Origin of the sequence: Streptomyces sp. ISL-10, assembly GCF_018614575.1 — a bacterium.
GTDB lineage: Bacteria > Actinomycetota > Actinomycetes > Streptomycetales > Streptomycetaceae > Streptomyces.
On record NZ_JAGGOJ010000010.1, the window covers coordinates 403,701 to 457,788 of the forward strand.

Annotated in this window: 54 protein-coding genes and 1 pseudogene (2 of these 55 only partly in view); 22 read left to right on the top strand and 33 right to left on the bottom strand. The window is 72.3% G+C overall.

The window, feature by feature from the left end; translation table 11 throughout:
• Together J7E88_RS12210 and J7E88_RS12215 are read right to left on the bottom strand one after the other, a co-directional pair.
• Positions 1-223: the 5' portion of an acyl-CoA dehydrogenase family protein gene (locus tag J7E88_RS12210; protein ID WP_215180004.1), read on the bottom strand. 989 nt of this gene lie to the left of the window's left edge; 223 of the gene's 1,212 nt are visible here — the first part of the coding sequence; the start codon lies at positions 221-223; its stop codon lies beyond the left edge, outside the window.
• Positions 224-316: 93 nt separating this feature from the next.
• A complete protein-coding gene (locus J7E88_RS12215; RefSeq protein WP_215180007.1) occupies positions 317-1,498 on the bottom strand; it encodes a serine hydrolase domain-containing protein in 1,182 nt (393 codons plus the stop codon).
• A gap of 181 nt (positions 1,499-1,679) precedes the next feature.
• Here J7E88_RS12215 and J7E88_RS12220 point away from each other — a divergent pair, with 181 nt between their 5' ends.
• Together J7E88_RS12220 and J7E88_RS12225 are read left to right on the top strand one after the other, a co-directional pair.
• A complete protein-coding gene (locus J7E88_RS12220; RefSeq protein ID WP_215180190.1) occupies positions 1,680-2,732 on the top strand; it encodes an enoyl-CoA hydratase/isomerase family protein in 1,053 nt (350 codons plus the stop codon).
• Positions 2,733-3,044: 312 nt separating this feature from the next.
• Positions 3,045-4,271, top strand: a complete 1,227-nt coding sequence (locus J7E88_RS12225) for a hypothetical protein (protein WP_215180009.1) — start codon at positions 3,045-3,047, stop codon at positions 4,269-4,271.
• 266 nt (positions 4,272-4,537) lie between these two features.
• Here the strand turns inward: J7E88_RS12225 and J7E88_RS12230 are convergent, their stop codons facing one another.
• From J7E88_RS12230 to J7E88_RS12255, 6 genes are all read right to left on the bottom strand, one after another.
• Positions 4,538-7,999, bottom strand: a complete 3,462-nt coding sequence (locus J7E88_RS12230; protein WP_308307477.1) for a phosphodiester glycosidase family protein — start codon at positions 7,997-7,999, stop codon at positions 4,538-4,540.
• 526 nt (positions 8,000-8,525) lie between these two features.
• Positions 8,526-9,125, bottom strand: a complete 600-nt coding sequence (locus J7E88_RS12235) for an LAETG motif-containing sortase-dependent surface protein (protein WP_374196271.1) — start codon at positions 9,123-9,125, stop codon at positions 8,526-8,528.
• A 114-nt stretch (positions 9,126-9,239) separates the two neighbouring features.
• The gene (locus tag J7E88_RS12240; protein ID WP_215180015.1) at positions 9,240-9,770 is read right to left on the bottom strand and encodes a DUF6328 family protein; all 531 of its coding nucleotides are present in this window, start codon (positions 9,768-9,770) and stop codon (positions 9,240-9,242) included.
• A gap of 91 nt (positions 9,771-9,861) precedes the next feature.
• A complete protein-coding gene (gene ligD, locus J7E88_RS12245; RefSeq protein WP_215180017.1) occupies positions 9,862-10,767 on the bottom strand; it encodes a non-homologous end-joining DNA ligase in 906 nt (301 codons plus the stop codon).
• On the bottom strand, positions 10,764-12,623 hold the full coding sequence (locus tag J7E88_RS12250) for a transketolase (RefSeq protein ID WP_215180019.1): 1,860 nt from the start codon (positions 12,621-12,623) through the stop codon (positions 10,764-10,766). Before J7E88_RS12250 ends, ligD begins: the two co-directional genes overlap by 4 nt.
• A gap of 126 nt (positions 12,624-12,749) precedes the next feature.
• Positions 12,750-12,977, bottom strand: a complete 228-nt coding sequence (locus J7E88_RS12255; RefSeq protein WP_215180020.1) for a hypothetical protein — start codon at positions 12,975-12,977, stop codon at positions 12,750-12,752.
• Positions 12,978-13,154: 177 nt separating this feature from the next.
• Here J7E88_RS12255 and J7E88_RS12260 point away from each other — a divergent pair, with 177 nt between their 5' ends.
• The 4 genes from J7E88_RS12260 (at position 13,155) to J7E88_RS12275 (ending at position 18,985) form a co-directional block, all read left to right on the top strand.
• A complete protein-coding gene (locus J7E88_RS12260; RefSeq protein ID WP_215180022.1) occupies positions 13,155-15,038 on the top strand; it encodes a methylmalonyl-CoA mutase family protein in 1,884 nt (627 codons plus the stop codon).
• Entirely contained in the window at positions 15,038-17,242 is a 2,205-nt protein-coding gene (scpA, locus tag J7E88_RS12265) for a methylmalonyl-CoA mutase (protein WP_215180024.1), read from the top strand. The genes J7E88_RS12260 and scpA overlap by 1 nt, the downstream gene beginning before the upstream one ends.
• Positions 17,243-17,245: 3 nt before the next feature.
• Positions 17,246-18,235, top strand: coding sequence for a methylmalonyl Co-A mutase-associated GTPase MeaB (gene meaB, locus J7E88_RS12270; protein WP_215180026.1), 990 nt, complete (start codon positions 17,246-17,248; stop codon positions 18,233-18,235).
• Positions 18,236-18,427: 192 nt separating this feature from the next.
• A complete protein-coding gene (locus tag J7E88_RS12275; RefSeq protein WP_215180028.1) occupies positions 18,428-18,985 on the top strand; it encodes a type 1 glutamine amidotransferase domain-containing protein in 558 nt (185 codons plus the stop codon).
• A gap of 154 nt (positions 18,986-19,139) precedes the next feature.
• On the opposite strand, the gene J7E88_RS12280 is transcribed toward J7E88_RS12275, so the two are convergent.
• Entirely contained in the window at positions 19,140-19,376 is a 237-nt protein-coding gene (locus tag J7E88_RS12280; RefSeq protein ID WP_215180030.1) for a DUF6158 family protein, read from the bottom strand.
• A gap of 127 nt (positions 19,377-19,503) precedes the next feature.
• Between J7E88_RS12280 and J7E88_RS12285 the strand changes: the two genes are divergently transcribed.
• Both J7E88_RS12285 and J7E88_RS12290 read left to right on the top strand, forming a co-directional pair.
• Positions 19,504-20,628: a Vms1/Ankzf1 family peptidyl-tRNA hydrolase gene (locus J7E88_RS12285; RefSeq protein ID WP_215180031.1), complete on the top strand. Its 1,125-nt coding sequence runs from the start codon at positions 19,504-19,506 to the stop codon at positions 20,626-20,628.
• A complete protein-coding gene (locus tag J7E88_RS12290) occupies positions 20,625-21,329 on the top strand; it encodes an endonuclease (protein ID WP_215180033.1) in 705 nt (234 codons plus the stop codon). The genes J7E88_RS12285 and J7E88_RS12290 overlap by 4 nt, the downstream gene beginning before the upstream one ends.
• A gap of 135 nt (positions 21,330-21,464) precedes the next feature.
• Here J7E88_RS12290 and J7E88_RS12295 read toward each other — a convergent pair whose 3' ends face one another.
• Positions 21,465-21,788, bottom strand: coding sequence for a plasmid stabilization protein (locus J7E88_RS12295; RefSeq protein ID WP_215180035.1), 324 nt, complete (start codon positions 21,786-21,788; stop codon positions 21,465-21,467).
• Positions 21,789-22,038: 250 nt separating this feature from the next.
• On the opposite strand from J7E88_RS12295, the gene J7E88_RS12300 reads away from it, so the two are divergent.
• Positions 22,039-24,297 (top strand): SpoIIE family protein phosphatase, encoded by a 2,259-nt coding sequence (locus tag J7E88_RS12300; RefSeq protein ID WP_215180037.1) that lies wholly within the window; start codon positions 22,039-22,041, stop codon positions 24,295-24,297.
• A 98-nt stretch (positions 24,298-24,395) separates the two neighbouring features.
• Here the strand turns inward: J7E88_RS12300 and J7E88_RS12305 are convergent, their stop codons facing one another.
• Both J7E88_RS12305 and J7E88_RS12310 read right to left on the bottom strand, forming a co-directional pair.
• Entirely contained in the window at positions 24,396-27,341 is a 2,946-nt protein-coding gene (locus tag J7E88_RS12305) for a HAMP domain-containing protein (protein WP_215180039.1), read from the bottom strand.
• Between the two features lie 334 nt (positions 27,342-27,675).
• On the bottom strand, positions 27,676-28,101 hold the full coding sequence (locus J7E88_RS12310) for an ATP-binding protein (protein ID WP_215180041.1): 426 nt from the start codon (positions 28,099-28,101) through the stop codon (positions 27,676-27,678).
• Positions 28,102-28,230: 129 nt separating this feature from the next.
• Here J7E88_RS12310 and J7E88_RS12315 point away from each other — a divergent pair, with 129 nt between their 5' ends.
• Positions 28,231-29,109, top strand: coding sequence for a SigB/SigF/SigG family RNA polymerase sigma factor (locus J7E88_RS12315; protein ID WP_215180043.1), 879 nt, complete (start codon positions 28,231-28,233; stop codon positions 29,107-29,109).
• A gap of 50 nt (positions 29,110-29,159) precedes the next feature.
• Here J7E88_RS12315 and J7E88_RS12320 read toward each other — a convergent pair whose 3' ends face one another.
• Positions 29,160-29,648, bottom strand: coding sequence for an ATP-binding protein (locus J7E88_RS12320; RefSeq protein WP_215180045.1), 489 nt, complete (start codon positions 29,646-29,648; stop codon positions 29,160-29,162).
• Positions 29,649-29,659: 11 nt separating this feature from the next.
• Entirely contained in the window at positions 29,660-30,058 is a 399-nt protein-coding gene (locus J7E88_RS12325; protein WP_215180047.1) for an STAS domain-containing protein, read from the bottom strand.
• A gap of 264 nt (positions 30,059-30,322) precedes the next feature.
• Here J7E88_RS12325 and J7E88_RS12330 point away from each other — a divergent pair, with 264 nt between their 5' ends.
• From J7E88_RS12330 to J7E88_RS12350, 5 genes are all read left to right on the top strand, one after another.
• Positions 30,323-31,021, top strand: coding sequence for a nucleotidyltransferase family protein (locus tag J7E88_RS12330; protein WP_215180049.1), 699 nt, complete (start codon positions 30,323-30,325; stop codon positions 31,019-31,021).
• Complete coding sequence (locus tag J7E88_RS12335; protein ID WP_215180051.1) at positions 31,018-31,272, top strand: hypothetical protein; 255 nt, start codon at positions 31,018-31,020, stop codon at positions 31,270-31,272. Before J7E88_RS12330 ends, J7E88_RS12335 begins: the two co-directional genes overlap by 4 nt.
• Positions 31,269-32,009, top strand: coding sequence for a metallophosphoesterase (locus J7E88_RS12340; protein WP_215180053.1), 741 nt, complete (start codon positions 31,269-31,271; stop codon positions 32,007-32,009). Before J7E88_RS12335 ends, J7E88_RS12340 begins: the two co-directional genes overlap by 4 nt.
• Before the next feature lie 188 nt (positions 32,010-32,197).
• On the top strand, positions 32,198-32,986 hold the full coding sequence (locus J7E88_RS12345) for an RNA polymerase sigma factor SigF (protein WP_215180055.1): 789 nt from the start codon (positions 32,198-32,200) through the stop codon (positions 32,984-32,986).
• 55 nt (positions 32,987-33,041) lie between these two features.
• A complete protein-coding gene (locus J7E88_RS12350) occupies positions 33,042-34,307 on the top strand; it encodes a cytochrome P450 (RefSeq protein WP_215180057.1) in 1,266 nt (421 codons plus the stop codon).
• 32 nt (positions 34,308-34,339) lie between these two features.
• Here the strand turns inward: J7E88_RS12350 and J7E88_RS12355 are convergent, their stop codons facing one another.
• The 5 genes from J7E88_RS12355 to J7E88_RS12375 all read right to left on the bottom strand — a co-directional run bounded on the left by J7E88_RS12355 (position 34,340) and on the right by J7E88_RS12375 (position 37,952).
• Positions 34,340-35,578: an aromatic acid exporter family protein gene (locus tag J7E88_RS12355; protein WP_215180060.1), complete on the bottom strand. Its 1,239-nt coding sequence runs from the start codon at positions 35,576-35,578 to the stop codon at positions 34,340-34,342.
• Between the two features lie 69 nt (positions 35,579-35,647).
• On the bottom strand, positions 35,648-35,899 hold the full coding sequence (locus tag J7E88_RS12360) for a DUF5133 domain-containing protein (protein ID WP_215180062.1): 252 nt from the start codon (positions 35,897-35,899) through the stop codon (positions 35,648-35,650).
• 160 nt (positions 35,900-36,059) lie between these two features.
• Positions 36,060-37,085, bottom strand: a complete 1,026-nt coding sequence (locus J7E88_RS12365) for an iron-containing redox enzyme family protein (RefSeq protein ID WP_308307478.1) — start codon at positions 37,083-37,085, stop codon at positions 36,060-36,062.
• Positions 37,082-37,282, bottom strand: coding sequence for a CDGSH iron-sulfur domain-containing protein (locus tag J7E88_RS12370; protein WP_215180065.1), 201 nt, complete (start codon positions 37,280-37,282; stop codon positions 37,082-37,084). The genes J7E88_RS12365 and J7E88_RS12370 overlap by 4 nt, the downstream gene beginning before the upstream one ends.
• Positions 37,266-37,952: a HemK2/MTQ2 family protein methyltransferase gene (locus J7E88_RS12375; RefSeq protein ID WP_215180067.1), complete on the bottom strand. Its 687-nt coding sequence runs from the start codon at positions 37,950-37,952 to the stop codon at positions 37,266-37,268. The genes J7E88_RS12370 and J7E88_RS12375 overlap by 17 nt, the downstream gene beginning before the upstream one ends.
• 243 nt (positions 37,953-38,195) lie before the next feature.
• Here J7E88_RS12375 and J7E88_RS12380 point away from each other — a divergent pair, with 243 nt between their 5' ends.
• Complete coding sequence (locus J7E88_RS12380) at positions 38,196-39,233, top strand: NAD-dependent epimerase/dehydratase family protein (RefSeq protein ID WP_215180069.1); 1,038 nt, start codon at positions 38,196-38,198, stop codon at positions 39,231-39,233.
• 43 nt (positions 39,234-39,276) lie between these two features.
• Here the strand turns inward: J7E88_RS12380 and J7E88_RS12385 are convergent, their stop codons facing one another.
• A complete protein-coding gene (locus J7E88_RS12385) occupies positions 39,277-39,957 on the bottom strand; it encodes an HAD family hydrolase (protein WP_215180071.1) in 681 nt (226 codons plus the stop codon).
• A 105-nt stretch (positions 39,958-40,062) separates the two neighbouring features.
• Positions 40,063-40,908 carry a VOC family protein gene (locus tag J7E88_RS12390; RefSeq protein WP_215180073.1) on the bottom strand — a complete coding sequence of 282 codons (846 nt, stop codon included), beginning with the start codon at positions 40,906-40,908 and terminating at the stop codon, positions 40,063-40,065.
• A gap of 793 nt (positions 40,909-41,701) precedes the next feature.
• Between J7E88_RS12390 and J7E88_RS12395 the strand changes: the two genes are divergently transcribed.
• Positions 41,702-42,091: a VOC family protein gene (locus J7E88_RS12395; RefSeq protein ID WP_215180075.1), complete on the top strand. Its 390-nt coding sequence runs from the start codon at positions 41,702-41,704 to the stop codon at positions 42,089-42,091.
• Positions 42,092-42,099: 8 nt separating this feature from the next.
• Here the strand turns inward: J7E88_RS12395 and J7E88_RS12400 are convergent, their stop codons facing one another.
• Positions 42,100-42,804, bottom strand: coding sequence for a type 1 glutamine amidotransferase domain-containing protein (locus J7E88_RS12400; RefSeq protein WP_215180077.1), 705 nt, complete (start codon positions 42,802-42,804; stop codon positions 42,100-42,102).
• Positions 42,805-42,933: 129 nt separating this feature from the next.
• On the opposite strand from J7E88_RS12400, the gene J7E88_RS12405 reads away from it, so the two are divergent.
• On the top strand, positions 42,934-43,839 hold the full coding sequence (locus tag J7E88_RS12405; protein WP_215180079.1) for a LysR family transcriptional regulator: 906 nt from the start codon (positions 42,934-42,936) through the stop codon (positions 43,837-43,839).
• A 142-nt stretch (positions 43,840-43,981) separates the two neighbouring features.
• Here the strand turns inward: J7E88_RS12405 and J7E88_RS12410 are convergent, their stop codons facing one another.
• Both J7E88_RS12410 and J7E88_RS12415 read right to left on the bottom strand, forming a co-directional pair.
• Positions 43,982-46,156 (bottom strand): SpoIIE family protein phosphatase, encoded by a 2,175-nt coding sequence (locus J7E88_RS12410; RefSeq protein ID WP_215180081.1) that lies wholly within the window; start codon positions 46,154-46,156, stop codon positions 43,982-43,984.
• Between the two features lie 171 nt (positions 46,157-46,327).
• Positions 46,328-46,762 carry a hypothetical protein gene (locus tag J7E88_RS12415; RefSeq protein WP_215180083.1) on the bottom strand — a complete coding sequence of 145 codons (435 nt, stop codon included), beginning with the start codon at positions 46,760-46,762 and terminating at the stop codon, positions 46,328-46,330.
• Between the two features lie 386 nt (positions 46,763-47,148).
• On the opposite strand from J7E88_RS12415, the gene J7E88_RS12420 reads away from it, so the two are divergent.
• Positions 47,149-47,712: a rhodanese-like domain-containing protein gene (locus J7E88_RS12420; protein ID WP_215180084.1), complete on the top strand. Its 564-nt coding sequence runs from the start codon at positions 47,149-47,151 to the stop codon at positions 47,710-47,712.
• A gap of 46 nt (positions 47,713-47,758) precedes the next feature.
• A pseudogene (locus J7E88_RS12425) lies at positions 47,759-47,935 on the top strand (alpha-L-fucosidase); the annotation flags it as partial.
• A 67-nt stretch (positions 47,936-48,002) separates the two neighbouring features.
• Here J7E88_RS12425 and J7E88_RS12430 read toward each other — a convergent pair.
• The 9 genes from J7E88_RS12430 to J7E88_RS12470 form a co-directional block, all read right to left on the bottom strand.
• A complete protein-coding gene (locus J7E88_RS12430) occupies positions 48,003-48,560 on the bottom strand; it encodes a DUF2165 domain-containing protein (RefSeq protein WP_215180086.1) in 558 nt (185 codons plus the stop codon).
• A gap of 133 nt (positions 48,561-48,693) precedes the next feature.
• Positions 48,694-49,053, bottom strand: coding sequence for a gas vesicle protein K (locus J7E88_RS12435; RefSeq protein WP_215180194.1), 360 nt, complete (start codon positions 49,051-49,053; stop codon positions 48,694-48,696).
• On the bottom strand, positions 49,053-49,262 hold the full coding sequence (locus tag J7E88_RS12440) for a gas vesicle protein (RefSeq protein WP_215180088.1): 210 nt from the start codon (positions 49,260-49,262) through the stop codon (positions 49,053-49,055). Before J7E88_RS12440 ends, J7E88_RS12435 begins: the two co-directional genes overlap by 1 nt.
• Positions 49,259-50,089 carry a GvpL/GvpF family gas vesicle protein gene (locus tag J7E88_RS12445; RefSeq protein WP_215180090.1) on the bottom strand — a complete coding sequence of 277 codons (831 nt, stop codon included), beginning with the start codon at positions 50,087-50,089 and terminating at the stop codon, positions 49,259-49,261. The genes J7E88_RS12440 and J7E88_RS12445 overlap by 4 nt, the downstream gene beginning before the upstream one ends.
• Positions 50,086-50,568: a gas vesicle protein gene (locus tag J7E88_RS35790; protein ID WP_308307479.1), complete on the bottom strand. Its 483-nt coding sequence runs from the start codon at positions 50,566-50,568 to the stop codon at positions 50,086-50,088. Before J7E88_RS35790 ends, J7E88_RS12445 begins: the two co-directional genes overlap by 4 nt.
• A gap of 325 nt (positions 50,569-50,893) precedes the next feature.
• Positions 50,894-51,151 carry a gas vesicle protein GvpG gene (locus tag J7E88_RS12455; protein ID WP_215180092.1) on the bottom strand — a complete coding sequence of 86 codons (258 nt, stop codon included), beginning with the start codon at positions 51,149-51,151 and terminating at the stop codon, positions 50,894-50,896.
• Positions 51,152-51,182: 31 nt separating this feature from the next.
• Positions 51,183-51,896, bottom strand: coding sequence for a GvpL/GvpF family gas vesicle protein (locus J7E88_RS12460; protein WP_215180094.1), 714 nt, complete (start codon positions 51,894-51,896; stop codon positions 51,183-51,185).
• A gap of 3 nt (positions 51,897-51,899) precedes the next feature.
• Entirely contained in the window at positions 51,900-52,331 is a 432-nt protein-coding gene (gene gvpJ, locus J7E88_RS12465; RefSeq protein ID WP_374196272.1) for a gas vesicle protein GvpJ, read from the bottom strand.
• 68 nt (positions 52,332-52,399) lie between these two features.
• Positions 52,400-52,699, bottom strand: a complete 300-nt coding sequence (locus tag J7E88_RS12470) for a gas vesicle protein (protein WP_215180098.1) — start codon at positions 52,697-52,699, stop codon at positions 52,400-52,402.
• Between the two features lie 388 nt (positions 52,700-53,087).
• Here J7E88_RS12470 and J7E88_RS12475 point away from each other — a divergent pair, with 388 nt between their 5' ends.
• Complete coding sequence (locus J7E88_RS12475; protein ID WP_215180100.1) at positions 53,088-53,498, top strand: four-helix bundle copper-binding protein; 411 nt, start codon at positions 53,088-53,090, stop codon at positions 53,496-53,498.
• A gap of 530 nt (positions 53,499-54,028) precedes the next feature.
• Positions 54,029-54,088 carry the start of a dihydroxyacetone kinase subunit DhaK gene (gene dhaK / locus J7E88_RS12480; protein WP_215180195.1) on the top strand. It continues 927 nt past the right edge of the window, so 60 of the gene's 987 nt are visible here — the first part of the coding sequence; it begins with the start codon at positions 54,029-54,031; its stop codon lies beyond the right edge, outside the window.

Below are 54,088 nucleotides of genomic sequence, written 5' to 3' on the forward strand. Positions count from 1 at the left end.
CGTATTCCTTCGGCCAGCCCACACCGAGCCAGCCGTCCGTGCCGAGACGGCGGATCGTCTCCCGGTAGAAACGCTTGCGCGCGGCCGGTTCGGCGGTGGGGGCACCTCCCGTGCCTTTGGGGCTACGGGGGAGGCTGTAGGCGTGGTCGGGGACCAGCTCGGCGAAGTAGGTGCGCAGTTCGGCTCGTAACTGCTGCTGCTCCGGCGTGTATCGAAGGTGCACGGCCCCTCCAGGAGTCTCGCGGTCCGTCCCTTGCGCGGCGGCGCACACAGTAGAACGTGTTGCAGTAATCCGGAAGAGCCGTGCCGTCTCCGTCTACAGCGAGCGGTACACGGCCTCCACGAGCGCCATCTTGCGGGGGTCGTCGGCGATGCGCGGGCCCATGCGGTTCATCACATAGCCCAGGCTGAGGTCCGTCTCCGGGTCGGCGAGTCCGCACGAGCCGCCGAAGCCGTCATGGCCGAACGCCCGGGGGTTGGGTCCGTACGAGCCGTTCTCGCCGCTCAGCCACAGGCCGAGGCCGACCTCGGTGTCGTGCGCGAATCCGGCGCCGAGCACCAGGTCGCGGCAGCTGCCCTGCCCCTCGCGCACCCGTTCCGCGGCCTCGGCGCTCAGCACCCGCCGGCCGCCGAGCATCCCCCTCCCGGCGAAGATTTTGTACAGCGCGGCGACGGCGCGGGCGGTCGCGTGCCCGTTGGCCGCCGGGACATGGGCGGCGCGCCATTGCGGTGTGTTGGCCCCGGCGGCGCCGACCACCGGATTGAGCAGGGCCGCGCGCGCGAGGGGTGCCATCTGCTGGAAGACGGCCGCCTGTTCACCGGTGAGCCCGGCCGGCGGATGCTCCAGTTCGGCGGCGCGCGAGGCCTCATCCGCCGGCAGTCCGACGGTGAAGTCGATCCCGAGCGGCCCGGTGACCTCCTCGCGCAGGAAGTCCCCCGGCAGCCGGCCCGTGATCCGCCGGACGACCTCGCCGACCAGGTGACCGAAAGTCAGCGCGTGGTAGCCGGAGCGGGTGCCGGGCTCCCACCAGGGCTCGGCAGCGGCCAGCCGCGCACAGGTCAGCTCCCAGTCGTACAGCTCGTCGAGGGAGTGCGGTTCGCGCAGACCGGCGAGCCCGGCCCGGTGCGACAGGAGGTGGCGTACGAGCACCTTCTCCTTGCCCGCCACGGCGAACTCCGGCCAGTATGCCGCCACGGGCGCGTCCAGGTCGAGCTGCCCCCGGTCGACGAGCAGATGCGCGCACAGCGCCGTCGGGCCCTTGGTCGTGGACCACACGTTGACCAGGGTGTCGCGCTCCCAGGGCCTGGTGCGGGCCGGATCGGCCCAGCCGCCCCAGAGGTCGACGACGCTCTCGCCGCCGACCAGCACGCTCACGGCGGCACCGAGTTCGCCGCGCTCGCGGAAGTTGTCCTCGAAGGCGTCGCGCACGGCCGCGAAGCGCTCGTCGCAGTGGCCGTCGATCCGGGGTGGTGCGTCGTCGTGGCCGCCGACCGCCATGGGAACCTCCGTCGCCTGGGTGCTGGCCGGGCCGGCCGCTGCGCCCGGCCCCGGGGCAACGTACCGACCGGTCGGATGGAAGGGGAAGGGGGCGTGCGAGGGTTGGCCGGCGGGTGAGCGAGGATGGCGACGGATGATCCCGCGCGGCGCCCGCAGGCGCCTCCCCCGGAAGGACGACGAGATGGCCCTCGACCGGCACGACGACCCTGTACTGCTGCGCACCGAGGGCCGCGCCGCGTACATCACGCTCAACCGCCCGCGCGCGATCAACGCCCTGACCCACCCCATGGTCCGCACGATCGACGCCGCACTCGCCGCCTGGGAGCGGGACGACACCGTCGAGGCCGTGGTCCTCTCGGGAGCCGGCGAACGGGGGCTGTGCGCGGGCGGCGACATCCGCGCCATTTATGACGACGCGCGCACCGGCGGCCGGGCCTCCATCGGCTTCTGGCGCGAGGAGTACCGGCTCAACGCCCGTATCGCCCGCTTCCCCAAGCCGTACGTCGCGCTCATGGACGGCATCGTCATGGGCGGCGGCGTCGGGCTGTCCGCCCACGGCAGCGTCCGCGTCGTCACCGAGCGGGCCAGGATCGCGATGCCGGAGACCGGCATCGGTTTCGTCCCGGACGTGGGCGGCACGTATCTGCTGGGGCGGGCGCCGGGTGAACTGGGCACGCATCTGGCCCTCACCGGCGAGGCCGTGGGCGCGGGCGACGCACTGCTCCTCGGGCTCGCCGACCACTTCGTCCCGTCCGCCCGGCTCGCGGAGTTCGCCGCGGCGGTCGCGTCCGAGGGCGTGACCGCTGCGGTACGGCGCTGCGCGGAGCCTGCGCCCGGGGCCCGGCTCGCCGACGCACGCGGATGGATCGATCACTGCTACGCCGCGGACTCGGTTGAGGACATCGTCGAACGGCTGCTCGCATGTGGCGAGAGGGAGGCGAAGGACGCCGCCGAGACGATCCTCGGGCGCTCCCCGCGGTCGGTGAAGGTGACGGTCGAGTCGATCCGCAGGGCGCGGGTGCTGGGCGTGCTGGAGCCCGTGCTGGAGCAGGAGTTCCGTGTCTCGTGCGCGGCCCTGTCCTCGCCCGACCTGGTCGAGGGGATCCGGGCTCAGGTCGTCGACAAGGACCGCCGTCCGCGCTGGTCCCCGGCGCACCTGGCCGAGGTGACACGCTCGGAGGTGGAGCGTCATTTCGCCCCGCCCGGTGTGCCGGGTCCGGGACTCGCCGGCTGACGGGTCGGCGGCGGGGGAGCCGACTCGCCGGCCTCGGGATCAGCGCCGAGCGCAGGAGCAGACCGCGGGTGGCAGGAACAGGCTGACGGGCCGGCGCCGGGGGTACCGGCGGAAATCGTCTGCCTGCGGCTTTGCACCGTTCACCCGGCGGCATTCCCGTCTTGAATCCGTTGAGCTCGGGGCATGGGCCCCCACCACTCAGCCGGTGCGCTCATGTCGTCTGCCGACCCGGTCAGCCAGGCGGATGAATGACTCGTGCGGTGCGGCGCGGTACTACTCAATGCCAACCCGGGCTGGATAGGTACACACCGTATGACCGCACTCCCCATCCGTCACCGTGCCGCCGCCCTGACGCTGGCCGCCCTGACGCTGGCCGCCGTGGCGCTGCTGCCCGCATCCATGGCAGCGGTCGCCCCCGCGGCAGCCGACTACAGGGCCATCAGTGCTCAGGCAACCCCGGAGCGTGAGTCAGTGCGGCTGCTGGCGCAGCCTCCCTTCTCGCCCACTGATCTCAGCTTGCTGAGCACCGAGGCCCACCCTGATGGACCTTTGATGGAGCCCGCGCCGCCCCGCGACATCAGTATCCGGGAACTGACAGATCAGCTCATGGCCACGCTCAAGCCTCGCGGCCGCCACGCGGTCGAAGAAGGGTTCGCTGTCTTCCGCAGCTCGCGGATCACCGCCGTGGTGCCGGATGCCAACCTGCGCGCCGCCCTCGCCTCGCTGGCGGGCAGCCCCGGCCAGGGCAGCATCCCAGTGATCCGCAACGGTCTCTTCTCGCGCGTCGTCTTCGGCGTCACGCCGCGCCCGGAGGCGATTGCCATGGCCCTGACCAGGACGGACACTGACCCACGGCCATGCATCGTGTTCAACGAGCGGTACCGCTATGAGGACTTCCGGCTGCTCGGGGACGTCCTCGCGCACGAGACCCTCCACCGGCCCGGCGCGAACAACCACAACGAAGAAGCCATCAACGAGGCCCTGAACGTCGCCTCTTACGGGGAGTTGCTCCTCCAGCTGCCACGGCTGGCAACCAGCCGAACGGAGTTGACCCGAAGACTGAACACAAGACTGCTGGCGCTGCTGAACACACGGGACGCCCGCGGCCGTCAGCGACTGACCCACTCAACAGGCAACGTGCTGCCCGGCGCAGCCACCGCGCTACCCAGCCTCGCGGCCCTACAACTCGGGATCACTCCGAATGGCCGGACCGCGACCGATCCCACCAGCACGCCGGGCAACGCGAACCTGGACTTCTACCTCAGCGCCATCACCCGCACCCGGCAGACAGGAGCCGACTTCGACACCGCCACCGTCCAGCTCCTCGACCGCCGTCAGGCGTGGGCCGCTCCGGAAGAACGCATCCGCCTCGCCCGGCTGCTCAAGCTCCGCCTCCCCCACCGTCCCGGGGAGCCCCATGTCTCGGCACAACGGTCAGTACGGCAGGCGCGGCCGAGCAGACGGAGCATCCGGATCGAGGGACACCCCGTACGCACCGGTGCAATGGTGCCCGCTGGTGCGTCCGTGGAGGCGGACTGATCCGAGCAGCCCCCGCCCGAGGCGGCCGGCCGACAGGAGCACCGACGCCCAAAGGGCGGACGCCCAGCACTCGTGGCGGTGCCTCGGGGGCCCGCCGGGGTGTGGCCGAGGGCCGGGGTGGCCGGCCCTCGGCCCGATGGGGCCCATGCCGCGGCGCGTCGCCCTCGCCCCCTCCGCCGGCCACCGGGCCCGCCGGCCAAGGGCGGCCGGTGACGGCCCCTGGGCGACGGCCCCCGGCCACCACGCGAACGCGACCCCCGCCCCCCTTACGCCGCGTCCCTGTGGCGGGACTCCGATGGGGTCGTCACCGCGATCGACAGCGAGCGCGTCGTGCCGTTCACCGTCACCGCCAGTGTGAAGCTGCCCGGGCGCAGGCCCGTGATCCGGCCGGTCGACGGGTCGAGCGACGCCGCGTGCCAGGGGCCCGCGTCGTGCGCGCTGCCGATGTGGAGGTTCGGCGAGCCCGACCAGTCCACGCTCACCGGCCATGCCGCCGGCACGCGGCGCGAACCCTGCAGGACCGTCGCCCGCGCCTCGCCCGTTTCCCCGGGCTGCAACACGGTGGGCGCGTCCAGTTGCACCGCGTCGGTGTGAGCCCGGGTCTGGACCGAGACCCAGTCGGGGCGCGGGCCCCACGGGGCCCGGCGGCCCGCCGCCTGGTCGGCGGGGGAGATCTCGTCGACGCCGACCAGGGACCAGCCGGTGAAACCGCCCTCGCCCGCCGGGCCGGCCGGCGCCTTCCCGGAGTTGCCGTTGACGAGATAGGGGACGCCGTCCACGTGCGCGGCGTGGAAGACCCCGACGTGGCTGCCGATCAGCCCGGCGCCCTTGCCCGTCGTACGCCGGAACGCGGCGAGCCAGTCCTCGACCAGCGCGGCCTCCTTGCGGTCGCCGAGCTGGCTGCCCTTCTGAACGGTCGGGTCCCTCGGCGGCACATGCTCGATGACCATCACGGAGTCCACGGCCGGGTCGTCGGCGGCGGCGTCGAGCCGGGCGCGTAGCGCCTTGATCTGGGGGAGGCCACCGCCGCGCAGGGTCAGACTGGAGGTGTCGAGCGTGACGAAGCGCGTGCCGCGGTGGTCGAACGCCCGGTGCGCGGGACCGAATTCGGCCACGAAGTTGTCGATCCTCCCGCCCATCACCTCGTGGTTGCCCGGCACGTAGTACCAGGGCAGTGCGTCCCCGAGCTCCTCGGTCAGCACCCGCCGGGCGAAGGCCAGGTCGGCCGGGGAGCCCTCGTCCACGAGGTCGCCGTTGACGACCAGGAAGTCGGGGCGCGCGGCCCTGATCTCCCTGAGGGTCCTGCGCGCCTGCGCCACGATGGGACTGTCGGGAGCGCGGGCGACGAACTGCGCGTCCGACATCACTGCGAAGCGCCAGTCGCGTGCGCCGGTCACGGCGGCGGAGTCGACGAGCGGGTCGGCGACGCGCGGCGGATCGGGCAGGTCGACGGACGGCGGTATCCGGGCGTCGAGTCCGTCGATGACGATCCGTCCGGTGTACTGCCGGTTCGCCGCCGTCTCGGCGAGATAGAAGCGGTACACGGACAGCGGTGTGGCCGCGCCCGGTGGCAGAGCGAAGGTGACCTGCTGCCAGCCGGTCCAGGTGACGTAGGGCCCGCGCAACAAGTGGTCCGATCCGGCGGCGTCCTTGAGGTGCAGGGTGGGCCATGCGCCGTTGCCGTCGCCCTTGATCCAGAGCGTGAAGGCCTGCGGCTGTCCGGGGACGGCGATCGGCTGCGGCGGGGTGGCGTAGGCGGCACGGGTCGCGGTCGACCGGGTGAAGTCGTAGCTGATCTCCAGCCCGGTCCCGGTGTGCCCGTCGGGTGTCGGGGCGAGCGAACCCCCCGCGCGGGCGTGGCTGAACTTCCACTGCGCGGCGTCGTCGAAGGCGCTGACCGCCTGCTGGGCGAGGCCCACACTCACCGCCAGCACGGTGGTCACGCCGCCGACGGTCGCGGTGATCCGCCCGGCGGTGTCGCCGCCGGCCCGGGAGCTGACGGTGAAGGAGCCGTCGGCGCCGGCGCGGACGGTGAACCGTTCCTCGTCGTAGTCGAGTCGCACGTCGTCCGGTTCGACGGGAGCGGTGTTGCCCTGTGCGTCGTAGCCCACGATGCCGAAGCTGCCGGTGGCGGAGCTGTCGGCGAGTCCGACCCGCCGGACGGTCGGCTCGATCCGGGCCAGGTCGTCGAGCACCGTCAGGCGGATGCTGCCGTGGATTCCGGCGCGTTCGGCACGGATCTCCGTGGTGCCGCTGTCGCGTGCGTGGAAGACGCCGTCGGCGTGGACGCGGCCGACGGACGTCCTGCGGGAGAGCCAGTGCGGGCCGCCCGCGGCCGGTCCGTATGTCTCGTCGTACCCGGCGGCGGTCAGTCGGCGGGTCAGGCCGGGGAACACCCGCTCGGGGTGACCGCCCTTGACGGGGTCGGCGGTGGGGGCGCCGGCCACGGGCATCGCGGTCTCGACCCAGTAGCCGCGCAGCCGGCCACTGCCGTCGGGGGCGGTGAGGGCGAGTCCGTTGGGGACGTCGCGTTCGCTGCCGTCCGAGGGGCTGTTCTCCACCTGGAGGGTGTCGCTGCCGGGTTCCCGGGCGACGAGGGTGGAGGAGCCGCCGCCGTCGAGGTTGAGGGCGTTGTGCGCGCCGGCCTTCTGCATCATCAGCCCGAGTTCGGTGAGGGTGACGCCGCCGCTGTCGGCCTGCCGCCCGTCGACGGTGATGATGTGCATCTCCCGGCCGTCCTCGGAGAAGCCGACGGCGGTGCGGGGCGCGGTGGCGTTGTTGCCCGTGCCGTCGTGGTTCTGCGGTACGCCGTCGACGACGAGCAGTTCGCGTCCGCCGACGGCGGTGCGGGGCACCGGCCCGCTGTCGGTGCGGGCCCGGTAGGCGACGGACACCGGGTCGCCGGGCCGCAGGGCCGAGAGCGCGGCGGCGCCGGCCTCACGGCCGACGAGGACGGTGGTGTCGTCGCCGATGGAGCCGGTGCCGGGCCGGTCGTGGACGGCGACGACCCTGCCGTCGCGTACGACGGCTTCGGCGACGGGGGTCGCGTTGTCGACGGTGAGCGCCCGGTCGGCCTCGCCCCAGGCCGCGGTGTACGCGCCGATGCCGCCGGCGGGCACGTTGGCGGCGTTGTAGGCGCCGAGCGGGTACGTACCGCCGGGCACGGTCAGGGTGCCGTCGAAGTAGAGCTGGAGGACCCGTCCCGCGCTGCCGGGGCCGATGCCGGCGGCCCGGTGGGCGCCCGGCGCGGGTGAATGGGTGAGCCTGCCGTCGCGGATGCCGGCCCCTTGGGGGGCGCCGGTCTGGTTGATGTCGAAGAAGTCGGCGTTGATGGCGGCGACGGTACGCCTGCCCTCGCCGGGGTCGTGCCGTGCGGCGAGATCGGAGACGCTGTGGCGGTCGGCGACCTTGCCGGAGGAGAGGTAGTCGGCCTGGATGCCGCCGCCGAGGTCTACGGAGAGTTCGTCGACGCGGAGCCATTTCGTGGCCTCCAGCCGGTCGTACGAGGTGAGTTGGACGCCGGGTGCCACGGGGCGCCGGCTGCGGGCGGTCTCGATGCCGTCCTCGTCGATGACCGCGGTCTGTGCTCCGCCGGGGTCGCGGGCGGGCGGCGGCGCGATGGGCCGCAGTGTCTCGGCGGTCTGGCGGGGTGGCGGGTCGGGTGTGGAGTCGGCGGTGGCGGGGACGGTCGCCCCGACCACCAGTGCGGACAGCGTCGCGAGGAGCACGACGGTGTGTCTTGCTCTGCCAAGGCCCACAACTTCTCCCGGAGTCAGGCTGGTTGAGCTCGTAGAAAGCGCTGTCGGCGGACAGCATCGCGGCGCGGGGGCGCGCGCACCAGGGTGTGCGGGCAACACAAGGGAGAAAGGCGGCCTACGCGATCGTTGACGAGCCGGTGGCAAAGCGGTCGCTGAGCCCCGGCATCCGTGCCCGGCGGTGTACACCGATCGGCCGTCACCACGCGATGGTGCGCGAGGCGTTGTGCCGGTTGGGGCCGGGTATCCGGGGGCCGCCCGGGGGGTCCGGAGGGGCCGGACGGTTCCGCGTGGAGCATCTGCTGGTACGCGTCCACCCCGAGTCAGGATGAACGACGCCTGCTCACAGGCGGGTTCGCCGTGCTTGGGCGGGGAACGGGAGGAAGAGCCGCATGGTCGAGGGCGCGCGCCCGGACGGCACCTCGACAGCGACTCGGAGATCGAAAAAAAGGGGCTGCCCGGCCGTTGCCGGCCCGGGCAGCCCCTCGGTCGCGGTGCGTCAGTCCTGCGTGCCGCGGCGCCTGCGCGCCGCCCAGGTGATACCGCCGCCGGCCGCGATGACCACGGCAGCCGCACCCGCGATGAGCGGGGTCGAGCTGGACGAGCCGGTCTCGGCCAGGCCCGGCGCGGAGGTGCTCGGCGCGGGGGTGGCGGGCGCGGAGGTGCTCGGCGTCTCGCTGGGCGTGGGCGACGAGGTACTGGGCGTGGGCGTGGGCGTCGGGGTGGGCGTCGGGGACTCCCCCTCGCACACAGGCGCCGTCTTGGTCTCGTCCCGCCCGAACTGGTCTCCGTCGCTCGCGGTGATGACGAGACGGACCGAGATCTCCTTGTCGTGCTCCGGGAGCTTCAGCGTCCGGCTGAAGTCGTTGGTGAACGTCTCGGTCGGCAGCAGGTCCTTGCCGTCGGCCGTGACGGTCACGGTGTTCCGGGCGTTGTGGCCGTAGTTGGTCAGTACGAGGCTGACCTCGTCACAGGTCACCGTCCACGTGGGGGTGTGGGCGACGGCGGGTGCGGCGGAAAGTCCGACCCCGAGCGCACCGACCGCGGCGGCGGCTATGAGAGCCCCGGAACGCCACCGCGTTCTGTTGATTTCTGTCACTGGTTCCTCCATGTATGACACGCCACCACTGCTGGCGTGCGCGCACAGTACCGCCATGGAGTGACGAAGCCGTACCCGCCTCGGAGCCTCGCGGGTACGGCGGCTGAATTCGCGTCAGTGCTCCGGACGTCTCTCCGGACCCTCCGTCGGGAGTTCTTTCGCGCGTTCCTTCGCACGGGTCCAGACGGGCAGGACGAACCAGCACAGGACGAACCACGCCACCATCCCGCCGACGAGCCAGGCGGCATGCGCGTCGTCGACCACGACGCGCAGGATGAGCAGCAGCGCCGATCCCATCGTGCACAGCAGGAGCACCAGTCCCAGCATGGTCAGCCGGGACGCCCACGCGACCGTCTGCGGCTTGAGGCGTCTGCCGGTCAGCATCCGGTGGAAGGAGACCGGGCCGACGAGGACGCCGGTGGTCGCGGCGCCCAGCAGGACGGTCACGGTGTAGATGGTGCGGTCGGTGCCGGAGAGCTCCGTGAAGCGTGGCTGAAAGGCGACGGTCAGCAGGAAGCCGAAGAGGATCTGCACACCGGTCTGCGCGACGCGCAACTCCTGGAGCAGATCACCGAATCGGCGGTCCGCCCGCTCCTCCTCCGTCTCGTCACGGCCACGCCGGCCGCTCGCCCTGACCTGTTCCATCACAGGCTCCCTTCGCCTCGGGCGGCGTGCTCGCCGCACCGTGCGGGCACCTAGCCGAATCGAGGGTGCCCGACGGACCGCCCACGAACGCTCACCGACGCAGGCCCGCCAGTCGGCGACCGGCCGGGCCGATTGCCCTGCGGCTGCCGGCGACCTCCTTCCACGGCTCGGCGCGCGCCTGGTCGAGTGCGTCGGCGATAGTCCAGCGGCGTGCGGTCAGTCCGGGGTCGTCCAGTTGGTCCCAGCCGATCGGCGTGGCCACCGGAGCGCCGGGTTTCGCCCGCACCGAGTACGGGGCCACGGCGGTCTGCGCGTAACCGTTGCGCTGGACGTCGAGGTAGAGGCGGTCCCCGCGTGCTTTCTTGCGCGCCGCGGTGGTGAGGCGGGCGGGGTCGCGGGCGGCGAGCGTCTCGGCCACGTCCTGGGCGAAGGCCCGGGTCTCGTCGAAGCCGGTGGTGGCGGCGAGCGGCACGATGACGTGCAGTCCGCGGGACCCGGTGGTCATCAGCCCCGAGGGCAGCCGCAGCTCGTCGAGGAGTTCGCGGAGCTGGTGGGCGGCCCGGCTTACGGCCGTGAAGTCGTCGCCGGGCGGGTCGAGGTCGAAGACGAGCCGGTCGGGACGGTCGGGCGCCCTCACCCGGGACTGCCATCGGTGGAAGGTGACGCACGCCTGGTCGACGAGGTACATGAGGGTGGCGGCACCGTCGCACACGGTGTGCACGACGGTGCCGCCTTCCTTGCCGACCTCCGCCCTGCCGATCCAGTCCGGGTAGTGGCTCGGTGTGTGTTTCTGCATGAAGCGCGGTTGGCCGGTGCCGTCCGGGTACCGCTCCAGCATCAGCGGTCTGCCGCGCAGTTCGGGGAGCATGTACGGCGCGATCCGGCGGTAGTAGGCGGCGAGGTCCGCCTTGCTGATCCCGTCGTCGGGGAACAGCAGCTTGTCGGGACGTTTGATCTCGACGCTGCGCCCGCCCGCCGCCACACGATGGGGACTCATGGGCTCACCATCGCCTCCGCGACGAGCAGCCGTACGGCGGCGGCGATCGACTCGGCGTCGATGCCCGCCGCGTGCAACTGCTCCGCGGCCGTCGCCGAGGCGGGAACACCGCGTACTCCCAGGCGTACGAGCCGGGGCACGGGGCGTCCGTCGGCGAACACCTCGGCGACCGCGTCGCCGAGGCCCCCTTCGAGGTGATGGTCCTCGACGGTGATCAGACAGCCCGTGTCGTCCGCGGCGTTCTGCAGGGTCGCGGTGTCGATGGGTTTGACGCAGTACGCGTCCACGACCCGGACCGGGATGCCCTCCCGTTCGAGCGCGCGGGCTGCCGCGAGCGCCTCGTGCACGGTGACGCCGGCGGCGACGACGCAGGCGCGGTCCCGGCCGGAGGAGCGCAGCACCTTGGATCCGCCGACGGGGAAGTCCTCGTCGCGGCCGTAGAGCACGGGCATGTCGGAGCGGCTGGTGCGCAGGTAGCTGACGTTCGGCAGGTCGGCCATGGCCGCGACGAGCCGGGCGGTCTGCGCTGCGTCGCAGGGGTACAGCACGGTGCTGCCGGGCACCGCGCGGAACATCGCCAGGTCCTCGAGGCCCATCTGCGACGGCCCGTCCTCCCCGATGGCGACGCCGGCGTGCGAGCCGACGAGGTTGATCGAGGAGCGGCTGACGGCGGCCATGCGGATGAAGTCGTGCGCGCGGGTGAGGAAGGCGGCGAAGGTGGCGGCGAAGGGGACGTAGCCGCGTGCGGACATGCCGACGGCGGCGGCGACGAGCTGCTGTTCGGCGATGTAGCACTGGAAATAGCGCCCCGGGTGCTCCTTGGCGAACAGTTCGGTGCGGGTGGAGTCGCCGACCTCCGCGTCGAGGGCGACGACGTCGGTGCGCGCGGAGCCGAGGGCGGCGAGCGCCTGCCCGTAGGCGGTGCGGGGTGCGACCTCGTCACCGATCTCGTACACGGGAAGGGTCAGTCCGCCGCCGCGCCGGTGCAGTACGCGGACCTCGGGCGGGCGGGCCACCTCGATACGGGCGTCGCGGACGCCGCCGAGTTCCCTGATCGCCTCGTCCGCCTCGGGGAGCGGTTTGCCGTGCCTGCCCTCCTGGTCCTGTACGGCGGCCACGCCGTGTCCTTTGTGGGTCCGGGCGAGCACGGCGGTGGGCCGGCCGGTCGTGGCCTCCGCGTCGGCGAGTGCCGCGTCGATCGCCGTGATGTCGTGGCCGTCGATGCGCAGGGTGTGCCAGCCGAACGCCTCCAGCCGGCGTGCGTAGGCATCGAGGTCCCAGCCCAGCCGGGTGGGGCCGCGCTGCCCGAGGCGGTTGACGTCGACGACGAGGGTCAGGTTGTCGAGTCCTTCGTGCGCGGCGTGCTCGACGGCCTCCCATACGGAGCCTTCCGCCATCTCGCTGTCGCCGGAGAGTACCCAGACCCGGTACGGGATCTGGTCCAGCCTTTTGCCCGCGAGCGCCATGCCGACGCCGACCGGCAGTCCCTGTCCGAGGGATCCGGTGGCCACGTCGACCCAGGGAAGGCGTGGTGTCGGATGGCCTTCGAGGCGGCTGTCGCGCTTGCGGAACGTGAGCAGCTCGTCCTCGTCGATCGCCCCGGCAGCCAGGTAGAGGGCGTACAGCAGGGGTGAGGCGTGGCCCTTGGAGAGCACGAGGCGGTCGTTCCCGGGGTGCTCGGGCCGGGTGAAGTCGTAACGCAGATGGCGCGCGAGAAGGACGGCGGCGAGGTCGGCCGCGGACATCGAGGACGTGGGGTGCCCGGATCCCGCCGCGTCGGCCGCGCGTACCGCGTCGACGCGCAACTGCTGTCCGAGTTGGGCGAGTTGCTCGGCTTCGGTTGATGGGACTCGCATCTTCTCGCTCCTTGGAAGGGGACACCGCGCACGCGCAGGCGGAGCGCTGTGCGGGTGCCCGAGGGCCCGGCTCCCAAACCGCCGGCCGGGGCTCGTCGCATGGCCGGCAGGGGCGAAAAGGGCAGGTCACTCGTAGGTTCGGTGGTTCGGCTTCTCGTCGACGACGGGTGTCGAGGGGGGTACGACGACGCGGCGGCGCTTGGCGATGGACGTGAACGTGGCGACGCCGATGAATCCGACGGCCATGAGAATCACCCCGATGACATCGAGGTTGGCGCTCTCCACCTCCCAGTCGGTGGCGAACGTGAGTATTGCTCCGGCGGCGATCAGGATGATGCACCCGCCCAGACCCATGCGACTCACCTCTTCATGTCGGTCTGCTCGGATCGTCCGTTTTCAGGTACCCGACTGCGGTAGGGACATGCCCGCGGATAGGGCACGCCGCGCAAAGGATCAAGAGCGGACCGGAGAGGGCAAGGTCACAGCCTTCTCCCCTGCTGCACCTTTGCGCCCCTGTCCTAACATCCGAGCATGACGGTCCTCCCCGACGACGGGTTCTCACTGGCCGCCGAGTTCCCGGATGCGACCCATGAGCAGTGGCAGCGCCTGGTCGAAGGCGTGCTGCGCAAGGCAGGCAAGGACGCCCAGGGCACGGCGGCCGAGGACGCACTGTCCACGGCCCTGGAGGACGGGATCGCCACCCGTCCCCTGTACACGGCCCGCGGCGGTGCGGACAGCTCCGGCCTTCCCGGCTTCGCCCCCTTCACCCGGGGCGGCAGGCCCGAGGGCGGCGTGGTCTCCGGCTGGGACGTGCGCCAGCGCCACGACCGGCCCGACCCGGCGGCGGCCAACGAGGCGGTGCTGACCGACCTGGAGAACGGCGTCACCTCGCTGTGGCTGACCGTCGGGGACGCCGGGCTGCCCCTCGGGGCGCTGGGCGCCGCGCTGGACGGCGTCCTGCTGGATCTCGCCCCGGTCGTGCTGGACGCGGGCGAGGGCTTCGAGGCAGCGGCCGAGGCGTTGCTGCGGCTGTACGAGGAGCGCGGTGTCGCCCCCGCGGCGGCGCTCGGCAACCTTGGCGCCGATCCCCTCGGCCTCGCCGCGCGCACCGGCCGGCACGACGGTCTCGACGGCCGGATGGCGGCCGCCGCCGACCTCGCCCGACGGTGCGCGGCGTCGTACCCGGGCCTGCGGACGGTGACGGTGGACTCTCTGCCGTACCACGAGGCGGGCGCGAGCGCCGCGCAGGAGCTCGGCTGCTCCCTGGCGACCGGGGTCGCGTGGCTGCGCGAACTGACGGCCGCCGGACTGGGCGTGGACGCCGCCTGCGGGCAGCTCGAGTTCCGGTACGCGGCCACCGCCGACCAGTTCCTGACGATCGCCAAGCTGCGGGCCGCGCGCCGGCTGTGGTCCCGTGTCGCCGAGGTGTGCGGCGGCGCCGACCGCTTCGGGGCGCAGCGACAGCACGCGGTGACGTCGTCGGTGATGATGACGCGCCGCGACCCGTGGGTGAACATGCTGCGTACGACGGTGGCCTCGCTCGCCGCCGGAGCGGGCGGCGCCGACTCCGTGACCGTGCTGCCGTTCGACCATGCGCTGGGCCTGCCGGACGCGTTCGCGCGCCGGATCGCCCGCAACACCTCCACGATCCTGCTGGAGGAGTCGCACCTGGGCCGGGTGATCGATCCGGCGGGCGGCTCCTGGTATGTGGAGCAGCTCACGGACGAGCTGGCGCAGGCCGCGTGGGCGTGGTTCCAGGAGATCGAGCGGGCGGGCGGCCAGGCGGCCGCGCTCCGCGGCGGTCTGATCGGCGAGCGGATCGGCGCCACCTGGGAGCGCCGCAGCCGCCGGCTCGCCACGCGCCGCGAACCGGTCACCGGAGTCAGCGAGTTCCCCCTGCCGGCCGAGGCCCCGGTGCGGCGCGACGCCGCACCGGTGCGGCCGGCCGGCGGTCTGCCGGTGGTGCGCCGCGACGAGGCGTTCGAGAAGCTGCGGGCCCGCTCGGACGCGCATCTGGCGGCCACGGGCGCACGGCCGAGGGTGTTCCTCGCGGCTCTCGGGCCCGCGTCCGCGCACACCGCGCGGGCGTCGTTCGCGGCCAACCTGTTCCAGGCCGGCGGCATCGAGCCGGTCCACGAGCCGGTGAGCGTCGACGCGGGGTCGGCCGCGTCGGCGTTCACCAACAGCGGTGCGCAGGTGGCGTGCCTCTGCTCCAGCGACGCCGGGTACGCGGGGCAGGCCGGGCCGGTCGCCGAGGCCCTCAAGTCGGCGGGCGCGCGGTGGGTGTTCCTCGCCGGCCGTCCCGGCGAGCAGCGTGAGACGTACGAGAAGGCCGGGGTCGACGAGTTCGTCGTCGCGGGCGGTGACGCGGTCGCCGTGCTGACCTCGGTGCTCGACCGGATCGGAGTGGCGTGATGGGAATCCCGGATTTCACGGGGATCGAGCTGGGGCCCGCGGCGGGCGCGGCGGGTGAGGACACCTGGCGTGCGGCGCTGAAGGCGGCCACCGGCAAGGACGCGGGCGAGCTGGTGTGGGAGACGCCGGAGGGCATCCCGGTCAAGCCGCTGTACACGGACGCCGATCTGGACGGGGTCGACTTCCTCGGCACCTACCCGGGCATCGCCCCCTTCCTGCGTGGCCCGTACCCGACGATGTACGTCAACCAGCCCTGGACGATCCGTCAGTACGCGGGTTTCTCCACGGCCGAGGAGTCGAACGCCTTCTACCGGCGCAATCTCGCCGCCGGGCAGAAGGGCCTGTCGGTGGCCTTCGACCTGCCGACGCACCGGGGCTACGACAGCGACCATCCGCGGGTGACCGGCGACGTCGGCATGGCGGGGGTGGCGATCGACTCGATCCTGGACATGCGGCAGCTGTTCGACGGCATTCCGCTGGACCGGATGAGCGTGTCGATGACGATGAACGGCGCGGTGCTACCCGTGCTGGCGCTGTACATCGTGGCGGCCGAGGAGCAGGGCGTACCGCCCGAGAAGCTGGCCGGGACCATTCAGAACGACATCCTCAAGGAGTTCATGGTCCGCAACACCTACATCTATCCGCCGTCGCCCTCGATGCGGATCATCTCGGACATCTTCGCGTACACCTCGCAGAAGATGCCCCGCTACAACTCGATCTCCATCTCGGGCTACCACATCCAGGAGGCCGGAGCGACGGCCGACCTGGAGCTCGCCTACACGCTGGCCGACGGTCTGGAGTATCTGCGGGCCGGTATCGCGGCGGGCATGGACGTGGACGCGTTCGCCCCGCGGCTGTCGTTCTTCTGGGCGATCGGCATGAACTTCTTCATGGAGATCGCCAAGCTGCGCGCCGCGCGGCTGCTGTGGGCGAAGCTGGTGAAGACGTTCGACCCGAAGAACCCCAAGTCGCTGTCGCTGCGCACCCATTCGCAGACATCGGGCTGGTCGCTGACGGCACAGGACGTGTTCAACAACGTCACCCGTACCTGCATCGAGGCGATGGCCGCGACGCAGGGCCACACGCAGTCGCTGCACACCAACGCCCTCGACGAGGCGCTGGCCCTGCCGACCGACTTCTCGGCGCGCATCGCCCGCAACACCCAGCTGCTCCTCCAGCAGGAGTCGGGGACGTGCCGGGTCATCGACCCGTGGGGCGGCAGCGCGTACGTGGAGCGGCTCACGCACGATCTCGCGCGCCGTGCCTGGCAGCACATCGATGAGGTCGAGGCGGCGGGCGGCATGGCGAAGGCCATCGACGCGGGCATCCCCAAGCTGCGGGTCGAGGAGGCCGCCGCGCGGACCCAGGCCCGGATCGACTCCGGCCGGCAGCCGGTGATCGGCGTGAACAAGTACCGCGTCGAGTCCGACGAGCAGATCGACGTGCTCAAGGTCGAGAACTCCCAGGTCCGGGCACAGCAGGTGGAGAAGCTGCGCCGGCTGCGCGCCGAGCGCGACGAGGCGGCCTGTCAGGACGCGCTGCGCGCCCTGACCGCGGCCGCGGAGGCCGGGCCCGGGCAGGGCGGCGGTCTGGAGGGCAATCTGCTGGCGCTGGCCGTGGACGCGGCGCGCGCGAAGGCGAGTGTCGGGGAGATCTCCGACGCCCTGGAGAAGGTGTACGGCCGGCACTCGGGCCAGATCCGTACGATCTCGGGCGTGTACCGGAACGAGGCAGGTATGTCACCCGCGGTGGACGGCACCCGTGCCCTGGTGGACGCGTTCGAGGAGGCGGAGGGCCGCAGGCCGCGCATCCTGGTCGCCAAGATGGGGCAGGACGGGCACGACCGCGGCCAGAAGGTGATCGCGACCGCCTTCGCCGACCTCGGTTTCGACGTGGACGTCGGTCCGCTGTTCCAGACGCCCGCGGAGGTTGCCCGGCAGGCGGTCGAGGCGGACGTGCACATCGTCGGCGTCTCGTCGCTGGCCGCGGGACATCTGACGCTGGTCCCCGCTCTGCGCGAGGAGCTGGCGGCCGAGGGGCGCGAGGACATCATGATCGTCGTCGGCGGCGTGATCCCGCCTCAGGACGTCCAGGCGCTCCACGACGCGGGCGCGGCGGCGGTGTTCCCGCCGGGGACGGTGATCCCCGACGCGGCGCGGGATCTGGTCGCGACCCTGGCCGGGTCCCTCGGCCACGAGTTGTAGGCCATGCCGCCGAAGATCGACATCGACGCCTATGTCAAGGGCGTGCGAGACGGGTCGCGGGCGTACGTCGCCCGCGCCGTCACGCTCGTCGAGTCCACCCGCGCCGACCACAGGGTGCTCGCTCAGCGGTTGCTGACCGCGTTGCTGCCGTACGCGGGCTCCGCCCGGCGAGTGGGCATCAGCGGTGTGCCCGGCGTCGGGAAGTCCACGTTCATCGACGCGCTCGGGTCGATGCTCACCGGCCTCGGCCACCGGGTCGCGGTGCTCGCGGTCGACCCGTCGTCCACGCGTACCGGCGGCTCCATCCTGGGCGACAAGACCCGGATGGAGCGGCTCGCGGTGGACCCGGCCGCGTTCGTACGGCCCTCCCCCAGCGCCGGCACGCTCGGCGGCGTGGCCAAGGCGACCCGCGAGACGATCATTGTGATGGAGGCCGCCGGCTACGACGTCGTCCTGGTGGAGACGGTGGGCGTCGGCCAGTCCGAGACCGCGGTCGCGGACATGGTGGACTCGTTCCTGCTGCTGAGCCTCGCCCGCACCGGGGACCAGCTCCAGGGCATCAAGAAGGGTGTGCTGGAGCTCGCCGATGTGATCGCCGTGAACAAGGCGGACGGCCCGCACGAGCGCGACGCCCGTTCCGCCGCTCGTGAACTGGCCGGTGCGCTCCGGCTGATGCACCCGGCCGACGCGGCGTGGACTCCCCCGGTGCTGTCGTGCAGCGCCCGCGAGGAGAGCGGGCTCGACGCGGTGTGGGAGCGGCTGGAGCAGCACCGGACGGTGCTGGAGTCGACCGGGCGGCTCGCGGCGAAGCGGCGTGACCAGCAGATCGACTGGACGTGGGCCATGGTCCGCGACGCGCTGGTGGAGCGGCTGCACCGGCATCCGGCCGTACGGGATCTCGCGCCGGACGTCGAACAGCGGGTACGCGAGGGGAAGCTGACCGCGACGCTGGCGGCGGAGCGCCTGCTCGAAGCGTTCGCACGGCCGCAGTAGAGCCGGCGCGAGGGGCGGGCCGGGTGCGGTCCGCCGTCCGCACCCGGCCTCATCCCATCGGCCGCTCGACCGGACGGCCGGGTCCCCCGCTGTGTCCGTCCCAAACCTGCCGCAGGCGATGGTGTCGCCGCCGGGGGCTCCGGGTACCCGGCCGGGCGAAGCAGCGAGGGGACAGAGCAAGGAGCGTTCATCATGCTGATCGCGTTTGTGACGGCCCACGAGGGCGTGGAGCAGATCGAGCTCACCGACCCGTGGCAGGCCGCGAAGGACGCGGGCCACGAGCCCCGGCTGATCTCGACACGGCCGGGCCGGGTCCAGGCTTTCAAGCATCTCGACAAGGCGGACACCTTCCCGGTGGACCAGGTGGTCGCCGAGGCGTCCGCGGACGACTACGGTGCCCTGGTGCTGCCCGGCGGGCTGGCCAACCCGGACGCCCTGCGCATGGACAAGAAGGCGGTGGCCTTCATCAAGTCCTTCTTCGAGGCGGGCAAGCCGGTCGCCTCGATCTGCCACGGCCCGTGGACGCTGGTGGAGGCGGACGTCGTCCGCGGGCGCACCCTGACGTCCTGGCCCAGTCTGCGCACCGACATCCGCAATGCGGGCGGCGAGTGGGTGGACGAGCAGGTACGGGTCTGCGAGGCCGCGCCGAGCACCCTGATCACCAGCCGCAAGCCGGCCGACCTCAAGGCGTTCTGCGAGGCGTTCACCGCCGAGTTCACGAAAAGCGCGGGCGTCACAGCGGGCCGCTGAGCCGGTCCCGCGAGTGCTCCCGGAGGGCTGATTCCCCTGAGGGCTGATCCGCGAGGGGCGCCGGGGAGCCGATCCCGTGAGGGCTGATCCACGAGTCCGCGAGGGGCCGCCCGCCACCGGTCACGTCGGTGCCACGAGCGGCCCCGCCCCAGGGTCACGTCCGGTGCCGGGCGCCTTCACGGGTACGGCCCGCGGCGACCGGGCGGTCGGGGTGGCGTCGCAGGTACTCGCTCTCCAGCTCCTTCATGCGCACGTCGTGCGCCGCGAGCGCGGCCGCGGATCCGTACAGCAGCGTGTCATGGCGACTGCGGTGGATGGTCTCCAGCTCCCGCAGCAGGTCCTGCTCGTCCAGACGTGCCGGGTCGACACCCTTGCGCTCGGTCTCGTTCACGGCTGACCGTCCCTTCCGATTCTCGCGGTGCCCGCGCCGCCTCGACGGGCGCGGGGCCGGCGTATGGCCCGCCACCTCGCGGGTACCCGCCTGTGACGCGATACCCGGCCTCCGAGGGAGGAAGACCATGGAGCCGGCGTTTCTCACCCCTCTCTACGAGCGTCCCGGACCCTGGGCCAGCGTGCAGGTCGACACGGGGTGGACGGACGAGTCCGCTGCCGCCCGGCGCGAGCTCCAGGCGCGCGACATCTGCGACGAACTCGCCGCTCTCGGCTGCGACGAGGCGACCGGAGCCGCGGTGTACGAGGCGCTGACCGCCCGGCCCGACGGCGCGGAGGACGCCGGACGCGCCGTCTACGCGGCGGGAGGCGAAGTGGTGCTCGACCAGCCGCTGAGCGCGCGGCCACCCGCTCCCATGGACGTGACCTGGTCCGCCCTGCCCAGGGTCGCGCCCCTGCTGGACCTCGCCGCGCAGGACCCGGTGTGCGTCGTCGCCTGCATCGACCGGCTGGGCGCCGACCTGGAGGTCCGCACACCCCTCGGCGGACGCGACGCCGGGACGGTCGGCGGCAGGGAGTATCCCGTGCACCTCACGGGCCGTGCCGACCGGTCGGCACGGCACTTCCGGCAGAGCGTCGAGAACACCTGGGAGCACAACGCGGCCGAGACCGCGGCGGCCGTCGCCCAGTGCCAGGCGGACACCCACGCCGATCTGATCGTCCTCGCCGGTGATCCGCGCGAGCGCGCGGCGGTGCACCGCAGGCTGCCCGAGGCGTTGCAGGACCTGGTGGTGGAGACCGAGCACGGCGGCCGCGCCGGGGGCGCGTCGACCCGGTTGCTCGACGAGGACGTCGACCGGGCCCGGCGGGAGCATGTGCGGCGGCGGGCCGACCACGAGCTGGAGCGGTTCCGCTCGGCCCATGAAGCGACCGCCGAGGGTGTGCCGGCGCTGGTCGAGGCAGCCCGGCAGCACCGGATCGCCGAGCTCCTCGTCCGGCCCGACGGTCCCGACAACGGCCGGGAGGTCTGGATCGGGGCCGAGCCCGACCAGCTCTCGGTGCACAGGTCCGACGCCCGGTACCTCGGAGAGACGCGCCCCGAGCCCGCCCGCGCCGACGACGCGTTGCTGCGGTCGGCGGCAGTGACCGGTGCCCGCGGGGAGTGTGTACACCCCGCGGCCGGTGACGACATCCCGGCAGGCGGTCTCGGTGCGCTGCTGCGCGGGCCGTACGGGGACGGTGAGCGGACATGACGGCGCGAACCGTGTCACCGCCCGAACAGCGCGAGGTGCTGCGGGTGCTGCTGGACGAGCACGGCCCCACCTACGCCGAGGAGGCCGGGATCCGGCTGCGGGACACCCCGCAGCCGCTGTACCGGCTGCTGGTGCTCACCTGTCTGCTGAGCGCCCGTATCCGCAGTTCGGCCGCGGTCGCCTCCGCCAGGGAGCTGAGCGAGGCCGGCATGCGCAGCGCACGCGCCATGGCCGACGCGTCCTGGCAGGACCGGGTCGACGCCCTCGGCCGGGGCGGCTACCGGCGCTACGACGAGAGCACGGCGACCCAGTTGGGTAAGGCGGCCGAGCTGGTGATCGACAAGTACGGGGGAGATCTGCGCAGGATGCGCGAGGAGGCCGGCAGGGACGCCGGGAAACTGCGGAAGCTGCTGCGTGAGGTGCCGGGTCTCGGACCGGCCGGAGTGGAGATCTTCCTGCGAGAGGTGCAGAGCGTGTGGCCCGAGGCGGGTCCGCTGCTGGACGACAAGGCCCTGGAGGGGGCGCGCCGGCTGGGCCTGCCCGCCGATGCGGAAACCCTCCTGAAGGCCGCCGAGAGCCTCAGGTCCACGCCGCACACCGATCCGGCGCATCTCGCGGCGGCGCTGGTACGAGCGGCGGTGGACAGCGAGGTCGCCGATGCGGTGAGGACCGAGGCCGGGGCGACGGCGGAGAACCGCTGAAGCGTGACGGCCATCGGGACGGCGACGGAGATCGGGGCCTGAACGGTGACGGTCATCCGGCCGGTTCGGCCGGCCGGGTGACGCAGGTACGCCCGGCCGGCCGGACCGCGGGCAGGGTCGCGCCGGGGAAGGCCGTCACTTGCCGAGGGAGCGCTTCAGTTCCGCCTTGTTCATGGAGGAGCGGCCGTGCACATTGCGGCGCTGCGCCTCCGCGTACAGCTGGTCGTACGTCGGTCCTCCGGCGCCGCTCCCCGAACGCTTCCCGCCCCGGCTCGAGGAGGACATGTCCTGCTTGGACGTCTTGCTCGCCGTACGGGACTCGCCCGAGCGGGCCCGCTCCTTGTTCACCGTCCGCGCCGCGATCTCCTTGGCGCGCTTGGTGCTCTCTCCGCGCTGTTCGGCGCTCTCCTTGATGTGCTCGTACTGCCGTTCCCTCTTGGAACTGGAACCGCGTGGCATGACCACTCCTTCTGACCTGGACGGAATCCGACCCGTCCACCGTGCGCCGCTGCGAACGGTGCCGCAATCGCCGCGACCGGCTGCGGCGCCGATCGGGTACTGCGGGTACCCGGCGCCGTCCGGCGGCAATCGGGCAGCGCCCGCAGTGCTCGCGGACATGTGCCGCTGCTCCAGGCCGCGCGTAAACTCCACAGCGGGCGGCGATCGTTCCCGGTCGCCACCGCTGCCCGGAAGGGGAGTGGTCGAGACCATGCCTGCGCAGGGGTCCTTCGGAGGCGGCGGCGGGCAGAACGGCACGCCGGCGATCCTCCAGCGGCTCGCCGAGGAGAACGCCGCGCTGCGGGACGACATCACCCGGCGGCATCTGACCGATCTGGCCACCGGCATCCTTGCCGCACAGCTGCAGACCACCCCGTCGGAGGCGGCCGAGCATCTGGCACGGCTGGCACGGTCCGCGGCGACCCGCCAGGAGGACATCGCCGCCGACATCGTCAACGGTGTTGCCGGGTCCATGGCCGTGTCCGCGCCGTCCGCCGGCACGGTGTGGACCGATGCGCGCCGGCTGCGCCGGATCACGGCCGCGGCGGAGGCCGAGGACTCGGTGTCGCAGGGTGCGGCCACGCTGCTGGAGGGCGGTCTGCGTCCGCTGGGGGTGGAGGCGCTGTGGCTGTGGCGACTGACGGAGTCCGGCTGCCTGGAGCTCGTGGGGCACTCGGGTGTCAGCGCCCTGGAGGCGGCCCAGTGGCGGTGGATTCCGCCGGCCGTCCCCCTGCCCGTACGCGAGGCGCTCATGGAGGGCAGGCCGGTCTGGCTGCCGTCGGGCACCACCGACGGCCATGTGCTGCCAGGCCCCTCCGAGCGGGCGGCGCGGGCGGTCCTCCCGCTGCGGGTGCGCGGCTCGGCGGTGGGGATCGCCCTGGCGGTGTGGCCGGACAGCACCGAGCTGGACGACGAGGTGCGCACGGTGCTGCCGGGTCTGGTGGAGGTCGCCGGCCGGCTGGTCGGCGCGACGGCCGAGCCGACCGCCGAATTCCCCGCGCTGGACGACCTGCTGGACTCCCTGGTCCACCCCGCCATGACCCTGCACCGGGACGCGGGCACCTCGGCCCTGTCCATCGAGCACGTCAACGCGCAGGCCGCCGAGGCGCTCGGCGGGGCGCACCGGGTGGCGGGGCGTCCCATCGAGGTGGCGTTCCCGCTGGTGCACAGGGACCTGTCGGCGATGGCCCGGCGCGCCCAGTACGCGGGGTTCCTCCAGCGGGCGGCGCGGCTGCCCGCCGAGCACAACGGCGACTTCCCCCCTCCGCTGCTGGACGTTCGGGTGCTGCCGGCGGGCAGGGACCGCGCCGTCGTCCTCTGGCACACGGCGAGCGACCGCCGCACGGCGGTGGGGCGGGCGGTGGGGCGTCTGCAGGGGCTCGCACTGTTCGAGGACGACCTGGTCACGGGACGGACGACGTGGACCGAACAGACGTACACGATCTTCGACATGCCCCGGGACGCGACCCCGATCCCCCTCGCCGATCTGGGCTCGCGCGTGCACCCCGAGGACACGGACGATCTCGCCGAGCTGCTGGCCGATGTGGTGGAGCGCCGCAAGGGCGCGGCGGCCGTGGTCCGGGTGCTGCGGCAGGACGGCGGGCCACGGCATGTACGGATCGCCGCCGAGCCGCTGCTGCGCGAATCCACCCTCACCGGGATCACGGGCGTCTACCAGGACATCTCCGCCGAGTACCACACCGAAGTCGCGCTCACCGCGACGTTCGACCAGCTCAACGCCGTGCGCGCGCAGGCCCTGCTGCGCCACCGGCTGGTGCTCCAGTTGCAGCAGGCCATCGTGCCCGAGATCCCGTCACCGGCCGTGCTCCCGGGGCTGAGCGCCGCGGCCCGCTACCGGCCGGCGGCGGCGGAGTACCGGGTCGGCGGCGACTGGTACGACATCCTGCCGCTGCCGGGCGGGCGGGTGCTCGTCGCGGTCGGCGATGTCGCGGGGCACGGAATCGACTCGGCGACGGGCATGGTCGCGCTGCGGAACGCGCTGCGGGGACTGGCGTTCACGGGTCATCCGCCGGGCCGGCTCATGGGCTGGCTCAACGAGGTGACGCTGCATGCCCCGGGGCACCCCACGGCCACGGCGGTCTGCGCGCTGTACGACCCCTCGAACCGTGTGCTGCGCTGGGCGAGCGCGGGTCATCTGCCACTGCTGCTGGTGCGCGAGGGCCGGGGACAGCTGCTGGAGCCGCCGCACGACATCCTCCTGGGCGCCCTGCCCACGTCCTCCTACCAGGAGCGCACGACCCAACTCGTCCCCGGCGACACGCTGTTGCTGTTCACGGACGGTCTCATCGAGCGGCGGCACGACGGCCTGGACAAGGGGCTGGACGCACTGCGCCTGACCGCCGAGGAGCTCGGGCCCTGCTCCGTCCAGGAGCAGGTGGACCGGCTGCTCGGCGGGGCCACCGGGGACACGGACGACGACACGAGCCTGATCGCCATCCGCCTGCGCTGAGCCGGGGTCGGCCCGCGAGGGCCCCGCCACGTCGGCACGTGGCTGCCGTGCCGGGCGCCGGCGGGTCACACGGGTCACGGGGTCACGGGGTCACGGGGTCACGGGCGGGGCTCTCCCGACAGCAGCGTCCGGATCTTCGCCAGCAGTTGGAGGGTGTCGACGGGCTTGGCCACATAGTCGTCGGCCCCGGCGGCGAGCGCCTCGGCCCGGTCGCCCGGCATGGCCTTGGCGGTGACGACGACGATCGGCACGTGTCGGCCGCGCAGGAGCTTGCGTATGGCCGCCATGGCGGCGTAGCCGTCCATGCCGGCCATCATCACGTCCATCACGACGAGCTCGATCTCCTCGTGGGTGCGCATCAGTTCGATGCCGGCTGTGCCGTTGTCGGCGGTCAGGACGCGGATGCCTTCGCGTTCCAGTATCTCCGTGAGGGCGAACACGTTGCGGCTGTCGTCGTCCACGACGAGGACCGTGTGACCGGCCGCCGGCATGCCTGCGAGCTCATCGGCCGCCTCCGGCTCCGCGGCGGCGGCCGCCTCGGTCGAGCCCCCGCGCCCGTGGACCGGCAGATAGAGCGTGAAGCAACTGCCGCGTCCCGGGGTGCTGTCGACCTCGATCACACCGCCGAGCAGGCTGGCGACCTCACGGCTGATGGACAGCCCGAGGCCGGTGCCGCCGTAGTGGCGGGAGGTGGTGCCGTCCCCCTGCTGGAACGCGCCGAACATGCTCTCCAGCCGGTCGGCGGGGATGCCGATGCCGGTGTCCAGGACGTGGAAGGCGACGACGGGTCCGGCGCCGCGCAGGAAGGCGGGCACGTGGTCGTCGGGGACGCCGGCGACGCGCAGCTCGACACTGCCCTGCTCGGTGAACTTCAGGGCGTTGGACAGCAGGTTGCGCAGCACCTGGCGCAGCCGGGACTCGTCGGTGGTCAGCCGCTCGGGGGTCCCGGGCTCTGCGATCACCTCGAAGGCGAGGGCGTGTTCGCTCGCGACGGGCCGGAACGTGGCCTCGACGTACTCCATGAGGCCGGCGAGCGCGAACGTGCTCGGGTGGACGGGCATCTTGCCGGCCTCGACCTTGGACAGGTCCAGGATGTCGTTGATGAGCTGGAGCAGGTCCGAGCCGGCCGAGTGGATGACCTGCGCGTAGTCGACCTGCTTCTCGGTCAGGTTGCCTTCGAGGTTCTGTGCGAGCAGCTGGGCCAGGATGAGCAGGCTGTTGAGCGGGGTGCGCAGTTCGTGGCTCATGTTGGCCAGGAACTCCGACTTGTACATCGATGTCCTGGACAACTGCTGGGCGCGGGCCTCCAGTTCCTGGCGGGCCTGCTCGATCTCCAGGTTCTTGCGCTCGATGTCGCGGTTGCGGTCGGCCAGCAGGGCGGCCTTCTCCTTGAGTTCGGCGTTGGAGCGCTGGAGCTCCTCCTGGCGGGCGGTCAGTTCCTTGGATCGTGCGCTGAGTTCGGCGGTGAGCCGCTGGGACCGCTCCAGCAGTTCGTCGGTGCGCGCGTTGGCGACGAGGGTGCTCACATTGACGCCGACCGTCTCGATGAACTGGTCGAGGAAGTCGCGGTGGAGGACGGTCAGCGGACGGACGGCGGCGAGCTCGATGACGGCGAGCACCTGGCCCTCGTGGACGACGGGCAGGACGATCAGATGGCTGGGGTCGGTGCTGCCGGTGCCGGTCGTGACGGTGGCGTAGCCGGGCGGCAGGTCGTGCACCTCGATGGCGCGGTGGCTGCGGGCCGCCTGGCCCACGAGGGACTGACCGATGCGGAAGCGGCGCGGCGGCGCTTCGGGGCCCTCCGGAGAGCCGTACGAGGCGATCATGACGAGTTCGGTCCCGTCGGCTCCCTGCTCGGCGAGGAAGAAGCCGCCGTACTGGGCGCGGACCAGCGGGGGGACCTCCTCCATGATCCGTTCGGCGACGACGTCGAGGTTGCGGGTGCCCTGCATCAGGGCGGACACCCTCGCCAGGTTGGTCTTGAGCCAGTCCTGCTCCTCATTGGCCCGGATGGTGGCGCGCAGGGATTCCACCATCGCGTTGATGTTGTCCTTGAGTTCCCCGACCTCGCCCGGGGCCTCGACGGTGATGGAGCGGGTGAGGTCGCCCTCGGCCACGGCGCTGGTGACCTCCGCGATGGCACGCACCTGTCGGGTCAGGTTGCCGGCGAGTTCGTTCACGTTCTCGGTGAGCCGCTTCCAGGTGCCCGAGACACCCGCCACCTCCGCCTGTCCGCCGAGCCGGCCCTCGCTGCCGACCTCGCGTGCCACCCGGGTGACCTCGGCGGCGAACGAGGACAGCTGGTCGACCATCGTGTTGATGGTCGTCTTCAGCTCCAGGATCTCGCCGCGCGCGTCGACGTCGATCTTGCGGGTGAGGTCGCCGCGGGCGACCGCAGTGGTGACCTGGGCGATGTTGCGCACCTGGTTGGTGAGGTTGTTCGCCATGGAATTGACGTTGTCGGTGAGGTCCTTCCACGTGCCGGAGACACCGCGAACGGTGGCCTGACCGCCGAGGTTGCCGTCCGTGCCGACCTCGCGGGCCACCCGGGAGACCTCCTCGGCGAACGAGGACAGGCGGTCGACCATCGTGTTGATGGTCTCCTTGAGTTCGAGGATCTCGCCGCGGGCGTCGACGCGGATCTTCTGGGTCAGGTCGCCGCGCGCCACGGCGGTGGCGACCTGGGCGATGGAGCGCACCTGTGAGGTGAGGTTGTCGGCCATGGTGTTGACGCCGGAGGTCAGCTCGCTCCACACACCGCTGACGCGCGGCTCCCGCGCCTGGCCGCCGAGCAGACCCTGCCCGCCGACCTCGCGTGCCACGCGGGTGACCTCGGAGGTGACCAGGGAGAGCTGGTCGACCATGTCGTTGTAGATCCCCGCGATCTCGCCGAGCAGGTCCGGGGAGTCGCTCGGCAGCCGGACCGACAGGTCCCCGTCGCGTACGGCGATGAGGCCGGCCAGCAGCTTCCTCAGTCCCTCCTCGCTCAGCTCGGCGGACGGCCGGCCCCGGTCGGGGCCCGGCCCGCGGGCGGACTCGTCCATCGCAGACCTCGCGCTGTGAGGGGCGCGGTGCGCGTGCGTCACCAGGCGTCGCGGCACCGCCTACGGCTTCCTCCACTGTGGCACGCGGGCATGGCCGTGACACCCCAGCGGGAGCGCCGCCGGAGACGGCCGACGCGGGCCCGTCGCGCGGCGAACGGGACCGACTCACGCGGGCCCGTCGACGGCGACCAGGGCCGGGTGGCTCAGGCCCGTCGAGCGGCGAACGGGACCGGGTGGCTCAGGCCCGTCCAGGCGAACGGAACCGGGTGGCTCAGGCCCGTCCAGGCGAACGGAACCGGGTGGCTCAGGCCCGTCCACGGCGAACGGGACCGGCTCACTCGGGGATGTCCACCGCGAACCAGACCGTCTTTCCGGTGCCGTGCCGGGCCCATCCCCAGTCGGCGGAGAGCCGCTCCAGCAGGTAGAGGCCGTGTCCGGAGGACCGGGACGCGCGGTGCGGGCCGAGGGGGCGTGGGCGCAGTGCGCTGGTGTCGCTGACCTGGACCCAGATGCGGCCGGGCCCTCGGGCGAGCTCCAGCTCGTACGGGAAGCCGCCGTGGCGGCACGCGTTGGTGACCACCTCGGAGACGAGCAGCAGCACGTCGCCGGCGGCCACCGCGGCGTCGGGCCCGTCCAGCGGGAACCAGTCGTGCAGGGCCTCGCGCGTCAGGTCACGGCAGCGTGCCACCACCCCCGCTTCGCCGTCGAGGGCGAAGCGGCGGCCGGTGGTCACCGGGCGTAGTTGCGACGCGTTTCCCATGTTGGTGCCAGTTCCCAGCAAATCGGTATCAAAGCAGTCAAAAGAGGGAATATCTGCGAGAACAGGAATTCACCCGACGGTCCCGCTGCAGACGGCAGCGCAGGCCTCCGCCCCGTCGAAGGAAACCTGATGTCCAGCACCGCACCCACCCAGCAGTCGACCCGCACCGCAGCCGCGCCGCCACGCCCGGACCGGACGGTCCGTACCACGGCGACCGGGCTGCCGGAGATACCCGATCCCCGGGCAGTCAGCCCGGCGGACGCACGCCCGCTCTCCACGACGCTTCTGAAGCGCCTGGCCGAGCTCGACGAGGGCACATCGGAGTACGCGTACGTCCGCAACACACTGGTCGAGCTCAACCTGAGCCTGGTCAAGTTCGCGGCGGCACGCTTCGGCAACCGGGCGGAGCCGATGGAGGACATCATCCAGGTCGGCACGATCGGACTCATCAAGGCGATCAACCGGTTCGACGTGGAACGCGAGGTGGAGTTCGCGTCCTTCGCGCTGCCGACCGTGGTCGGGGAGATCAAGCGGTACTTCCGCGACTCCAGCTGGTCCGTCCGCGTGCCGAGGCGGCTGCAGGAGCTGCGGATCGAGCTCGCGAAGGCCCTCGACGTCATGGAGCAGCAGCTGGGGCGCCGGCCCACCACAGCCGAGTTGGCCGAGCATCTGCACGTCAGCAAGGAGGAGGTCCTGGAGGGCGAGCGCGCGTCCAACGGGTACACCGCCCAGTCGCTGGACACGGCGGTCAACGAGGAGGAGGCGTCCACCGGGGTCTCGCGCCGGCTGGGCGTGGAGGACCCGGCGTTCGACATCGTGGACAGCCTGGAGGCGCTCAAGCCTCTGATCGCCACGCTCGACGAGCGGGACCGGCTCATCCTGTCGCTGCGCTTCCGCGAGGAACTCACGCAGTCGGAGATCGGTGAGCGCCTGGGCATCTCCCAGATGCATGTCTCCCGGCTGCTCGCGCGGATCCTCGCGACGCTGCGCGAGGGGATCACAGCCTGAGCGACCTGAGCGCCTGAGCAGCTTCACGAGCAGATTCACGGCGGCAGGATTCACGGCGCGGCCCGGCCGTCGCCGCCGGCCGCTTCCCCGCGGTGTGCGGGCGGCGGGACGGGAACCTCGGCCCAGACGACCTTCCCCGAGCCGCGGGGTTCGGCGCCCCAGCTGCGTGCCAGGCGCTCCATGATGATGAGGCCGTGACCGCCGGGCTGGGTGAGGTCGTTCGGCATACGGCGGCGCGGCGGCGCGGGGCTGGCGTCCAGCACCTCTATCCGCAACCGCGGTCCGAACTGGTGCAGGACGAGTTCCTGCGGCCCGCCCGCGTGCAGGCAGGCGTTCGTCACGATCTCGGAGACGAGGAGCAGCACGTCCTCGACGACCTCGCCGTTCTCGTCGTCGAGTCCGATCAGGTCCCTGTCCCGCGTCCATCCCCAGTCGTACAGCGCGTCCTGGGTGAAGTCGCGGCACCGGCTCACCACGCCCTTCGTGCCGTACAGCGCCAGCCTGCGGGTCTGCCCGGGGCCGCGGAGGGTCGTGTTCATCGGTCCCCCCGCTATGCCGGCCGCTCGTCCGCCAGCGCTTCCTCGACGCCGGCGTACACCTGGAAGACCGCTTGCGCTCCGGTGATCTCGAACATCCGGGCCACCGGGGGGCGCAGCGCGGCGAGTTCGATGCGTCCGCCGGCCTCCTGCGCCGCGAGCCGGGCGTGCAGCAGGACGTTCAGGCCGGTGGAGTCGCAGAATCTCAGCGGCCCGAAGTCGACGAGGATGCGCCGGGCTCCCTGGCCCACATGCCGCTCCAGTGCCTCGCGCAGCGGTCCGGCCGTGTCATGGTCGAGTTCGCCGCTGAGCGTGAGGACGACGGCGTCCGCCCGCCGCGCGGTGGTCAAGGAGAACCGCTCCTCTCCGGTGGCCGCCGGATTCCCGGCCCCCCTGGTGGCTTCCGGACCCATGGACTCCCGCCTCCTCGACCTCGCGCCGGCGCCGGAGCGGCTTCCGGCTCTTCGACTGTTGACCGGACGGACCGTCGTGCCCACCGCCTTCCGTCGGCGTCCTCACGCCGCGGACCGGTGGACGGCCGTACCGGAGCCTGCGGGTACCCCGCCTTCGACGCAGGCACACCAGCCCCTGTGAATTCCACACGGACAAGTGCGAGCATGGATCAACAGCCGCCGAGGGGGTACATGACGTTCCCGACGTTGGACGGAGCACCGGCGATGAACCCCATCAAGGAAACTCCGCGCGCCGCACCGCTGCGGCCGCCTTCCGGCCGGGTGGCGGGCGCGGGCGGCAGTGCTGCGGCCACGGCGTCCCGGACGGAACCCGAGCCGCTGCCCGAGGACCACACCCAGGCGATCCTCCAGGCCACCAAAGAGGTGGCCGCGCTGCTCAAGGCATCCGGCTACCCCTTCGCCCTGGTCGGGAGCGTGGCCGTGTACGCGTACGGCGTCCCCCTGCGGCTCCAGCACGACTCGGACTTCTGCCTGCGGCGCAAGGACGCGGAGGGCGTGGTGCGGGCCCTCACCGACGGCGGGGTGGAGGTCGTGTCCCCACCGGAGGACTGGCTGGTGAAAGCACGGACCGGCGGCGAGGAGATCGACCTGATCTTCGAGCTGGCGCACCGGCCGGTCACCAAGGAGTTGCTGGACCGGGCGGAGGTCATGCCGGTGGACTCCGTGCACATGCCCGTGCTCGCGCCGACCGACCTGATGAGCAGCAGGCTCGCGGCACTGTCCGAGCACCACTGCGACTTCGGGCGGTTGTTGCCCGTCGCGCGGGCGCTGCGCGAACGGGTCGACTGGGACGCGCTGCGCCGCGAGTACGCGGCGTCCCCCATGCCCGACGCGTTTCTCTATCTGCTGGAGCGGCTCGATGTGATCCCGCCGCGGCCCGGTGGCCCGGGAGGTGTGCCGTGAACGGCCTCCAGGCCTCCGAGTACCGCATCGCGCGCCTGCTTGAGCGGCTCGCGGAGGAGGACATCGCGGAACTGGGCGTCCAGATCGACATGCGCGGTGGATACGTGCACCTGAACGGCACCGTGGCCAGCGCCGCCTGCAGGGCCGAGATCCTGCGCATCGCCGAAGCCGAACTCGGCGGGCTGCCGGTGCGCGCCGATCTGATGATCGCCGGCGCCACAGCCCCCGAAAGCCCCGAGGAGCTGGAGTGATACGCGTAGCCGCCGTCGGAGACATCCATCTGGGTCCGGACAGCCACGGTGCGCTGCGTCCGGCCTTCGACACCCTCGGCGCGAGCGCCGACGTCCTGCTGCTGGCCGGTGACCTGACGCGGCACGGAACGGTGGAGGAGGCGGAGGTCGTGGCCGCCGAGGTCGAGGGGCTCGGCGTGCCCGTCGTCGCAGTGCTGGGGAACCACGACTACCACAGCGACCAGGAGGACAAGGTCTCCGCGGTCCTCGAGCGGGCCGGGGTCACGGTGCTCGAGGGTTCCGGGACGGTGCTGGACATCGCCGGCACCCGGCTCGGGGTCGCCGGTACGAAGGGCTTCGGCGGCGGGTTCGCGGGGCGCAGCGCAGGCGAGTTCGGCGAACCGGAGATGAAGGCGTTCGTCCGCTACACCCGGCGGTGCGCGGCGGATCTGTGCCGTTCACTGCTGGAGCTGGCGGACCGCGGCTGCGCGGTGCGGATCGCGCTCACGCACTACTCCCCGGTACCGGACACCCTCGCCGGCGAGCCACCGGAGATCTATCCGTTCCTGGGCAGCTACCTGCTGGCGGAGGCGGTTGACGAGGGCCGCGCCGACCTCGCCGTGCACGGACACGCGCATCTGGGCACCGAGCACGGCCTGACGGCCGGTGGTGTGAAGGTCCGCAATGTCGCGCAGCCGGTGATCGGGCACGCCTTCGCCGTCTACCACCTGCCGGTGCGGGCGACCGCCGCCACATGAGCCGGGCCGCGAAAGCGGCCTTCATTGCACGTTTTGGCCGTGAAGTCCCGGGCAGCCGCGTTTTGTACTTCGGACGGAAGCACACCCCGCGGGAGTCGACGCTCCGGGTGCGGGAGACCGGCCCCGAGCGCTTCCACGGGTGAGTCGAATCCTTCAAGGCACCACACCCTGCAGGAAGACCCGACATCATGCGCACGTTGCCACAAGGCAAGCATTCGCACTCCGACGCCCCCGACACCGCAGAGGCCTTCCAGAGGATGGCCGAGCTGGACGACGGGCCGGAACGGCAGGAACTGCGGCAGGAGATCGTGGCGGCCTGGCTGCCCATGGCCGAACGGATCGCGGGCCGGTTCCGCAACCGCGGCGAATCCCTGGAGGATCTTCAACAGGTCGCCGCACTCGGTCTGGTGAAGGCCGTCGACCGCTACGACCCCTCGCGCGGAGCCTTCGAGAGCTTCGCCGTCCCCACCGTCGTCGGTGAGGTCAAGCGTCACTTCCGGGACCACATGTGGGCCCTACACGTACCCCGCCGGGTGCAGGACCTGCGCAACAGGGTCCGCTTCGCACGTCAGGACCTGACCCAGACGATTTCGGGCCGCTCCCCCACGGTCACCGAGATCGCGGAGCGGGCGGGCGTGTGCGAGGAGGACGCGCTCCTCGGTCTGGAGGCTCTGGAGAGCTTCACCGCCCTGTCCCTCGATGCCGAGCTGCCCGGCGCGGACGACGGCTACTCCCTCGGGGACACCCTCGGCTCCGCCGATCCGGCGATCGACGTCCTCGTCGACCGCGAGGCGGTCAAACCGGGCTTGCGCAAGCTGCCGGAACGGGAGCAGAGCATCCTCTACATGCGTTTCTTCCGCGATATGACACAGAGCAGCATCGCCCAGACCCTCGGCATCTCCCAGATGCACGTCTCCCGGCTCATCAGCCGCTGCTGCGACCAGCTGCGCAACGAGGTCATGCGGGACGCCGCATGAGCGGTAATGCCACGAGACCGAGCACTTCGCCCGCGGTGCGGGGAATGCTGAGCGCATGGATCTTCGCGAGACGCTGCGCCCCGACGCCACCATCTCCGTCCTGACCCAGGGCTATGCCTGGCTCCCCGACCTGCTGCGCCGGGAGGGCGGCGCGCCCGTCCGCACACGGTTTCTGGGCCGCCGGGCCGTCCTGCTGCACGGCGTGGACGCGGCGCGTTTCTTCTACGACGAACGCCATGTCAGGCGCGACGGCGCGCTGCCCGGTCCCGTGCTCGACACCCTGTTCGGGCGCGGGGCCGTGCACACCCTGGACGGCGCGAGCCACCGCACCCGCAAGGCGCTGTTCGTGTCCCTGCTGGGGGACGAGCAGGCCGTGGGCCGTCTTGCGGAGAACGCGGGCACCGAGTGGGACCTCGCGGCCCGGTCGTGGGCCACGATGCCGCGCACCGAGCTGTTCACCGAGGCCGCACGGGTGATCACACGGGCGGTCTGCTCCTGGGCTGGCTTCCCGCTCGGTGAGGACGAGGCCCCGGCCGTGGCGGACGACCTCGTGGCCATGGTCGACGGATTCGCCACCGCGGGCCCCCGGCACCGCCGGGCCCGGCAGGCCAGGGCCCGTCAGGAGGCGCGTATCGGGGAGCTGGTCGAGGCGGTGCGCCGCGACGCGGTCCCGGACGAGGACGGCGCTCCGCGCGGATCGGCGCTGCGCGCCGTCGCGCTGCACCGGGACGCGGACGGCCGGCCGCTGGACACGCACACGGCGGCGGCGGAGGTGCTCAACATCGTGCGCCCCACGGCCGCCCTCGCCTGGTTCGTGGCGTTCGCCGGGCACGCGCTGCACCGCTGGCCCCGGCACCGCGAGGCGCTGCGGGCCGGCGATCCGGCGTACGCGGAGGCGTTCACCCACGAGGTCCGCCGCTTCTACCCCTTCGTGCCCTTCGTGGCCGGTCTGGCAGCGACGGATCTGCGCTGGGAGGAGGAGGAGATCGCCGAGGACACGCTGGTCGTCCTCGACGTGTACGGGCACCACCACGATCCGGCCCTGTGGCCCGACCCGTACACCTTCGACCCGGCCCGTTTCACCGGCGGCCCTCCCGCCGACCCGTACGGCCTCATTCCGCAGGGCGGCGGCGACGTGGCGACCGGCCACCGCTGCCCCGGCGAGGACATCGCCGTCGCACTCCTGGCCACCCTGGCGGTACGGCTGGCACGGCTGGACTACGAGGTGCCGCCGCAGGACCTGTCGATCCCGCTGAGCCGGATCCCCACCCGGCCCGCCGACGGGTTCGTCATCGCCGTGCGGTCCGCTCCGGAGAACTGACGCCGCGTTCCCGGCGGTGCACCGGAGCCCGGTCAGTGGGCGGCGGGACTGCGCCTGCGGCGTCCGCGCGCCCGGTCCAGCAGCGAGAGGAATTGCGGGCGGCGCTCGCGCCGCTCCCTGGTGTGGCGGTCGAGCTCCTCCATCAGGCGCCGGGAGCGGTGGTCGAGGTCGAGTTCGTCGAGGATGCGGTCGACCTCCGTGAGCAGGGCGCCGTAGAGCTGCCACTGCCGGGGCAGGTCCCGTGCGCCCCGCAGCAGCAGCTCGGCGACGTTGTCCCGGCTCGTACGGGCGGCCGCGAGTTCGCCGGTCAGCCGCTCCTCGGCGGCATCCGCGCTGCCGCTGGTCGTGGTGGTGACGAGGACGGCGAAGCTGACGAGGGTGTCGGCGACGTGGCCGAGCAGTTCCTGGAGGGCGACGCCCACCTCGTGCGGGAAGAGGGCCTCGTCCCTGCGTTCCTTGGCCAGGTCCGTGAGCGTGCGCGCCAGTACGCGCAGGACGACCGCGCAGATCTCCAGCGTGTCGAGCCCGGTGCGCAGCACGATGCGGTGCAGCAGGCCCTCCTTGACACGTGGGTTGAGCCGCAGGCTGTCCTCCGCCTGCCGCAGCGCCGCGTCCACGTCGGCGACGTCGTTGTCGAGCCGGCGTGCCTCGTGGAGGCGGGCCGCGGCGCGTTCGACAGGCGTCGGGCTGGTCAGTTCCTCGCCGATCCGCAGCAGCAGCAGCCGCATGCGCCGAGCCAGGTCCTCGATGGAGTCCCCGGCCGTCTCCACCCAGACCGGCGGCACGAAGACGACGTTGAACAGCAGGCCCACCACCGCCCCGATCAGCGTCTCCAGCACCCGGTCCCAGGCCGTGTCGGCGACCTGGGTCACGCCGAGCACGAGCATGGCGCTGATCGCCACCTCGGGCACGAACTCGTCGACGCGCACGAAGTGGCCGACCACGAGGGAGGCGAGGATGATCAGGCCGAGGCTCCACCAGCTCAGTCCGACGAGCACGCTGAACCCGATGGCGATGAGTACGCCGACGACGACGGAGTTCACCCGCCGGATACCGGTGGTGAGGGTGGAGTAGAGGGTGACCTGGACGACCAGGAGCGCGGTGAGGGGGGCCGTCAGCGGCGGCGCCGAGCTGTTGACCGCGTGCAGGGCGACGACGTAGGAGATGGTCGCCGCCGCCGTGGAGCGCAGAGTCTGGGTGACGACGGGCTCCTTGCGCCGGCGCACGAAGCCGGCGACGGGCTCGGGAAGCGCTCTGCGAACTTCGGGCACCTTGGTCCTTCCCTGGCCGGATCGGCCTTCCCTCGCCGGTCCGGCCGGCCGCTGCGGGCGCCCGCCTGGTCAGCAGCCGCCGGACGCCGCGCGCTTGCCCATGGGCTGCGCGCCGGAGCGGGTGTGGCGGTGTACGTAGCGTTCGGCTGCCAGCACCGCCTCGCGGGCCGTGCGCTCGCACATCAGGACGCACAGCGTGTAGGCGGTGTCCTCGAAGCGTCTTCGGGCGTGCTCGTCGTGCGGAGCGGCGAGGAGGTGGTGTTCCTGGGCCCGGTAGCGGGCAATCAGCCTGGTGATGACGCTCGTGTCGGGCATCAGCATCGTGGGTCTCCCGGTTTCTGCGGCCCCCGGCCACACGGCGGAACGACGTCCGTCCGGTGCCTCATTGTGATCCGGAGCGACCCATTCCGCCACGCGGGCCATCACTTTCCGTAGTGGTTCACAACCGTACGGCCGAACTGGCCTCCGCCGCCGTCTCATGTCACACCTGCGTCCGCAAACTGCTCGCCCCCTGCCGCCAGGCGCCCAGCAGTTGCTCGCCGAACCGGTCCTCGACGAACGCCGTGGCGGCGATCCCGAACGCCACCTCCGGGGCGAGCGACGGCTCGCCCTCCAGCAGTCCCCCGATGACGTCGCGGCGCACGACCTGCTCATGGACGGCGTCGGCGGTGACGTGCTCGTCGTAGAAGTGCTCGGCGGCGCTGCCCGCCCCGGTGCGGCGCATCGCCGCGGCCAGCCGCCGGGACGCGGGCGAGGAGGACACCTCGACGGCCGCGAAGTGCCCCACCAGAGCACCGCGGTGGGCGCGGTGGAGCCCGAACAGGGACATCAGGTTGACCGTCGCCAGCATCTGGGCGGACGCGGCGTCGGTGTAGCGGCCGTAGGCGGTGTCGAGGCCCAGGTCGGCCATGAGGTCGGCGAAGAGGCGGGCGTGGATGCGTTCGGGCCGGCCGCCGCCGAACTCGTCGAACTCCACCGCGACGAAAGCGGCTTTCGCCCGGCCGCGCAGGCGCGGGATGACCCAGGCGTGTGGGTCGGCCTCCTTCAGGTGGTAGAGCGAGCGCTGGGCCGCGTACTCACGCAGTTGCCACAGCGAGCCCTCCTCGTGCAGGTAGCGGCTGACCCCGGTGCCCCGGACCGGCTCGACGAGCAGGTCGCCGAGTGCCTCCTCGAGGTCCGGACAGCCCTGGGTCCCGGCGCGCAGGGCGCAAAGGAAGTTCTCCTCCATGGCCGCGCGCAGCCGCAGCAGGTCCGGGTCCCATTCCCAGGCCGCGTCGACGCCGACGAAGCCGAGGTAGTGCAGTTCGTAGCAGGCGTAGAGCGCGAGTTGCAGGTCGTCGCCAAGGGGGTCGGCGCCTTCTGCCTCGCGCACGGCGGGGAGCCGGGCTACGACCGGTGAGCCCCGCAGGGCATCGAGGACGGCGCCCGACAGGTCACCGCGGGCCTGCGGCAGTATCCGCTCAGCCGTGCCCCGCCCGAGGGGTGTGGGGCCCTGCACGGCGCTCACTTCCTGCCCCGCCGCCGATGACTGGTGTCGCACCACGGGTAGGCCCGGCTGCGCCGGCAGGTGCACAACGCGACCGTGAAACGGTCGGACCTCGCAACGGTCCCGTCGTCCAGGACGACGTCCACCGGGCCCTCGACGAGCAGCGGCCCGTCTCGGGTGGGGGTGATGCGGCGGGGCCGTTCAGATTCGGTCGGCACGAACGATCACCAGCTCTTCCTTGTCCTCACCGGGGGCGATGAGCCCCCGCTGTCGCAGCCAGGCGGCACGGGAGGTCATGACCGGCCCGAACGGCACCTTCTCCCGGTCCACCACGTCCGGTTCGAACCCCGTGCACCGCAGGCGTTCCAGCGTGGGCGCCACGCCGCACAGCGCGGAGTGCACGAGCAGCAGGACCCCGTGCGGGCGCAGCAGCGCCGCCGCACCGTCGCAGATCCGGTCGAGCACCGCGCGCCCGTCGGGCCCCGCGTCCCAGGCGACGGCCGGGCCGCGCCGGGGAGGCCGCGCCTGCGGTGCGGGCACGTACGGCGGGTTGCCGACGATCAGGTCGAAGCGGCGGCCGGCGGCGGGGGCGAGAAGGTCACCGTGCAGCACCTCGACACGGTGGCCGGCGAGGGCCGCGTTGACGCGGGTGGTGAGCACGGCGCGCCAGGAGGTGTCGACGGCGGTCACCCGCGCACCGCGCCGGGCGGCCGCGAGCGCCAGGGCACCGCTGCCCGTTCCCACGTCGAGTACCTCGGCGCCCGGCCGCAGCGGTTCGCGTTCCATCGCTTCCTGCAACAGGAACGTGTCGCTCTGCGGGACGTACACGCCCGGGGTGCGCAGCAGCCCGGGCGGACGCGTCCTCTCCGGCGTCGCGGTTGTCACCATGGTCGCCACCTCGGGGGTCTCGTGCGGGCGGTCGTCGCCCGGCCGTGATCCCCGGGTGCCCGCATCGGCGGCATTCATCCCGATCATTCGCCTGCGGAGGTCGGCGTCCGGCACGCGTCGCAGCCGTTGCGGCCCGGCGTGCGCGTCGCGGCCATTGCGGCCCGGCTGTTTCGGTCCGGCCGGTGGGGGGACCCGGAGGGCACCGAACATCCGACTGCGGGACAACGGCACGACGGAGGCCCGATGAGCGCGACAACAGGGCTGCGAGTGGTGGTCACGGGGGCAACCGGGAATGTCGGGACGAGTGTGGTGCGGGCACTCTCCGATGATTCGCGGATCGCGTCGGTCCTCGGGCTGGCGCGTCGCACGCCCGAGCTGCGTATTTCTCGGACGGAGTGGGCCGCCGTCGACCTGTCGGCCGACGACGCGGCGACCGACCTCGCCCGGCATTTCCAGGACGCCGACGCGGTGGTGCACCTGGCCTGGCGGTTCCAGCCCACGCACGATCCCGGCACGACCTGGCAGAGCAACGTCCTCGGCTCCCTGCGGGTCTTCGACGCCGTCGTGGCGGCCCGCGTACCCGCGCTGGTGCACGCCTCGTCCGTGGGCGCGTACGCCCCGGGGCCGAAGTCCCTTCCGGGCGTCGGCGAGTCGTGGCCGACCCACGGACTGCCCCATGCCGCGTACTGCCGTGAGAAGGCCTACCTGGAACGGGTGCTCGACGCCTTCGAGGAGCGGCATCCGCAGGTCCGTGTGGTGCGCATGCGCCCCGGCTTCCTGTTCAAGGAGACCTCGGCGAGCGAGCAGCGCCGCATCTTCGCCGGGCGTTTCCTGCCGGGTTCGCTGATCAGGCCGTCGCTGGTCCCCGTCGTACCGGACATCGAAGGACTCCGGTTCCAGGTGCTGCACACCGAGGACGCCGCGAACGCCTATCTCCTCGCCGTGATTCTCGACGCGCGCGGGGCGTTCAATCTGGCCGCCGACCCTGTGGTGGACGCGAGTGTGCTCGGCGAACTGCTCGATGCGCGCGTGGTGCGGGTGCCGAAGGGGCCCGTGCACGCGGCACTGGCCGCGGCGTGGGCGATGCGCCTCGTACCGGCCTCGCCCCAGCTGTTCGACGCGGTGCTTCGCCTGCCGCTGATGGACTCCACGCGGGCCCGCGAGGAGCTGGAGTGGCGTCCGGCGCACACGTCGGTGGAGGCGTTGCAGGCGTTCCTGCGGGGTGTACGGGAGGGCAGTGGCGAGCAGACCGCGCCCTTGGCGGGGCACAAGGCTCACTGACGGCCCGCTGACGGCCTCCCCACGAGCTCGCGCCAGGCCGGTGTCAGCTCGTGGTCCGGCGGACGATTTCGGCGAACGGGCCGGTGTGCAGGGCGGCGAGCAGATCCGCCGGGTGGTCGTGGACGGCGTCCGCCCCCGCCTCGATGAGGTCCGCGCGGGGAATGCCGCCGCACAGCAGACCGACGCACAGCACGCCCGCACGCCGCGCGGCCCGCATGTCCCACACCGTGTCCCCGACGAAGACGGCGCGTTCGGCGGGCACGCCCGCCAGCTCCAGCGCCTGCTGGACCGGCTCCGGCGCGGGCTTGCCCTCGGCTACGTCGTCGGCGCTTGCCATGGCGCTGATGGCGTCGTCCGCGTCGACGGCCCGGCGCAGTGCCGCCAGCTCCGTCCCCGAGGCCGAGGTCGCCAGCACCACGGTCCACCCGGAGCGGGAGAGCGTACGCAGCAGCTGCCCCGCCTGGTCAAGGGGCGGCAGCCGGTCGAAGTACGTGGCGTAGAGGGCCTTGTGCGCGGCCTTGACGGCGTCGTCCCGGCTCTCGTCCCGGCCGTCGCCCAGCAGGTGGGCGACGAGGTCGCCGCCGGGGAGGCCGACGGCGCGGTGGATGTCGTGCATGGCGACGCGGTGGCCGGCCTGCCGGAAGGCTTCCCACCAGCTGGTGACATGGAGATGGTTGGTGTCGACGAGGGTCCCGTCCACATCGAAGACGGCGGCTCGTTCCATCGCGGCCTCTCTGCGTCCGGCGGGGTCGGGGGCGTGCCGGGTCGGGGGCGGACCCGGGGGCCGGGTGGTGACCCAGGTGGTCACCAGGGTGGTGGCCCGGAAACGCTACGGGCCGACAAGGGTGGGATCGGGGCCCGGAACCGCGTCGTCCAACGAGCTGAGCGTGAAGATCGCGCCGTCCGGATCGCGCAGGCTCGCCTCCATGCCGCGTGTCGTGGACTGTTCCCCGAGCAGGGTCGCGCCGTGTCTGCGGGCGGTGTGCGCGGTCTCCTCGACGTCCTTGACGGCGAAGTGGACGTGCCAGCGAGGGTGCAGCAGGGGGTTGATCGCGGTGCCGTCGGCGCCGGAAGTGAGCCGGGCGAGCACCCGTCCGGCACGGTGCAGCAGGACCGCGTCCTCCGCGTAGCTCACCTCGCAGCAGCCGGCGCGGTCGGAGGCCCAGTCGAGGATCTCTCCGTAGAAGATGGCGGATTCGAAGGCGTCCCTGGCGAGCAGCCTGATCCAGGCGGGCGGGCTGTCCCGCCAGGCCGGCCAGTCCCTCACCAGCTCGCCCTCCCAGATGCCGAACACCGCGCCGTCGCGGTCCGCGGCGAGCACCCCGCGTCCGGTGGCCAGGGAGAGGGGGCCGACCGCGACGGTGCCGCTGCGCTCCCTGATCCGCCCGGCCGCCTCGTCGGCGTCCCTGACGGCGAAGTACGGGGTCCACGCCACCGCGACCGTCAGGCGGGGGGCGAGGGCGCCGATACCGGCGACCGGCGCGCCGTCGGAGATCGCGACGCTGAAGTCTTCGCCGAGCCTGCCCTTGCGGAACCTCCACCCGAGGACGGCCCCGTAGAAGTCCTGGGCGGCCCGGAGGTCGCGCGCCATGAGGCTGACCCAGCACGGCGCGCCGAACACCGCCGCGCTCTGCGCGGCGGTCGCGGACCGGGCCGGGTTCGTCTTGTCGTTCATCACCATGTCCCGGTGTCGGGGGCTCGGCTGGGGTCGCTCGGGCCGACGGCGCCTGGATGGGGCCGCGTCCCGGAACCCATGTTCCTCCGTGCGGCGGGAAGAGGCTAGCCCGATTGTCACTGTATGTAACCGTGTCGCCACGCGCGCCTGTGCGACAGTGCCTGCGGGCGTTCCGAAACTCCACGGTCGGCCGGTGGCCGCACCGGCCGTCGCCCTGCGGGTGCCCGCTCGACGGCTCGATAACCGCAGCCCGTGCGGCCAGACCCGACAGAGTGCCTGGCCGCACGTCGAGCGGGTCGGCACCGGCAGGAGCCTGGCCGCACGGTGAGCGGTCGCCCGGTCCGCGACCGTCGGTGACGACACCACGCCGCCGGGCGCGCCCGTGCCCACTGCCCAGCCGAGCCCGGCACCCGGCCGACCCGGGCAGGCGACCGCAGGGCTGCCCCTGTGAGCCATGCGGCCGAGCACGGCGCGGCGGAGTGGCCCGCGCGGGCCATGCGGGTGGACCGGTGGACGATCACACGGCCGGCTGGGTGCGGCACGGCCCATGCCGTCGGTCCGGAGCAGGTCACCTGCTCCGGACCGACGGCGACATACAGCGACATGCGGGCGGGAGAGACGTCCACGTGCGGGCCGTGCCCGACTGCCAGGGATACGACCGAGGTCGCCGGCATCGCCACGTCGGCCACACGCGCCACGCCACCCGCCCTGGCCCCCGCGCCGGACAGTTCGATATCCGGCCGACCGACCCGGGCGGCCGTGTGGGGTGCGTCGCCGGGGGTAGGCGCAGCGCATGACGGTCACGAAGACACCCTTCCTCGTCCTCGACTCGGCAGAACCGCGCCAACTCGCCGACTTCTACGCAGCGTTGCTCCACGCGGAGGTCCACGTCGGCGCAGATCCCGACTTAGTCGAGGTCGCCGGCCCCGACGGCGTACGGCTCGCCGTGCGGCGCGATCACGGATACGCGCCCCCGAGCTGGCCGCGCCCGGAGGACTCCCAGCAGTCACACCTGCACATCCGGGTCGCCGAGGGCGACCTCGACGCCGCGGAGCGCGAGGCGGTGGGCCTGGGAGCGACGCCGGTGGACAGCGGCACCGGGCCGGGCGCGGGCAATGCGCGGGTGTATGCCGATCCCGCCGGGCACTCCTTCACGCTGTTGGCCGTGCCACACACCACTTGAGCCGCGGTTCAGCGGGCGGCGAGTGCCCCGACCACGCGCCGGGCCGTGTCGGCGCTCGACTGCGGGTTCTGGCCGGTGATCAGGTTGCGGTCCTCGACCACGGTGCTCGACCACGCCGGGCCGGTGGTGACCTTCGCTCCGAGGTCGCGCAGCCGCGACTCGACGAAGTAGGGCGACCGGTCGCCGAGCCCGCCCTGGCGCTCCTCCTCGTCGCTGAACGAGGTGACCTCCCGCCCGGCGAAGGTGAACGAGCCGTCCTCGCGCCGTGCGCTCAAAAGGGCCGCGAGCCCGTGGCACAGGGCCGCCACGACACTGCCGCCGCGGTCGGCGTCGTTCAGCAGCCGGCCGAGGTCGGCGTTGTCCGCGAGGTCCGTCATCGGTGCGTGGCCGCCCGGGATGTAGACGGCGTCGTAGTCGCCCGCGGAGACCTTGGCGAGGTCGAGCGGGGCGGCGAGTTCACCGTCGATCGCCTCCAGGTAGGCGGCGAAGCGCCGGGCGTCCGCCTCCTCCACGCCGCCGCGCGCGTCCAGGCTGATGGCATCGGGGGTCGGCCGAACGCCGCCCGGCGTCGCGACGGTCACGTCATGGCCCGCGGCGCGCAGCATCTCGTGTGACACGGCCACCTCCTCGGCCCAGAAGCCGGTCGGGTGACTGGAGCCGTCGGCCAGTTCCAGGCTGTCGGCACCGGAGACGACCATAAGGATCTTCGACATGAGCAAGGGGTCCTTCACTGATGGATGTCGGTTGTTCACGAGGCCTCGAGGCTGACAACAACAGCTTTCACCCGACACCATCCGCAGGCATCATGGACGTCATAAGTTCTCTTATGGAAAGAGGGTTGCGTGCCGGGCCTGGACCTGCTGTCGACGTTCCTGGAGATCTATCGCTGCGGATCCCTCTCCGCGGCGGCCGAGCGTCTGGGGCTGACCCAGCCGGCGGTCAGCGGGCAGCTCGCACGGCTGGAACAGGAGCTCGGCGATCCGCTGTTCGTACGCTCCCGCAAGGGCGCGACGCCCACGGCCCGAGCGGCCGACCTCGCCGCCCGCATCGGCACGCATCTCGACGAACTCCGTGCCGCGCTGGACACCTCGGGCGAAGGGGTGGCTCATGTCGGCACCGTGCGCATCGCGGGCGCGGGCGAGTTGATGGCCATGCGCGTCCTGCCCGCCCTCGCCCCGCTCACCACCCGGGGGCTGCGCCTGCACGTGACGCTCGGCCTCGCCGCGGACCTGCTGGAGGCGCTGTCGGCGGGGCGGGTCGACCTGGTGGTGTCGGCCGTGCGGCCCACGCAGCAGGAAATCGCCGCCACCACGCTCACCGACGAGGAGTTCGTGCTCGTCGGGCCGCCGACGCTGGCCCGCAGCATCGACCCCGTACGGCTGGCGGCCGATCCGCTCGGCGCACTGTCCCATCTGCCGCTCGTCGCGTACGCGGACGACCTGCCGATCGTGCGCCGCTACTGGCTCAGCGAATTCGGCCGGCGCCCGCCGAACGGCGTCGCCGTGACCGTGCCCGACCTGCGTGCGGTGCTCGCCGCCGTCGTCGCCGGAGCGGGGGTCAGCGCGCTCCCCCGATATCTGGCGGAGCCGGCGCTCGCCGCGGGCTCGGTGGAACTGCTGCACGAGCCGGCCGCGCCGCCGCTGAACACGCTCTATCTCGCGGTCCGCGCGGGCGCGCTGGTGCATCCGCCGCTGGCCCTTGTCCACGACCATCTCCGCACCCGGGCTCATCTGTGGGGCGCGCTCTGAGTCGACGGGCGGCAAACGACGGGCGGCACGCGACAGCGAGGGGTCCGATTCCCGCCCGACGGCCGCGCCGCCCGGTCGGCGGACTTGCGGGGCATGGGGTTGACGTCGGGCAGGCCGGCCTGTGAGCTCGCTGGTGACGGCGTCAGCCGGTCACGCGGGCGACGAGCAGGGCGACGTCGTCCGGTGTGTCCGGCCGGCGCAGGGCGTGCAGCAGCCGGTCGCAGGTCTGGCCCAGCTCGGAGTCCGATGTCTGGAGCAGGCCGAGCAGCGTGTTCAGCCGTACATCGATGTCCTGGTCGCGCGTCTCGACCAGACCGTCCGTGTACAGGACGAGCACGTCCCCCGGATCGATGCCGACGGTGATGCTGCGCAGGGCGACGCCCCCGACGCCGAGGGGTGTTCCGGTGGGCAGGTCGAGGAGCCTTGGTGCGCAGCCGCTGCGCACGAGCACGGGCGGGAGGTGGCCCGCGTTGGCGATGCAGCACTGGGCGCGGTGGGGGTCGTACACCGCGTAGATGCAGGTGGCGATGTACGGGTCGAGTCCGGCGGTGATCTCGTCGAGGTGGCGCAGCACGACGGCGGGGTCCAGGGCTAGGCGGGCGAGCGTCTGGGTCGCGGTGCGCAGCCGCCCCATGGCGCTGGCGGCGTTGATCCCGCTGCCCATCACATCCCCGATGACCAGGGCGGTGCGCTCCCTCTCCATGGGGATGATGTCGAACCAGTCGCCGCCGACCTCGCTGTTCTCTCGCGCCGGCTGGTAGCGGGAGGCCACCTCGAGACCGACGAGGTGCGCGGGCGTCTCGGGCAGCAGGCTGCGCTGGAGCGTGAGCGCGGTCTGTCGCTGCTGGCGGTACCACCGCGCGTTGTCGATGCAGACGGCGGCACGCGAGGCGAACTCGGTCGCCAGCAGGACGTCGTCCTCGGTGAACGGTTCGGGATTCCGGGCCCGTTTGAGATCGAGCGCCCCGAGCACTTCGCCGCGCGCGATCAGCGGCACGGCCATGTAGGAGTGGATTCCGGCCTCCGCGAGGATTCCCGCAGCCCTGCTGTCCCGGGCGATGTCGCGCAGATCCTGCTCGTCCAGCCGCGGGATCGTGACGGGGCGTGCGGTGCTGACGCACTGGGTGACGAGGCGTCCGGCGTCGTAGCGGGCGAGTTCGCCGGGGCGGTCGGCGGCCTCGACGGCGACCGTCGGGTACGCGGCGGCCACCGCGAGTGCGCGGATCAGCATCGGCCCCCCTTCGCGCACCCTGACGGGGCGGCCGTCGGGACCCGCGAGGACGCTGTCGAGGACATCGACGGCGGCCACGTCCGCGAGTTCCGGCACCGCGACGTCGGCGAGCTCGCGGGCCGTCTGCTCCAGGTCGAGGGTCGTCCCGATCCGTACGGAGGCGTCGGCGACGAGGGCCAGGCGCCGGCGGGCCCGTTCCGCCTCGGTGGCCGCGCGGTGCCTGTCGGTGACGTCCACGACGGAGACGGCGAGGCCCAGCACGCGTCCGCCGGGGTCCTCCAGGCGGTACATGGACACCGACCAGGCGTGTTCACCGAGCAGGTCGGACGGGACCCGGCCCAGCACATGCCGGTCCAGGAACGGTGTGCCCGAGGCGAGGACGTCGCGCATCGCGGCCTCCAGGCTGTCGGCGTCCCCGAACGGCAGCGTCTCGCGGATGCTGCGGCCCACGAGCTCGTCGGCGGGAAGGCCCCCGATCCGCTCCAGTGCGGGGTTGACCGCCATGTACCGCAGATCGCTGCCGAGGACGGCGAGGCCGATCGGGGACTGGTCCACCAGGCGCACGGACAGGGCCAGGTCCCGCTCGACGCGGCGCAGCGTCGCCTGGTCGGTGGCGAGTCCCAGCGCGTAGTAGCCGCCGAGGTCGTCCTGCAGCCGCATGTTGCGCCACTCCAGCAGCCGCGTGGAGCCGTCCTTGTGCCGTACCCGGAAGACGCCCTCCCAGCCCTGCCCGCTCTCCATGACCTGCTGGAACAGGCTGAGCACCAGGTCGAAGTGCTCGTCGGCGACCAGTAGCTGGGCGGCGTACTGCCCGAGCGCCTCCTGCGGGGTGTAGCCGAGCAGCTGCTCCGCCTGCGGGCTCCACAGCACGATGCGGCCCTGCGAGTCGAGCACGACGGCAGCGACCGCGAGCACGTCCATGAGCGCGCCCGGCGGAGACAGCGCCGCGTCCGCGCGGCCATCTGCTGCGAGGCCGGCACGGAACACGTCAGCGCTGCTGCCCACAGTCGCTCCTTCCCCAGTCACGATGCTCAGGCACGCCGGTCCGCTCACGTCCTCACACCGGGATGACGGGATCCCTCCCATACTCCCTCCGCACCAGCGCGGACCGCAGCCCTTCGGACCGATCTGTCGCGACGGATCACGTGTGTCCCGTGGCCGGGGATGCACCGGTCACGAGGGCGACCGGACCCGGCGGAACTTCCAACTTCCCCTGGAGAAAGGGTAGTTCACCGCTGGGATGCCGGACGCCGCCGGTCAGACGCCCCGCGCCGAGGTCCGGTACGCAGCGAGCGCCCAGATCACGAAGACATCCAGCGCGATCATGATCACCGACCAGATCGGGGAGTACGGCAGGAAAAGGAACTGCGTGACCAGGCTGAGGGAGGCGAGCAGGATGCCGGTGATCCGGGCCCACTCCGCGCCCTTGAGCACCCCGGCGCCGGTGCACGCGACGAGAACGCCGATGACGAGGTGGATCCAGCCCCACCCGGTGAGGCTGATCCGGTACATGTAGTCGCCGACGCGTACGTACCAGTCGTCCTCGACGATGCCGGCGATGCCCTGGAGTACGGCCAGAACACCGCCGCACAGCATCAGCACACCCGCGAAGGCCACTCCGCCGGTCACCCAGCGGTCTGCGGGGTCCGGCACGGGCGGCGTCGCTCCGACCGGGGGCGATTGCTGGCTCATGAACTGCTCCTCCCACTGTCCTGTACGCCCGACGCGCACAGGCTTCGAGCCTCTGGGGGCACTGCCCGCCGCGCCATGCGGAGGATTCCGTACGGGTGACGGCACGCCGCCCGCCGCACCGTCTGGCTGCGCGGGCCGGATCGGCGAACGGCCTGAGCCACGACTACGGTCACGGTCACGGTCACGGTCACGGTCACGGTCACGGTCACGGTCACGGTCACGGTCACGGCGGCGAACGGCCGGGGGCGTCGGACGTCCCTCCCGGCGGTCTTTCCTGACGGCCCGGTCCGCGGACGCGTAAACCTGCGGGTACCGTACGGGCGGGGTACGTCCGATCGGGAAAACCAGGCCAGGAAAACCCGGACGACAAGGAAAAGGAAACAACCATGCCGAGCTCCTCCCTGTCCGTCTCCGAGGCCCGCCCCCGGCTGCACGAGCTGACCGTCATCGATGTACGCACTCCGGGCGAGTACGCCGGCGGTCACCTGCCCGGCGCGCACAACATTCCGCTCGACCGGCTGGACCGCGCGCTGCCCGCCCTCAGAGTCGCGGCCGACCGCGGCGATCTGCTCCTCGTCTGCGCCTCCGGCACCCGCTCCGCCCAGGCGTGCGGCACACTCGCCGGCCATGGCATCAGCGCGGCGACACTGACCGGCGGGACCGACGGCTGGGTCGAGCTCGGCCACGACCTGCACCGGCCCGCCGGGGCGCGTACGGCGTGGGCCATGGAGCGGCAGGTCCGGCTGGCCGCCGGATCCCTGGTCCTGGTGGGCCTCGCCCTCGGCCGGGTACGCCCCGCCGCCCGGCTCGTGTCCGCGGGCATCGCGGGCGGGCTCGTCTTCTCCGCCCTCACCGACACCTGCGGCATGGCCCGCGTGCTGGCCAAGCTGCCCCACAACCGCCCCAAGGGCACCGACCTCGACGCGACGATCGCCTCGCTGACCGCGTGAGGACCGCGCCGTCACCCGGGGTCCGGCCCGTGTGACGGCACCTGCGGTGCGCATCCGCTTCACCGCCGGGCGCCACGACCCATGCCAATGGGCGGCGTTGTTCGCTCGCGGACTGGCCGGTGCCGAATACGCCGTCATGACGGGCCGTCACCGCGACGGCGAGGCCCTGTGGGACACCGCGCACGGCGATCTGGACGCCGTACGGCACACACCTGGCGCCCGCGAGTTGGTCGGCCCGGCCCGGTGGCCGGTCCCGGTGCCGACATCGGCCACGATCCGCCGGACCGGCTCTAGTCCGACTCGTCGGCGGAACGACGACCGGAGGGCAGGTGGACCACCACGAGGGCGAAGGCCGCCGACGCCACGTTCCGAGCGGCGGCGTCCAGGCCGTTCCAGTCCGAGGACTGCCACATGGCGAACCACTCCCCGCCGATCGCGATGAATCCCAGCCCGAAGAGCAGCAGCACCATCACAAGACCCAGCGTGCTCGCCCGGCGGGCGCGGTCGTGGGCGCGGAGACGCAGGCCGGCCGCCCACAGCCAGGTGGCGAGGAGGAGTACGACGGCGGAGAGGGTCTCCCAGACGATGATGGCCACATAGACGGCGTTCTGCAGCGCCGGTGACTCGATCGCCCGCCACATCAGCTGCGGATCCTTGAACGTGGTGTCCATGGCGAGGACATGCTCGACGAACTGCTGGTTCGTCGCGAAGTCGGTGATGTTGCCGAACGCGACCAGCGTCATGTAGACCGCCATCGTGCCTGTCAGAGCGGCGGCCGCCACGGGCACGCTGCCGAGGCGGAGCAGCCGGTCCAGCCGGCCGCCGCTGCGCGTGGTGCCGTCTGCCATGTCGTCCCCCTCGCTCGCCGCCGCGGGTGCCCGTCCCCGCTCCCCACACCAACTGTGCCATGTCGAGGGCGACTTGGGGGCGATGCGTTCTCCCCGGACACGCACGAGCAGGCACACGGGCGCCCGTGACGACTCAAGCGGTGCCGCGCGGGAGCAGCGAGCCGAGCGGTCCGAGATCGATGTTCAGATCGTCCACGGTGAGGTCGTAGCGGTCACACAGCTCGTCCATGCGTTCCTTGAGGATCATCAGCGTCATACCGACACGCTCCTCCTGCTCCTCCGTCAGATCGCCCTGATCGGCGCGATGGAGCGCCGTGCGCTCCATCAGCTGCCGCAGCAACTCCACCAGGGTGAGCACGAGTGCGACCAGATCCCGTTCCACCGTCTCCGGATCCGTCTCCAGACGCCGCGCCGTCGCACGGGGTTCGCCGTTCACTGGGTCCTCCTTGGTCGAGACCGTACGGACAGCCCGGCCGGCGGGGCCGGACCGCATCACCACGGGCCGGGCTCGTCCGCCGTGATCGACCGGATGACGGCCCGCAGATTGATGTGCACCAGGTCCACGTCGGCGACGGACAGGACGATGTCGCCGGTGACGACCGCTCCTCCGTTGAGCAGTCGGTCCAGCAGGTCGATCAGCGCGACCGGCGGGCCCGCGGAGGAGTCCGCGCCGGTCTGCGGGTCCGGCTCGCCGCCGATCACGCGGCGCCGCCGCCCTCGACGGGCATCGCGAACGAGTACGGGGCCCAGGGGCCGGTGACCTCGATCCGTACGCCCGGGGTGTCACGCACGAGCGCGTCGAGTCTCGTGCGGAACCCTTGGGCACTGTGCGCGGGGACGAGGTAGGCATCGTTGGCCACGTTCTCGCCGCTCCGGCCGGACAGCCCGCCCTGCTGGGGGCGGTGCACCACCCGTTCCGATGCCAGGTCGCGGACGGCCGTGGCGGCGTCCGCGGCCACGGCGGCGGCGGCCCGGCGGACATCCTCGCCGGTGCGCCGCTGCGCACGCCGCTGCTGGAGATAGGCGCGTCCGGGGCTCTCGGCCGTCCGCTCCCCGTGCGGCTGCCGCCGCACGGGAACGCTGTCGGGGTCGGCGTAGACCTTCACACCGAACTCGACGTGCCGGTCCAGCCGTTGCAGCAGCCGGTCGAACTCGTCATGGCGCTCCCCCAGCACCGCGGTCACGCGATCGTCGTCCCGGTACACCGTGGCCAGCCGCATGGGCAGGACCGTCGCCGCCGCGAAGGCGGCGTCGACGACCGCGTGGTGGGCACGGGCAATGGCTTCGAGCCTGCTCAGATCCTCCAACTGCGCCTTCAGCGCCTGCTCGTCGTACACGCCGGCCGGTACGTGCGAGACCAGGGCGGCGAGTCCGCCGGCACGGGTGACCAGCCGCACGGCCCGGTCGTCCACACCGGAGAGGAGGACGGCAGTGCGCTGCAGCGCCGCGTGGTCCCGGCCGATCGCGTACACGTACGACAGCTCGTCGCCGGCCGTGGGGCTCGGCCGTGCGTCCGCTGCGGTGTTCACTCCTCGTCACGCCCTTCGGTGGTCGCGTGCGGGTCCCGGCCCGTGCCGGTGCCGGTGTCGGCCTGCGTCGGCCCCACCGCCGCCCGTAGTTCGGCGAGTTCGGCCCGCAGCCGCGCGTTCTCCTGTTCAGGCGTCAGCTCGGGCGTCGGTTCGAGCGTCGCCGCGTCGGGCTGCGCGCTGTCCACGGCGGCGGGCGGAGGACCGCTGGGGGCGGCCTGCCGCGGCTGCCGTGCGCGGGAGGACAGCGACGGGTCGTGCTCCCACCAGTCGATGCCCATCTCCTTCGCCTTGTCCACGGAGGCGACGAGAAGGCGGAGCTTGATGGTCAGCAGCTCGATGTCCAGCAGGTCGATCCGGATGTCTCCCGCGATGACGATGCCCTTGTCCAGGACCCGTTCCAGGATGTCGGCGAGATTGGCGGACGAGCCCTGCTGCCCGTACGGGGAGGCGGCCGTGCGGCCCGCGAGTGGATGGGTCACGGTGTCCGCCTCCTCCCTGCCATCGGCGCGCCCCTGTGCGACACGCCGCGATCTCCTGCCGGGGCTGTGCCCGGCCTGCCGTTGTCCGTCATTGCTGGTGCACCTCGTTCTCTCGTCACGGCAGGAACGCCGTTCCGTGACCGGTGTTGCCGCGGCGCGGCCGGAACGCCGTCCCCGTGGCCCGTGTCGGTCGCGCCGCGGCCGCACTGCCTTGCGTGTGCGCCGTGTGGTTGCGGCGCGGCCGGAACGCCTTACGCGTGCGCCGTGCCGGTCGCGCGCCACCAGCGGAACGGCGTTCCCCGTGCCCGGTGTCGTCGCGGCGCGGTCAGCCGTTGCTCCGCGTGTGCCGTCGGTGTTCTGTGATCTCCTCCAGCCGGTCCAGGAGTCGGTCCTCCAGCCGGTCGAACTCCTCCGCACCGATACGGCCGCTCGTCAGGTCCCGTTCGAGCGCCGCCAGTTCCCTGCGGATCGGCTCCGGGTCGTTGTATTCGCGCTCGGCGGCGAGCACGACCTGGTCGAGAACCCACACCGTGCCGCGGACGGGGGCGAACGGGAAGGTGAGGAGGCTGGTGATCAGTCCCATGGCTGCTCCTGTCGGTCCTGGTCGGAGCCGGTCAGACGAAGCTGTACGGCGGCAGCGGCCCGGTGAGCGTGAGCCGGTAGGCGCTGCCCCGCCGCTCCGCCTCCTCCCGGACACGCCGGGAGAAGTCGGCCGTGTCCTCACTTCTGAGGAGGAACGACACGTTGAGGAAGTGGGTCCCGGTTCCCTCACCCTGTGCGGTCCGCGCCGCGGCCGGGGCCAGCAGGGCCACCAGTTCGTCGGCCTCGCTCTGCCGGCGGGCCGTCACCGCGTCGGAGACCATCTCGCCGAGTGCCACGCGCTCGTGATGGGCCGCGGGCTCATTCCGAGTGCGCTCGTTGAGCAGTCGTATCTCCTCGGACTGCGTCATGATCTCGCGCAGCAGGTCGTCCTCGTCACGGGAGACCGTGAGGTGGAACTCGACATGGCCGTCGAGCTCGGCGAGCCGTTCGCGGTAGCCGGTCTGTTCCTGTTCGAGGACGGCGGCCACCTGGTCGTCGTCGGGGCCGAGCAGGCCGAAGCGCATGGGCAGGGTCGCTCCGTCGCCCATCAGCCGCTCGATCACGTGCTGGTGGGCCAGTACGTCGCGGCGCTTGGCGCGCAGACCGGGCGGCGCCTCGCTGACCACGGCCGTCAGGTCCCGCGCCGTGACCGCACGCAGTCGCGCGGGCGGGTCGCCGACACCGGGAACGTCATCGATGTGCAGCGGGTGGTCGGCGCGGGTGATGGCGTACACGTAGGTGGGCACGGGCTACTCCCCCCGGCTCGCGGACGTCTGCTGCCCGGCGGCCTTGCGCGCCGGACGCTTGCGCGGCTCCTCCTCGGCATCGCGGTCGCCCTTGAACGAGTCGGTCAGGGCCTCCACCGCGCCGCTCAGCGCGCCTTTCGACTTGCCCTTGGCCCCGCCCTCGCTGATGTCACCGACGATGTCGGTGAGCTGGCTGGGCGCCTTGCGCCCGGTCTCCAGGTCCAGCCGGTTGCACGCCTCGGCGAACCTCAGATACGTGTCGACGCTGGCGACCACCACCCGCACGTCGACCTTGAGTATTTCGATTCCGACCAGGGAGACGCGTACGAAGGCGTCGATGACGAGCCCTCGGTCGAGTATGAGTTCGAGGACGTCGTACAGACTCCCCGAGCCGCTTGCGCCGGTCGTTGCGTTGCTTTGCTGGACGAGTGTCACAGCGGACTCCATCCGATGATCTGGTTCGGGCCGCGGCCTGTTGTGTCGCCGGCAGGGCCCGGTGGATTTCAGCGGCGGTCGATCTGGCCCCTCGCATACCGGTGCTTGCGCTCGTACGCGACGAGCAGTCCGTCGGCGTCGAGCGTGACGCGATAGGAGGCCATGACGCTCATGGTGTCGGGAACCCTTTCGAGTTCGACCACCTCCACGTCGGCGCACCATCCTTCGTCGGTGGCTCTCAACGCGGAAACGGCGCCGGGCTCGCACCGGAGCAATTCGGCGAGCTGCCCGGAGGCACGGCGCATGGCCGTGGAAACGTCGATGCGCTTCTCGGCGGCCGTGTCACCTTTGCCGTCAGTGGCGTTCATGTTCCCACCCTCACGCGTCACCATTGCTGTCCCGGGGAGGCCTTCGGCCGTCCGCCGCGGTCTCGGTGCGCGTGCCCGTGGGAGCCGAACATATGCGGCACCGCCGTGTATTCGTCTCGGCCGTTGTCCGTCGGGCGGGCTCGCTCGTCCCTGGCCGCGCGCGGCTTTCCGCAGGCGGCGCGGCTGCCCCGGCAGGACGGGAGGATCCGGGTCGACGTCTCGATTCCCGCCCGCGTCACCCGCTGCGAGTCCGGCTCGAGCCGCTGCTGGTCGGCTACCGCGCCGCCACCTTTCCGCTCCGTTTGCGCGGCTGCCCGGAGGTCACTCCACTGGGGGGAGAGCGAACCGACGACGCAACCGCGTCGAGCACCTCGAAGGAGACGAGACCATGGCCACTGTCGTGAAGGACATGCTGGGCACCTACCCCGCCGATCTGGGTGGCGTCGACCGCGACGCGATGACCAGGTGCATCGAGGAGTGCATCGCCTGCGCCCAGGCGTGCACGGCCTGCGCGGACGCCTGTCTGTCCGAGGGCATGGTGGGAGACCTGACCAAGTGCATCCGCACCGACATGGACTGCGCGGACATCTGCACCGCCACCGGCGCGGTCCTGTCCCGGCACACCGGCTACGACGCCAACATCACCCGGGCCATGCTCCAGGCCTGCATGACCGCGTGCAAGGCATGCGCCGATGAATGCGAGCGCCACGCGGACATGCACGAGCACTGCCGCGTCTGCGCCGAAGCCTGCCGCCGATGCGAACAGGCGTGCAAGGACCTGCTCGCCACCCTGGGCTGACGGGGCGGTCGTGGGGCATGGGGGCGTCCAGGACGCGGTCTGTCGGACGCGCCGGCCGACCTTTTGGCACGGGTGCATCACGGCGGTGGCAGCGGCCGGAGACCACACGGCCCGCCGCGCCCACTGACCCGAACGCACGCATGTCCGAGAGGGCCGACCGGGAGATCTTCCCGGCCGGCCCTTCGCCGTTTCAGTGGGGCACAAGGCCCGCGTGTGCGCACACGAGAGGAGCACCGGTCCACGTCGCCGAAGCGAGACCGGCACCCGGCGAGAATCTCGGCTGAGCCCCGACGCGGTCGATGCGTCGTTCCCCGATCAGGCACATCTCTCCGATACTGGATGTTGTCGCCGGGCCTGCCGATGTCGGGCGAAGCGCCTGACAGACATTCGGGAAAACAGCATCAGCCCCGCCAAAGACCGCCCGACGCCGTCGGCGACCGCCCAGGGCCCCGGCCCCGTACACACCCGTTGACCAGGCAAACCCTCTTCAGGGGCCTGGCTTGCAACTTCCCCAGGAGGAACCGTTGAAGATGCTCATCAACGTGCCGGAGACCGTCGTCGCCGACGCGCTGCGCGGGATGGCCGCCGCG

What these genes read in the sequence shown, in the direction of transcription:
- J7E88_RS12215 (WP_215180007.1), bottom strand. Translation starts at nt 1,498, where the DNA reads ATGGCGGTCGGCGGCCACGACGACGCACCACCCCGGATCGACGGCCAC.
- J7E88_RS12220 (WP_215180190.1), top strand. Translation starts at nt 1,680, where the DNA reads ATGGCCCTCGACCGGCACGACGACCCTGTACTGCTGCGCACCGAGGGC.
- J7E88_RS12225 (WP_215180009.1), top strand. Translation starts at nt 3,045, where the DNA reads ATGACCGCACTCCCCATCCGTCACCGTGCCGCCGCCCTGACGCTGGCC.
- J7E88_RS12240 (WP_215180015.1), bottom strand. Translation starts at nt 9,770, where the DNA reads ATGGAACAGGTCAGGGCGAGCGGCCGGCGTGGCCGTGACGAGACGGAG.
- ligD (WP_215180017.1), bottom strand. Translation starts at nt 10,767, where the DNA reads ATGAGTCCCCATCGTGTGGCGGCGGGCGGGCGCAGCGTCGAGATCAAA.
- J7E88_RS12250 (WP_215180019.1), bottom strand. Translation starts at nt 12,623, where the DNA reads ATGCGAGTCCCATCAACCGAAGCCGAGCAACTCGCCCAACTCGGACAG.
- J7E88_RS12255 (WP_215180020.1), bottom strand. Translation starts at nt 12,977, where the DNA reads ATGGGTCTGGGCGGGTGCATCATCCTGATCGCCGCCGGAGCAATACTC.
- J7E88_RS12260 (WP_215180022.1), top strand. Translation starts at nt 13,155, where the DNA reads ATGACGGTCCTCCCCGACGACGGGTTCTCACTGGCCGCCGAGTTCCCG.
- scpA (WP_215180024.1), top strand. Translation starts at nt 15,038, where the DNA reads ATGGGAATCCCGGATTTCACGGGGATCGAGCTGGGGCCCGCGGCGGGC.
- meaB (WP_215180026.1), top strand. Translation starts at nt 17,246, where the DNA reads ATGCCGCCGAAGATCGACATCGACGCCTATGTCAAGGGCGTGCGAGAC.
- J7E88_RS12275 (WP_215180028.1), top strand. Translation starts at nt 18,428, where the DNA reads ATGCTGATCGCGTTTGTGACGGCCCACGAGGGCGTGGAGCAGATCGAG.
- J7E88_RS12285 (WP_215180031.1), top strand. Translation starts at nt 19,504, where the DNA reads ATGGAGCCGGCGTTTCTCACCCCTCTCTACGAGCGTCCCGGACCCTGG.
- J7E88_RS12290 (WP_215180033.1), top strand. Translation starts at nt 20,625, where the DNA reads ATGACGGCGCGAACCGTGTCACCGCCCGAACAGCGCGAGGTGCTGCGG.
- J7E88_RS12295 (WP_215180035.1), bottom strand. Translation starts at nt 21,788, where the DNA reads ATGCCACGCGGTTCCAGTTCCAAGAGGGAACGGCAGTACGAGCACATC.
- J7E88_RS12300 (WP_215180037.1), top strand. Translation starts at nt 22,039, where the DNA reads ATGCCTGCGCAGGGGTCCTTCGGAGGCGGCGGCGGGCAGAACGGCACG.
- J7E88_RS12305 (WP_215180039.1), bottom strand. Translation starts at nt 27,341, where the DNA reads ATGGACGAGTCCGCCCGCGGGCCGGGCCCCGACCGGGGCCGGCCGTCC.
- J7E88_RS12310 (WP_215180041.1), bottom strand. Translation starts at nt 28,101, where the DNA reads ATGGGAAACGCGTCGCAACTACGCCCGGTGACCACCGGCCGCCGCTTC.
- J7E88_RS12315 (WP_215180043.1), top strand. Translation starts at nt 28,231, where the DNA reads ATGTCCAGCACCGCACCCACCCAGCAGTCGACCCGCACCGCAGCCGCG.
- J7E88_RS12320 (WP_215180045.1), bottom strand. Translation starts at nt 29,648, where the DNA reads ATGAACACGACCCTCCGCGGCCCCGGGCAGACCCGCAGGCTGGCGCTG.
- J7E88_RS12325 (WP_215180047.1), bottom strand. Translation starts at nt 30,058, where the DNA reads ATGGGTCCGGAAGCCACCAGGGGGGCCGGGAATCCGGCGGCCACCGGA.
- J7E88_RS12330 (WP_215180049.1), top strand. Translation starts at nt 30,323, where the DNA reads ATGAACCCCATCAAGGAAACTCCGCGCGCCGCACCGCTGCGGCCGCCT.
- J7E88_RS12345 (WP_215180055.1), top strand. Translation starts at nt 32,198, where the DNA reads ATGCGCACGTTGCCACAAGGCAAGCATTCGCACTCCGACGCCCCCGAC.
- J7E88_RS12350 (WP_215180057.1), top strand. Translation starts at nt 33,042, where the DNA reads ATGGATCTTCGCGAGACGCTGCGCCCCGACGCCACCATCTCCGTCCTG.
- J7E88_RS12360 (WP_215180062.1), bottom strand. Translation starts at nt 35,899, where the DNA reads ATGCTGATGCCCGACACGAGCGTCATCACCAGGCTGATTGCCCGCTAC.
- J7E88_RS12375 (WP_215180067.1), bottom strand. Translation starts at nt 37,952, where the DNA reads ATGGTGACAACCGCGACGCCGGAGAGGACGCGTCCGCCCGGGCTGCTG.
- J7E88_RS12380 (WP_215180069.1), top strand. Translation starts at nt 38,196, where the DNA reads ATGAGCGCGACAACAGGGCTGCGAGTGGTGGTCACGGGGGCAACCGGG.
- J7E88_RS12385 (WP_215180071.1), bottom strand. Translation starts at nt 39,957, where the DNA reads ATGGAACGAGCCGCCGTCTTCGATGTGGACGGGACCCTCGTCGACACC.
- J7E88_RS12390 (WP_215180073.1), bottom strand. Translation starts at nt 40,908, where the DNA reads ATGAACGACAAGACGAACCCGGCCCGGTCCGCGACCGCCGCGCAGAGC.
- J7E88_RS12395 (WP_215180075.1), top strand. Translation starts at nt 41,702, where the DNA reads ATGACGGTCACGAAGACACCCTTCCTCGTCCTCGACTCGGCAGAACCG.
- J7E88_RS12400 (WP_215180077.1), bottom strand. Translation starts at nt 42,804, where the DNA reads ATGTCGAAGATCCTTATGGTCGTCTCCGGTGCCGACAGCCTGGAACTG.
- J7E88_RS12410 (WP_215180081.1), bottom strand. Translation starts at nt 46,156, where the DNA reads ATGGGAGGGATCCCGTCATCCCGGTGTGAGGACGTGAGCGGACCGGCG.
- J7E88_RS12415 (WP_215180083.1), bottom strand. Translation starts at nt 46,762, where the DNA reads ATGAGCCAGCAATCGCCCCCGGTCGGAGCGACGCCGCCCGTGCCGGAC.
- J7E88_RS12420 (WP_215180084.1), top strand. Translation starts at nt 47,149, where the DNA reads ATGCCGAGCTCCTCCCTGTCCGTCTCCGAGGCCCGCCCCCGGCTGCAC.
- J7E88_RS12430 (WP_215180086.1), bottom strand. Translation starts at nt 48,560, where the DNA reads ATGGCAGACGGCACCACGCGCAGCGGCGGCCGGCTGGACCGGCTGCTC.
- J7E88_RS12435 (WP_215180194.1), bottom strand. Translation starts at nt 49,053, where the DNA reads ATGCGGTCCGGCCCCGCCGGCCGGGCTGTCCGTACGGTCTCGACCAAG.
- J7E88_RS12455 (WP_215180092.1), bottom strand. Translation starts at nt 51,151, where the DNA reads ATGGGACTGATCACCAGCCTCCTCACCTTCCCGTTCGCCCCCGTCCGC.
- J7E88_RS12470 (WP_215180098.1), bottom strand. Translation starts at nt 52,699, where the DNA reads ATGAACGCCACTGACGGCAAAGGTGACACGGCCGCCGAGAAGCGCATC.
- J7E88_RS12475 (WP_215180100.1), top strand. Translation starts at nt 53,088, where the DNA reads ATGGCCACTGTCGTGAAGGACATGCTGGGCACCTACCCCGCCGATCTG.